General features: G+C 57.6%; 60 protein-coding genes (2 of these 60 cut by a window edge). 31 read left to right on the top strand and 29 right to left on the bottom strand.

The window, feature by feature from the left end; genetic code table 11:
- Together rodA and LCM21_RS16375 are read left to right on the top strand one after the other, a co-directional pair.
- Positions 1-610, top strand: partial view of a rod shape-determining protein RodA gene (gene rodA, locus LCM21_RS16380; RefSeq protein WP_224891562.1) — the 3' portion only. 530 nt of this gene lie to the left of the window's left edge; 610 of the gene's 1,140 nt are visible here — the last part of the coding sequence; its start codon lies beyond the left edge, outside the window; its stop codon occupies positions 608-610.
- A 15-nt stretch (positions 611-625) separates the two neighbouring features.
- Positions 626-1,558, top strand: coding sequence for a 2-hydroxyacid dehydrogenase (locus tag LCM21_RS16375; RefSeq protein ID WP_224891561.1), 933 nt, complete (start codon positions 626-628; stop codon positions 1,556-1,558).
- Here the strand turns inward: LCM21_RS16375 and LCM21_RS16370 are convergent.
- From LCM21_RS16370 to LCM21_RS16345, 6 genes are all read right to left on the bottom strand, one after another.
- The gene (locus tag LCM21_RS16370) at positions 1,555-3,570 is read right to left on the bottom strand and encodes a M3 family metallopeptidase (protein WP_224891560.1); all 2,016 of its coding nucleotides are present in this window, start codon (positions 3,568-3,570) and stop codon (positions 1,555-1,557) included. The genes LCM21_RS16375 and LCM21_RS16370 overlap by 4 nt on opposite strands.
- Before the next feature lie 305 nt (positions 3,571-3,875).
- The gene (locus tag LCM21_RS16365; protein WP_224891559.1) at positions 3,876-4,943 is read right to left on the bottom strand and encodes a HesA/MoeB/ThiF family protein; all 1,068 of its coding nucleotides are present in this window, start codon (positions 4,941-4,943) and stop codon (positions 3,876-3,878) included.
- The gene (dut, locus tag LCM21_RS16360) at positions 4,943-5,398 is read right to left on the bottom strand and encodes a dUTP diphosphatase (protein ID WP_224891558.1); all 456 of its coding nucleotides are present in this window, start codon (positions 5,396-5,398) and stop codon (positions 4,943-4,945) included. The genes LCM21_RS16365 and dut overlap by 1 nt, the downstream gene beginning before the upstream one ends.
- Positions 5,398-6,609, bottom strand: coding sequence for a bifunctional phosphopantothenoylcysteine decarboxylase/phosphopantothenate--cysteine ligase CoaBC (coaBC, locus tag LCM21_RS16355; RefSeq protein ID WP_224891557.1), 1,212 nt, complete (start codon positions 6,607-6,609; stop codon positions 5,398-5,400). The genes dut and coaBC overlap by 1 nt, the downstream gene beginning before the upstream one ends.
- Before the next feature lie 63 nt (positions 6,610-6,672).
- Entirely contained in the window at positions 6,673-7,485 is an 813-nt protein-coding gene (locus LCM21_RS16350; RefSeq protein WP_224891556.1) for a ChaN family lipoprotein, read from the bottom strand.
- Positions 7,482-8,360 carry an RNA polymerase factor sigma-32 gene (locus LCM21_RS16345; protein ID WP_224891555.1) on the bottom strand — a complete coding sequence of 293 codons (879 nt, stop codon included), beginning with the start codon at positions 8,358-8,360 and terminating at the stop codon, positions 7,482-7,484. The genes LCM21_RS16350 and LCM21_RS16345 overlap by 4 nt, the downstream gene beginning before the upstream one ends.
- Before the next feature lie 76 nt (positions 8,361-8,436).
- Here LCM21_RS16345 and cobU point away from each other — a divergent pair, with 76 nt between their 5' ends.
- From cobU to LCM21_RS16325, 4 genes are read left to right on the top strand one after another with little or no spacing between them, the layout of a single operon-like run.
- Entirely contained in the window at positions 8,437-8,982 is a 546-nt protein-coding gene (cobU, locus tag LCM21_RS16340; protein WP_404818131.1) for a bifunctional adenosylcobinamide kinase/adenosylcobinamide-phosphate guanylyltransferase, read from the top strand.
- Positions 8,979-9,557, top strand: a complete 579-nt coding sequence (locus LCM21_RS16335; RefSeq protein ID WP_224891554.1) for a histidine phosphatase family protein — start codon at positions 8,979-8,981, stop codon at positions 9,555-9,557. The genes cobU and LCM21_RS16335 overlap by 4 nt, the downstream gene beginning before the upstream one ends.
- 57 nt (positions 9,558-9,614) lie before the next feature.
- Entirely contained in the window at positions 9,615-10,499 is an 885-nt protein-coding gene (locus LCM21_RS16330; RefSeq protein ID WP_224891628.1) for a glutathione S-transferase, read from the top strand.
- A 45-nt stretch (positions 10,500-10,544) separates the two neighbouring features.
- Positions 10,545-12,059 carry a YifB family Mg chelatase-like AAA ATPase gene (locus tag LCM21_RS16325; RefSeq protein ID WP_224891553.1) on the top strand — a complete coding sequence of 505 codons (1,515 nt, stop codon included), beginning with the start codon at positions 10,545-10,547 and terminating at the stop codon, positions 12,057-12,059.
- Here the strand turns inward: LCM21_RS16325 and gshB are convergent.
- The 3 genes from gshB to rsmI all read right to left on the bottom strand — a co-directional run bounded on the left by gshB (position 12,056) and on the right by rsmI (position 14,280).
- Positions 12,056-12,988, bottom strand: a complete 933-nt coding sequence (gshB, locus tag LCM21_RS16320) for a glutathione synthase (RefSeq protein WP_224891552.1) — start codon at positions 12,986-12,988, stop codon at positions 12,056-12,058. The genes LCM21_RS16325 and gshB overlap by 4 nt on opposite strands.
- 61 nt (positions 12,989-13,049) lie before the next feature.
- Positions 13,050-13,421: a YraN family protein gene (locus tag LCM21_RS16315; protein ID WP_224891551.1), complete on the bottom strand. Its 372-nt coding sequence runs from the start codon at positions 13,419-13,421 to the stop codon at positions 13,050-13,052.
- Position 13,422: 1 nt separating this feature from the next.
- The gene (gene rsmI / locus LCM21_RS16310; RefSeq protein WP_224891550.1) at positions 13,423-14,280 is read right to left on the bottom strand and encodes a 16S rRNA (cytidine(1402)-2'-O)-methyltransferase; all 858 of its coding nucleotides are present in this window, start codon (positions 14,278-14,280) and stop codon (positions 13,423-13,425) included.
- An 86-nt stretch (positions 14,281-14,366) separates the two neighbouring features.
- On the opposite strand from rsmI, the gene LCM21_RS16305 reads away from it, so the two are divergent.
- Genes LCM21_RS16305 through murJ form a run of 3 tightly spaced genes read left to right on the top strand, consistent with a single transcriptional unit; the run spans position 14,367 to position 19,856 of the window.
- Positions 14,367-15,539 carry a penicillin-binding protein activator gene (locus tag LCM21_RS16305; protein ID WP_224891549.1) on the top strand — a complete coding sequence of 391 codons (1,173 nt, stop codon included), beginning with the start codon at positions 14,367-14,369 and terminating at the stop codon, positions 15,537-15,539.
- Positions 15,499-18,318: a [protein-PII] uridylyltransferase gene (locus tag LCM21_RS16300; RefSeq protein WP_224891548.1), complete on the top strand. Its 2,820-nt coding sequence runs from the start codon at positions 15,499-15,501 to the stop codon at positions 18,316-18,318. Before LCM21_RS16305 ends, LCM21_RS16300 begins: the two co-directional genes overlap by 41 nt.
- Positions 18,315-19,856, top strand: a complete 1,542-nt coding sequence (murJ, locus tag LCM21_RS16295) for a murein biosynthesis integral membrane protein MurJ (RefSeq protein ID WP_224891547.1) — start codon at positions 18,315-18,317, stop codon at positions 19,854-19,856. The genes LCM21_RS16300 and murJ overlap by 4 nt, the downstream gene beginning before the upstream one ends.
- On the opposite strand, the gene LCM21_RS16290 is transcribed toward murJ, so the two are convergent.
- Positions 19,857-20,543 (bottom strand): rhomboid family intramembrane serine protease, encoded by a 687-nt coding sequence (locus LCM21_RS16290; protein WP_224891546.1) that lies wholly within the window; start codon positions 20,541-20,543, stop codon positions 19,857-19,859.
- 86 nt (positions 20,544-20,629) lie between these two features.
- Here LCM21_RS16290 and trpS point away from each other — a divergent pair, with 86 nt between their 5' ends.
- The 11 genes from trpS (at position 20,630) to LCM21_RS16235 (ending at position 30,157) form a co-directional block, all read left to right on the top strand.
- Complete coding sequence (gene trpS, locus LCM21_RS16285) at positions 20,630-21,658, top strand: tryptophan--tRNA ligase (RefSeq protein WP_224891545.1); 1,029 nt, start codon at positions 20,630-20,632, stop codon at positions 21,656-21,658.
- 58 nt (positions 21,659-21,716) lie between these two features.
- Positions 21,717-22,580, top strand: coding sequence for a branched-chain amino acid aminotransferase (locus LCM21_RS16280; protein WP_224891544.1), 864 nt, complete (start codon positions 21,717-21,719; stop codon positions 22,578-22,580).
- 65 nt (positions 22,581-22,645) lie between these two features.
- Positions 22,646-23,101, top strand: coding sequence for a universal stress protein (locus LCM21_RS16275; protein WP_068338174.1), 456 nt, complete (start codon positions 22,646-22,648; stop codon positions 23,099-23,101).
- Positions 23,102-23,109: 8 nt separating this feature from the next.
- Positions 23,110-23,703 carry a 2-hydroxychromene-2-carboxylate isomerase gene (locus LCM21_RS16270; protein WP_224891543.1) on the top strand — a complete coding sequence of 198 codons (594 nt, stop codon included), beginning with the start codon at positions 23,110-23,112 and terminating at the stop codon, positions 23,701-23,703.
- A gap of 69 nt (positions 23,704-23,772) precedes the next feature.
- The gene (locus LCM21_RS16265) at positions 23,773-24,336 is read left to right on the top strand and encodes a NifU family protein (RefSeq protein ID WP_224891542.1); all 564 of its coding nucleotides are present in this window, start codon (positions 23,773-23,775) and stop codon (positions 24,334-24,336) included.
- The gene (tsaB, locus tag LCM21_RS16260) at positions 24,326-24,910 is read left to right on the top strand and encodes a tRNA (adenosine(37)-N6)-threonylcarbamoyltransferase complex dimerization subunit type 1 TsaB (RefSeq protein WP_224891541.1); all 585 of its coding nucleotides are present in this window, start codon (positions 24,326-24,328) and stop codon (positions 24,908-24,910) included. The genes LCM21_RS16265 and tsaB overlap by 11 nt, the downstream gene beginning before the upstream one ends.
- Positions 24,907-25,320, top strand: coding sequence for a GNAT family N-acetyltransferase (locus LCM21_RS16255; protein WP_224891540.1), 414 nt, complete (start codon positions 24,907-24,909; stop codon positions 25,318-25,320). The genes tsaB and LCM21_RS16255 overlap by 4 nt, the downstream gene beginning before the upstream one ends.
- Positions 25,321-25,479: 159 nt before the next feature.
- Positions 25,480-26,478, top strand: a complete 999-nt coding sequence (locus LCM21_RS16250) for a BMP family lipoprotein (RefSeq protein WP_224891539.1) — start codon at positions 25,480-25,482, stop codon at positions 26,476-26,478.
- A gap of 85 nt (positions 26,479-26,563) precedes the next feature.
- Positions 26,564-28,093, top strand: a complete 1,530-nt coding sequence (locus LCM21_RS16245) for an ABC transporter ATP-binding protein (RefSeq protein WP_224891538.1) — start codon at positions 26,564-26,566, stop codon at positions 28,091-28,093.
- 1 nt (position 28,094) lies between these two features.
- Complete coding sequence (locus tag LCM21_RS16240) at positions 28,095-29,189, top strand: ABC transporter permease (protein ID WP_224891537.1); 1,095 nt, start codon at positions 28,095-28,097, stop codon at positions 29,187-29,189.
- Positions 29,189-30,157 carry an ABC transporter permease gene (locus LCM21_RS16235; protein ID WP_224891536.1) on the top strand — a complete coding sequence of 323 codons (969 nt, stop codon included), beginning with the start codon at positions 29,189-29,191 and terminating at the stop codon, positions 30,155-30,157. Before LCM21_RS16240 ends, LCM21_RS16235 begins: the two co-directional genes overlap by 1 nt.
- 163 nt (positions 30,158-30,320) lie before the next feature.
- Here the strand turns inward: LCM21_RS16235 and LCM21_RS16230 are convergent, their stop codons facing one another.
- Positions 30,321-30,479 (bottom strand): hypothetical protein, encoded by a 159-nt coding sequence (locus LCM21_RS16230; RefSeq protein ID WP_224891535.1) that lies wholly within the window; start codon positions 30,477-30,479, stop codon positions 30,321-30,323.
- Positions 30,480-30,492: 13 nt separating this feature from the next.
- Here LCM21_RS16230 and LCM21_RS16225 point away from each other — a divergent pair, with 13 nt between their 5' ends.
- Entirely contained in the window at positions 30,493-31,413 is a 921-nt protein-coding gene (locus tag LCM21_RS16225; RefSeq protein ID WP_224891534.1) for a sulfite exporter TauE/SafE family protein, read from the top strand.
- 2 nt (positions 31,414-31,415) lie between these two features.
- A complete protein-coding gene (locus LCM21_RS16220) occupies positions 31,416-32,183 on the top strand; it encodes a TIGR02186 family protein (RefSeq protein WP_224891533.1) in 768 nt (255 codons plus the stop codon).
- A gap of 3 nt (positions 32,184-32,186) precedes the next feature.
- Here the strand turns inward: LCM21_RS16220 and LCM21_RS16215 are convergent, their stop codons facing one another.
- The 7 genes from LCM21_RS16215 to LCM21_RS16185 form a co-directional block, all read right to left on the bottom strand.
- The gene (locus LCM21_RS16215) at positions 32,187-32,915 is read right to left on the bottom strand and encodes an SDR family oxidoreductase (protein ID WP_224891532.1); all 729 of its coding nucleotides are present in this window, start codon (positions 32,913-32,915) and stop codon (positions 32,187-32,189) included.
- Entirely contained in the window at positions 32,912-34,444 is a 1,533-nt protein-coding gene (locus LCM21_RS16210; protein WP_224891531.1) for an ATP-dependent DNA helicase, read from the bottom strand. Before LCM21_RS16210 ends, LCM21_RS16215 begins: the two co-directional genes overlap by 4 nt.
- A gap of 57 nt (positions 34,445-34,501) precedes the next feature.
- Complete coding sequence (locus LCM21_RS16205) at positions 34,502-35,140, bottom strand: acyl-homoserine-lactone synthase (protein WP_224891530.1); 639 nt, start codon at positions 35,138-35,140, stop codon at positions 34,502-34,504.
- A gap of 83 nt (positions 35,141-35,223) precedes the next feature.
- On the bottom strand, positions 35,224-35,943 hold the full coding sequence (locus LCM21_RS16200; protein ID WP_224891529.1) for a helix-turn-helix transcriptional regulator: 720 nt from the start codon (positions 35,941-35,943) through the stop codon (positions 35,224-35,226).
- Positions 35,879-36,100, bottom strand: coding sequence for a hypothetical protein (locus LCM21_RS16195; RefSeq protein WP_224891528.1), 222 nt, complete (start codon positions 36,098-36,100; stop codon positions 35,879-35,881). The genes LCM21_RS16200 and LCM21_RS16195 overlap by 65 nt, the downstream gene beginning before the upstream one ends.
- A gap of 206 nt (positions 36,101-36,306) precedes the next feature.
- Complete coding sequence (gene ccrA / locus LCM21_RS16190) at positions 36,307-37,593, bottom strand: crotonyl-CoA carboxylase/reductase (protein WP_068338146.1); 1,287 nt, start codon at positions 37,591-37,593, stop codon at positions 36,307-36,309.
- A gap of 111 nt (positions 37,594-37,704) precedes the next feature.
- Positions 37,705-39,093 carry a 1-acyl-sn-glycerol-3-phosphate acyltransferase gene (locus LCM21_RS16185; protein ID WP_224891527.1) on the bottom strand — a complete coding sequence of 463 codons (1,389 nt, stop codon included), beginning with the start codon at positions 39,091-39,093 and terminating at the stop codon, positions 37,705-37,707.
- A gap of 143 nt (positions 39,094-39,236) precedes the next feature.
- On the opposite strand from LCM21_RS16185, the gene LCM21_RS16180 reads away from it, so the two are divergent.
- From LCM21_RS16180 to deoD, 3 genes are all read left to right on the top strand, one after another.
- Positions 39,237-41,204, top strand: coding sequence for a protein meaA (locus LCM21_RS16180; protein ID WP_224891526.1), 1,968 nt, complete (start codon positions 39,237-39,239; stop codon positions 41,202-41,204).
- 124 nt (positions 41,205-41,328) lie between these two features.
- Positions 41,329-41,646 carry an H-NS histone family protein gene (locus tag LCM21_RS16175; RefSeq protein ID WP_224891525.1) on the top strand — a complete coding sequence of 106 codons (318 nt, stop codon included), beginning with the start codon at positions 41,329-41,331 and terminating at the stop codon, positions 41,644-41,646.
- Between the two features lie 17 nt (positions 41,647-41,663).
- Entirely contained in the window at positions 41,664-42,377 is a 714-nt protein-coding gene (deoD, locus tag LCM21_RS16170; protein ID WP_224891524.1) for a purine-nucleoside phosphorylase, read from the top strand.
- 257 nt (positions 42,378-42,634) lie between these two features.
- Here deoD and LCM21_RS16165 read toward each other — a convergent pair whose 3' ends face one another.
- The 10 genes from LCM21_RS16165 to LCM21_RS16120 form a co-directional block, all read right to left on the bottom strand.
- Complete coding sequence (locus tag LCM21_RS16165; protein ID WP_224891523.1) at positions 42,635-42,775, bottom strand: hypothetical protein; 141 nt, start codon at positions 42,773-42,775, stop codon at positions 42,635-42,637.
- A gap of 134 nt (positions 42,776-42,909) precedes the next feature.
- Positions 42,910-43,689: a succinate dehydrogenase iron-sulfur subunit gene (locus LCM21_RS16160; protein WP_068338135.1), complete on the bottom strand. Its 780-nt coding sequence runs from the start codon at positions 43,687-43,689 to the stop codon at positions 42,910-42,912.
- A gap of 12 nt (positions 43,690-43,701) precedes the next feature.
- Positions 43,702-45,510 (bottom strand): succinate dehydrogenase flavoprotein subunit, encoded by a 1,809-nt coding sequence (sdhA, locus tag LCM21_RS16155; protein WP_224891522.1) that lies wholly within the window; start codon positions 45,508-45,510, stop codon positions 43,702-43,704.
- 25 nt (positions 45,511-45,535) lie between these two features.
- Positions 45,536-45,907, bottom strand: coding sequence for a succinate dehydrogenase, hydrophobic membrane anchor protein (locus tag LCM21_RS16150; RefSeq protein WP_068338132.1), 372 nt, complete (start codon positions 45,905-45,907; stop codon positions 45,536-45,538).
- Between the two features lie 11 nt (positions 45,908-45,918).
- Positions 45,919-46,302 carry a succinate dehydrogenase, cytochrome b556 subunit gene (gene sdhC / locus LCM21_RS16145; protein ID WP_224891521.1) on the bottom strand — a complete coding sequence of 128 codons (384 nt, stop codon included), beginning with the start codon at positions 46,300-46,302 and terminating at the stop codon, positions 45,919-45,921.
- Between the two features lie 204 nt (positions 46,303-46,506).
- The gene (locus LCM21_RS16140; RefSeq protein ID WP_068338128.1) at positions 46,507-47,178 is read right to left on the bottom strand and encodes a DUF1194 domain-containing protein; all 672 of its coding nucleotides are present in this window, start codon (positions 47,176-47,178) and stop codon (positions 46,507-46,509) included.
- Between the two features lie 54 nt (positions 47,179-47,232).
- On the bottom strand, positions 47,233-48,261 hold the full coding sequence (locus tag LCM21_RS16135; protein ID WP_224891520.1) for a MaoC family dehydratase: 1,029 nt from the start codon (positions 48,259-48,261) through the stop codon (positions 47,233-47,235).
- The gene (locus LCM21_RS16130; protein WP_068338124.1) at positions 48,261-48,467 is read right to left on the bottom strand and encodes a DUF1737 domain-containing protein; all 207 of its coding nucleotides are present in this window, start codon (positions 48,465-48,467) and stop codon (positions 48,261-48,263) included. The genes LCM21_RS16135 and LCM21_RS16130 overlap by 1 nt, the downstream gene beginning before the upstream one ends.
- 12 nt (positions 48,468-48,479) lie before the next feature.
- On the bottom strand, positions 48,480-49,034 hold the full coding sequence (locus tag LCM21_RS16125; protein ID WP_224891519.1) for an NnrU family protein: 555 nt from the start codon (positions 49,032-49,034) through the stop codon (positions 48,480-48,482).
- Between the two features lie 6 nt (positions 49,035-49,040).
- Positions 49,041-49,898 carry an HpcH/HpaI aldolase/citrate lyase family protein gene (locus tag LCM21_RS16120; RefSeq protein WP_224891518.1) on the bottom strand — a complete coding sequence of 286 codons (858 nt, stop codon included), beginning with the start codon at positions 49,896-49,898 and terminating at the stop codon, positions 49,041-49,043.
- Positions 49,899-50,068: 170 nt separating this feature from the next.
- Here LCM21_RS16120 and LCM21_RS16115 point away from each other — a divergent pair, with 170 nt between their 5' ends.
- Positions 50,069-50,368 (top strand): hypothetical protein, encoded by a 300-nt coding sequence (locus tag LCM21_RS16115; RefSeq protein WP_224891517.1) that lies wholly within the window; start codon positions 50,069-50,071, stop codon positions 50,366-50,368.
- Here LCM21_RS16115 and LCM21_RS16110 read toward each other — a convergent pair.
- Positions 50,365-51,120: a sulfite exporter TauE/SafE family protein gene (locus tag LCM21_RS16110; protein ID WP_224891516.1), complete on the bottom strand. Its 756-nt coding sequence runs from the start codon at positions 51,118-51,120 to the stop codon at positions 50,365-50,367. The genes LCM21_RS16115 and LCM21_RS16110 overlap by 4 nt on opposite strands.
- 161 nt (positions 51,121-51,281) lie before the next feature.
- On the opposite strand from LCM21_RS16110, the gene mdh reads away from it, so the two are divergent.
- From mdh to LCM21_RS16085, 5 genes are all read left to right on the top strand, one after another.
- Complete coding sequence (mdh, locus tag LCM21_RS16105; protein WP_068338114.1) at positions 51,282-52,244, top strand: malate dehydrogenase; 963 nt, start codon at positions 51,282-51,284, stop codon at positions 52,242-52,244.
- Between the two features lie 427 nt (positions 52,245-52,671).
- Positions 52,672-53,865 (top strand): ADP-forming succinate--CoA ligase subunit beta, encoded by a 1,194-nt coding sequence (gene sucC / locus LCM21_RS16100; protein ID WP_068338112.1) that lies wholly within the window; start codon positions 52,672-52,674, stop codon positions 53,863-53,865.
- Between the two features lie 84 nt (positions 53,866-53,949).
- Positions 53,950-54,831, top strand: a complete 882-nt coding sequence (sucD, locus tag LCM21_RS16095; RefSeq protein WP_224891515.1) for a succinate--CoA ligase subunit alpha — start codon at positions 53,950-53,952, stop codon at positions 54,829-54,831.
- Positions 54,832-54,873: 42 nt separating this feature from the next.
- Complete coding sequence (locus LCM21_RS16090) at positions 54,874-55,416, top strand: DUF805 domain-containing protein (protein ID WP_224891514.1); 543 nt, start codon at positions 54,874-54,876, stop codon at positions 55,414-55,416.
- 57 nt (positions 55,417-55,473) lie between these two features.
- Positions 55,474-55,662, top strand: the 5' portion of a protein-coding gene (locus LCM21_RS16085; protein WP_224891513.1) for a sulfotransferase family 2 domain-containing protein. 516 nt of this gene lie beyond the right edge of the window; the window shows 189 of its 705 coding nt (coding positions 1-189); it begins with the start codon at positions 55,474-55,476; the stop codon falls past the right edge of the window.

Below are 55,662 nucleotides of genomic sequence, written 5' to 3'. Positions count from 1 at the left end.
GGGCGGGGGGTTGATGTTTCTGGCCGGTGTCCACTGGGCTTATTTCGCAGCCGTCATTGCCGCTGTTGTCGGGCTGATCGCCACGGTATTCAACAGCCGGGGGACCGACTGGCAATTGCTCAAGGATTATCAGTTCCGACGGATCGACACCTTCCTTGATCCTTCGACTGATCCGTTAGGGGCGGGATATCACATTACCCAGTCCAAGATCGCGCTGGGGTCCGGTGGCTGGAACGGGCGCGGGTTCATGCAGGGCACGCAGTCGCGGCTGAATTTCCTGCCCGAAAAACACACCGACTTTATCTTCACGACGCTGGCCGAGGAATTTGGTTTTGTCGGCGGCATTACCCTGCTGACACTATATGCCCTGATCCTCGTGTTCTGTCTTGTCACAGCGTTGTCTACCAAGGATCGCTTTTCGTCACTGGTGACATTGGGCATCGCGCTGAACTTTTTCCTGTTTTTTGCCGTCAACATGTCGATGGTCATGGGCTTGGCCCCGGTTGTCGGTGTACCGCTGCCAATGGTTAGCTATGGTGGCTCGGCCATGCTGGTTTTGATGGCTGCATTTGGCATCGTCCAAAGCGCCCATATCCACCGCCCCCGCTGATTTGAAAGGTCCTTTATGCCCGTCAACGTCCTGTTTTCCGCGCGCCCTGAACTGTGGCCCGTGTACGAGCCCCTGCTGGCCAAGGGTCTGTCCGAAGCCGGGTTGGACTTCTGCCTTGGGACGGAATTCGCACCGGATCAGGTGGATTACATCGTTTATGCCCCGAACGCAGGGTTGATGGACTTTACGCCCTACACCCGGCTGAAAGCGGTACTCAGCCTTTGGGCCGGGGTTGAACAGATTGCGGGCAATGCGACGCTGACCGTGCCGCTCGCGCGGATGGTGGATCACGGTTTGACACAAGGCATGACGGAATGGGTGGTGGGGCACGTGCTGCGTTATCACCTTGGCATGGATCACTACATAACAGTTCAGGATGGGGTTTGGACCCCTGACGCACCACCTTTGGCCAGTGAACGTCAGGTTTGCATTCTCGGCCTTGGCGCGTTGGGCGAAGCCGCTGCACGGGCGTTGGCCGCATTGAATTTTGATGTCACCGGCTGGAGCCGAACGGCCAAGGCTATCCCCGGTGTCAATTGCCTGTATGGCGAGGATGGGTTGCTGACCGCTCTGTCACGGGCCGAGATCGTCGTGCTGCTGTTGCCGGATACACCAGCGACAGAGAATACTCTGAACAGCAAAACTCTGGCCCTGTTGCCCAAGGGGGCGTGTATCATCAACCCCGGTCGGGGACCGTTGATCGACGATAACGCCTTGCTAGACGCGCTGAACACGGGGCAGGTCGGGCACGCAACACTTGACGTGTTCCGGGTCGAGCCGTTGCCGTCGGTCCACCCTTACTGGGCCCATCCGAACGTCACGGTCACACCGCATATCGCGTCGGAAACACGTCCCGTCACAGCGGCACAGGTGATCTGCGAGAATATCCGCCGAGGAGAGGAAGGCGAATCCTTCCTGCACCTCGTGGATCGTACGTTAGGATACTAGGCCGCGATCAACCCGCGGCCTTTCAACAGCGCATCGACACCCGGCAACCTGCCCCGGAAGGCCAGATACAGGTCTTCGGCCTCGCGCGAACCGCCGGTGGACAGAATGTTTTCTTCCAGCGCCTTGGCGCGTTCCGGGTCGAATGCACCGCCCGCTTCTTCAAACGCGGCAAAGGCGTCGGCGTCCATGACCTCTGACCACATGTAGCTGTAGTAACCCGCGCTATACCCGTCGCCAGCAAAGACATGGGCAAAATGCGGTGTGGCGTGCCGCATCCCGATGGCCCGCGGCATACCGATTTCCGCCAAAACCTCAGCCTGTTTCGCCATCGGATCTGCCGAGGCTGCGCCCTCATGGAACGCCAGATCCACGAGGGCCGAGGCGACATATTCCACCGTCTGAAACCCTTGATCAAAATTGGCGGCCTTCAGCACTTTCTCCAACATGTCCTGTGGCATCGCTTCACCAGTTTCGGCATGGGTTGCGAATTCGGCCAGAACCTCGGGGACTTCCAGCCAGTGTTCATAAAGCTGGCTAGGCAACTCGACGAAATCACGCGCCACGCTGGTGCCCGAAATGCTTTCATAGGTCACGTTGGACAACATTTGATGCAACGCATGGCCGAATTCGTGAAACAGCGTTCGTGCGTCATCATAAGACAGCAGCGCGGGATCACCTTTGGCAAAGTTGCAGACATTAATCACGACCGGTGCCTGCACCTTGGGGAACTTGGCCTGCGATCGCATCGCGCTGCACCACGCGCCCGAGCGTTTCGATCCCCGCGCAAAATAGTCACCGATGAACACCGCGATGTGCTGTCCGTCTCGCGTGACTTCCCACGCGCGACAATCCTCGTGATAGAGCGGAACGTCCAGCGGCGCGAATTCAAGCCCGAACAGACGGTTGGCACAGGCAAACGCCGCCTCGATCATTCGATCAAGCTGCAGGTAAGGCTTTAGTGCCGCTTCATCCAGATCATGCTCGGCCTTGCGACGTTTTTCAGCGTAATAGCGCCAGTCCCACGCTTCCAGTGGGCCGTTGACACCATCTTCCTGCATCATCTGCGTCAGGATCTCGGCATCCGCATCCGCACGCGCCTTGGCTGGCTGCCACACCTGCAAAAGCAGATCACGGACCTTGTCGGGCGTACCTGCCATTTCGGTTTCCAACTTGAAATCGGCAAAACTGTCATAACCCAACAACTTTGCGCGTTCTTCCCGCAGGGTCAGGATTTCAGCAGCAATCGCCCGGTTATCCGTTTCACCGCCATTTGCGCCTCGCGCAGTCCAAGCCCGATACGCCTTTTCCCTTAGGTCGCGCCGTGGCGAAAACTGTAAAAACGGCACAATCAAAGAACGCGATAGCGTCACAACCGGCCCTTTCGCGTTTTTTTCCTGCCCCGCCGCGCGCGCAGCATCCACCACAAAATCAGGCAGGCCTTCCAAATCAGCTTCGGAAAGGCCCATGTACCAGTCCCGTTCGTCGGCCAGCAGGTTCTGCGTAAAGGAGGTTCCCAAGGAGGCCAGCCGCGCCTTGATGTCCTGCATCCGTGCGTCCGCATCCCCCTCCAACGCGGCACCTGCACGGACAAAGCCACGATGCGTCAGCATAAGCACACGCGCCTGTTCCTCGGTCAAGTTCAGGTCGTCTTTACGCGCCCACAGATCCGCCACCCTGTGGAACAGTGCTTTGTTCGACGATATGCCCGAGAAATGCGCAGCCAGTTTGGGCGAGAAGTCCCGTTGTAACTTCTCCCGTGCCGGATTGCTGTCGGCTCCGGCGACGGTGAAAAACACCGAAAGCACCTTGTCCATCTGTTCGCCTGCCGCCTCAAGCGCCTCGATCGTGTTCGCGAATGTGGGCGTATCCGGGTTGTTGGCGATCTCATCGATTTCAGCGTTGTGGGCCTGCATGGCCTGTTCTAACGCAGGTGTAAAATCGTCATCGGATATGGCGTTGAACGGGGCAATTTCAAACGGCGTGGTCCAGTCGGACAGGATCGGGTTGGTCATGCAGCTCTCCTTTACCGGTGAAGCTAGGGAGGCTACCCCGGATGGTCCAGAGGTGGCGGACCAATCGCGGCAAATTCCTTTGCTCTGCTTTTTTGCAACCCCATCGCAATACGCGACGTCACCTGAAAGACAGACGTGACATGAGGGAGTGAAATAGCGGCTGCAGGTTAAGCAGCAGCAGAACTATCGCGACTGCGCTGGCGACGATCTTATCGCCAATCTGGAGACTGCCCCAAGCTGGGTGCTCCCGCCTCCGCAGCGCGCATCAAAGATGCGCCTTGGCGGCGTTGGGCCGGGCCGCGCGCTTACGCGCCCGGCGTCTGTGCCCGGTCTTCAGACCCTGCGCAGATCGGGCAATCGGCACGGCGTGACAGGCTGATCTTGCGGCTTTCGCCATAAAGCGCATCGTAGATCAGCATTTCACCCCGCAGAGCCTGGCCCGCACCGGTGATTACCTTTATCGCCTCAACCGCCATCATCGACCCTACCACACCGGGCAGAGGGCCAATGACCCCCGCCTCGGCGCAGGAGGGTGCAAGGCCGGGCGCAGGCGCCTCGGGGAAGATGCACTGATAGCATGGCGCTTCGTTGGCCGGGTCAAAGACGCTGAGCTGCCCCTCCCACTGCGACAGCGCACCGGAGATCAGCGGCTTACCCAGGGCTACGGCTGTACGGTTGGCGAGGTAGCGGGTTTCAAAATTGTCGGTGCCGTCAAGGATCACATCGAAATCCGCAAACAGATCGGATGCGATTTCATCGGTCAGCCTGCGGTTATAGGGCAGGACCGTAACCTTTGGGTTCTGCGCCAGCATTGCCTGTTGCGCCGAAAACACCTTGGGCATTCCGATATCGGCATCGCGGTGGATCACCTGCCGTTGCAGGTTGGCATTTTCGACCTCATCATCGTCGATCACGCCGATCGTACCCACCCCGGCAGCAGCCAGATATTGAAGGGCGGGCGCGCCCAGCCCGCCGGCCCCGATGACCAGCACCCTTGCCTGCTTCATCTGTTTCTGACCCGGCCCCCCCAGCTCGCGCAGGACGATGTGGCGGGCATAGCGCTCAAGCTCAGTTTCTGAGAACTGGCCGGATGGCGAAATACTCTGTTCCGACGTCGGTGCGGCGCGATTGCGCAGCGCCCTCAGAACCTGCCTGTATAGCAATATCAGCAGCGCGGCACCGCCCAGTAAAAGCCAAGGTGCCGCAGAACCACCCGTCGCCGCGCGCAAGGGGTGACTGACGGGCAAAACCAGCTGTGCCAGAACCACGCCCACCAACAGAACCGCAACAGACGTCATACGAGCCGTCCGGGACACGCCGGCAAGATAGCCGATACCCCAGAGAGCCGCCGCGAGGATCAGAACCAGCAGCATTAGCCGCGCCCGGTCGAGCCAAAGCCACCGGCACCGCGCGCGGTATCGCTGAGCGACTCGACTGCGTCGAACCGGGCCTGCACAACCGGCGCGACGACCAGTTGGGCAATCCGTTCACCATGGGTGATCTCGAATACCTCCTGCCCCGCGTTTAGAACAATCACGCCTAATGGGCCGCGATAGTCGCTGTCTATCGTGCCCGGTGTGTTGGGCAGCGTTATGCCGTGTTTGAGCGCAAGACCAGATCGCGGGCGCACCTGTACCTCAAACCCTTGCGGGATTTCGATACGCAAGCCAGTGGGCACCAAGGCACGCTGACCGGGTTCAAGCGTGATCGCCGCGCCGTCTGGCAGGTTGGCCCGAACATCTGCGCCAGCCGCACCCGTAGTTTCATAGGACGGCAGGGGGACCGTCGGATCAGCGCCTTCCTCGCGAATTACACGAATTGCAACCATCACTGCTCCTCTTGTTTGCTGATCAAAGCGTTAGCGATCTTGCGCGCCAATCGTTCTGCCACGGCGTCCTTACCCATACGGGGCCATTCTTCGGCACCCTTATCGGAAATCACGATCACCGCGTTCTCCGATCCGCCCATGATGCCCGTCGCCGGACTGACATCATTGGCAACGATCCAGTCGCAGCCCTTGCGGTCCCGTTTGGCTGTAGCGTGTTCGATCACGTCGTCGGTCTCAGCAGCAAAGCCTACAACCAGTGGTGGTCGTCCTGTTTTCAGGTGCGAGACGCGTTTGAGGATGTCCGGATTCTCAGCAAATTCCAGAGCTGGCATTCCGTCCCGGCTTTTCTTCAGCTTCTTGTCCGATGCTCCAACCACCCGCCAATCTGCAACCGCCGCAGCAAACACAGCCGCGTCAACCGGCAGCGCGGCGTCCACGGCATCTGACATCTGCTGTGCAGTTTCAACCCGCTTAACCTGAACACCATCTGGCGGCGCAACATCCGCAGGACCGGTCACAAATATCACTTCAGCACCCAGCCCTGCCAACGCCCGTGCAACAGCCGTTCCCTGCGCCCCTGATGATCGGTTGGCGATATAGCGCACCGGATCAATCGGCTCATGCGTTGGGCCCGAGGTCACGAGAACGCGCTTGCCGCGCAACGGGCCGGCGCCGAGTTCGGTTTCAATCGCCGCAACAATCTCTAGCGGTTCTGACATGCGACCGGGGCCGTATTCGCCGCAGGCCATGTCGCCCTCATTCGGGCCAACAAAGCGGACACCATCCGCTTGCAATTGTTTCAGATTTCTCTGAGTTGCCGGGTGATCCCACATCCGCACATTCATGGCGGGCGCGCACAAAACGCGCGTATCGGTCGCCATCAGCAACGTCGAGGCCAGATCATTTGCCAACCCTGCAACCATCTTGCCCATCAGGTCAGCAGTGGCCGGGGCCACAACGATCAAATCTGCTGAACGAGACAGCTGGATATGGCCCATCTCAGCCTCATCCGTCAGGTCGAAAAGGTCGCGATAGGTTTTCTCTCCGGCCAAGGCCGACACAGAAAGCGGTGTCACAAATTCTTCTGCCGCGCGGGTCAAGACAGGGGTCACCGATGCACCGCGTTCGCGCAAACGCCGGATCAGATCCAGCGATTTATAGGCCGCGATCCCACCGCCAATGATCAGCAGAATGCGTTTCGATGCCAGCATGTTGACCCCTTCCCGTCCAGCTCGGCCCTGACATTAGGCAAGCGGGCCGGACAGTTCCAGCGGTTAATTCTGCTGCTGAAACGCAAGACAAGGGTCTTCCCGTTCGACTACCGGACTATCAAGCACCGCGTCGAATTCACCCTCGATAACTCCATCCTCGGACTGGCCCAGCACAAATACCTTCAATCCCGGACGCAGGCGGGACAGGTAAGTGGGGATGCCACGATCCTTGCGCGCATGGCCATTGCCGGTAATCACCGCAATTGGCCCACCGGTTTCATCCGTAGCCCGCAAGACAGCCCGCGCCAGCACGGCATCCCGCAAACGCTGAATCGCCACCATTTGTGGCAGCGCACTTTCCGGAATTGCGTCGCAATGCGCGGCCAGCTGATCTGCCTCACGCGCGGCTTGTTCGGCAGGCGGAAGCGGGATGGTCAAACCAAACCGCGCGGCATCCGCACCCAAAGCGGTTGCCGCGCCGCGTTCCATCGCTGCCCGCGCCGCAGCACGCGGCACCATCGCGCCATAAATCGGTGCATCCGACGCCTGAAAAACCGGGTAATACATGCTGAGCGGTGGCCAGCCGGACTCGATCCATTTCAATATGCGTGCAAGCTCCTCGGGGTCGGACACCGCCTTGTTCGCAAGACGCTGCGCGCCTTCCTCGGTCACCATCTCCCATACGACCGCCGATGGCATGATGGCTTTCAACGCTTCTGCCTGAACGATGTGGTGCTGCGGGTTATCGTGTATTTCACCCAAGATAACCACATCCGATGATTTCATCGCGTTCAGAATGTCATTCGGAATGAGGTCGGCATGGCCAGGATTGGCCATAACCACAAGTGCACACAGCAGAATCGCAAATCGTTTCATGCGATGAAGTGTTGCACCTCGCGCGATTGAGCTTCAAGGTTCTTTCGCATTTTCACAAACGCTGCAGCCTCAAGCTGGCGTACCCGCTCCTTGGAAAGGCCAAGTTCCTTTCCCAAGCACTCCAGCGTCCGGGCCGGTTCGCGCAGTTTCCGCTCACGTACGATAAACCGTTCGCGGTCATTCAGCGCCTGCATGGCCGTCACCAACCATTCACGCAACTGTTCCGTATCATGGCTGTTTTCCACTGTCTCGGCAGCTTGCTCCCGATCATCTTCAAGGGCGTCAATCCACTCACGCCCATCTTCGTCCGTGGATTGAACGGCGTTCAGCGAGAAGTCAGAGCCGGACAGTCGGCCCTCCATCATTTCAACATCCCGCAAAGGCACGCCGATCTCGGTCGAAATCATCTGGTGCAGCTGGTGGCGATCCAGCTCAGTCCCTTCGGTGGCTGCTTCGCGCTCAAGCCGTGCCTGAACCCTGCGCATGTTGAAAAAGAGCGATTTTTGAGACGAGGTCGACCCTGTCCGCACCATCGACCAGTTGCGCATCACGTAGTCCTGAATGCTCGCCTTGATCCACCAGACCGCATAGGTGGAAAAGCGCACACCGCGGTCCGGGTCGAATTTGTCCGCAGCTTTCATCAAACCCAACCCCGCCTCCTGGATCAGGTCATTCATGGGTGCGCCGTAGCGCTTGAATTTCGCCGCCATGGAAATAGCTAGCCGCATGTAAGCGGTGATCAGACGATGCAACGCTTGTTCGTCGCGGTCGTCTCGCCAAGCATATGCAAGTTTCAATTCGGTCTCTGCGTCCAGCAGTTCGGCCTTCATTGCTTGCCGGGACATCGAGAAATCGTTCGCATTGTCGAGTGCCATTGAAATCTCTCCTTATTTACAGGCGCGAGCCGGGCTTGTTTTACCGACTTGAAATAGGTACGCAGAAAACGACCGGGTGGATCACCAGAAAGGCTATGCAGTGTATCCGGATTTGACCTTTGTGCTGGGTGGCGCGGCCTCGGGAAAGTCGTCATATGCCGAACAACTTGTTGTATCTTCTGGGAAAAAGCGTTCGTACATCGCCACATCACAAGTGTTTGATGATGAGATGCGCAACAAGGTTCAACGCCATATCGCACAGCGCGGGGGTAGTTGGACGACCATTGAGGCACCCTTTGATCTGGCGCCCGCACTGTGTGACCTGACCGCGAATGATATCTGCCTGATCGATTGCGGAACCATGTGGCTAACCAATCATCTTCTTGCCGAAAACGATCTGGAACAGGCGCAGACTAAACTGCTCCAAGACCTTGCCTCTTGCGGCGCGCCTGTTGTGATAGTGTCAAACGAGGTCGGGCACGGCATTGTCCCGGACAACGCGCTGGCCCGCCGGTTCCGCGAGGCTCAGGGCCGGCTGAACATCGCGTTGGCCGCGCAGGCGGATCTGGTTGTGCAGGTGACTGCCGGGTTGCCGTTGGTCCTGAAAGGGCATTTGCCATGACACGTCTTCATCTTGTTCGTCACGGCCCAACCCACGCTAAATCAATGGTTGGATGGTCCGACTTGCCTGCGGACCTAAGCGATCATGCGGCCATCGCGCGGCTGAAAGGGCATCTGCCGGCTGAGGCGCTGGTCATATCGTCCGACCTTTCACGCGCTGCCGACACCGCCTCGGCCATTCAGGGCCAGCGGCAAAGGCTGCCGCATCATCCCGACTTGCGAGAGATTCATTTCGGCACGTGGGAGCTACGCGGGTTCAAAGAGATCGAAGCAGAAGACCCCGATCTTGCCTTTGCCTATTGGGACAATCCGGGTGACGTTCGCCCCCCGAACGGTGAAACCTGGAATGAGGTTCGGGCCAGGGTCGATGCCGTGATAGACCGGCTGATAGTAGACCACTCTGGACGCGACCTGGTTATCGTGGCCCATTTCGGTGTCATCCTGACACAGGTTCAGCGTGCCCTTGGCATCGAAGCGCAGGAGGTGTTTGGCCATCGCATCGACAACCTTTCCGTTACAGACATAACCCATCACGGCGATCGCTGGTCAGTGGGGCGGATCAATCACTGCCCGTGATCACAGCCCGCACAAATAACTGATTTAATGAACGATCCTTACGTGCCATCGTCAGGTATGACTTATGATTTGTATATCGGCGACCGCCTGTTTTCCAGCTGGTCGATGCGTGGCTGGTTGATGCTGGAAAAGTTCAGCCTGCCCTACCGAAGCCACATGATTGGCTTGTATTCCGGCACCATGGCCGAAGATATGAAACCCCTTGCCCCGGCCCGTCTTGTGCCAGCATTGCGTTTGCCCGATGGAACGGTCGTAGGCGAAAGCCTCGCCATGGCGGAAACACTGGCAGAACGGCACCCCGAGGCCGGGCTGTGGCCCAAGGACCCTGCTGCCCGGGCAACCGCGCGATGGCTTTGCGCCGAGATGGTTGCCGGGTTTAACGCCTTGCGCGGAGAATGCCCTATGCAATTGATCCAGTGTTGGCAGGGTTTTCAGCCATCCTCTAAGACGTTGGCGGATTTGGCACGGATCGAAACCCTGTGGTCCCACGCCCGCACCGTATCGGGCGCGGAAACCGGCCCGCTGTTCGGCAGCTATTCCCTGGTCGATGTTTTCTATACACCGGTAGCCGCCCGGATCATCGGGTACGGCCTGCCGGTTTCAGAAGCCAACCGCGCGTACTGCCTAGAGCTGTTGTCAGACATCTCGGTACGGCAATGGCGTGCCATGGGTCTGACGGTTGCTTATGACCCCGTTCCCTATGCGTTGGATTTGCCGTCACGGGCGTGGCCAATAGGCGATCAGTCGGATGCACGCCCAGTCGAGGGGACAGATTCCGTCAACGACACATGCCCCTATTCGGGCAAGCCGATCACTCACGTACTTGAATTGGACGGCCAACGCTGGGGCTTTTGCAACCGGTTCTGCCGGGACAAAACCGTTGCAGACCCCGGCGCCTGGCCAGAATTCGCATCAATGATCACCGGCATTAACCATTCTTAAACCGCGACCATGGCAGCAACGACCTGTTAACCAAAAAGGTCGTTCATGGTCACCCGTTCTCACACTGTCGCTTTCCAAGGTGTCGATGCCCGCCCGGTCGAGGTGCAATGCGCCGTCTCACCGGGCTTGCCGGCGTTTTCCATCGTCGGCCTGCCCGACAAGGCGGTGTCCGAGGCGCGCGACAGAGTTCGCAGTGCGCTCAGTTCGATGGCCATTGCGCTGCCCTCAAAGCGCATCACCATCAACCTCTCACCCGCCGATCTGCCAAAAGAAGGTAGCCATTTCGATCTACCCATTGCCGTGGCCTTGTTGTCGGCGCTTGAAATCATTCCTGCCGACGCCGCCGAAGGTACGGTATCGCTGGGCGAATTGTCATTGGATGGCTCACTTGTGCCCGTCCTCGGGGCGCTGCCCGCGGCTATGACTGCCGCGGCCGAGGATCGCAGCCTGCTTTGCCCGCGCGCGTCAAGCGCCGAAGCTGCTTGGGTGGATGCTACTCAGGTGATCGGTGCAGAGTCTCTTGGCGATGTCGTGCGCCATTTCTCGGGCCAGTCGCCTTTGCCCGTGGCCAAACCCGGAGAGGTTAGTCTTGCGTCCAGCACCCGGGACCTGCGCGATGTTAAAGGTCAAGAACGGGCCAAGCGCGCCCTTGAAATTGCGGCCGCCGGGCGCCACCACCTGATTATGATCGGCACGCCAGGGTCCGGCAAATCTATGCTGGCTGCGCGACTGCCGGGTATTCTACCACCGCTTACCCCGGTCGAGGCGCTGGAAACCTCAATGATTCAATCCCTTTGTGGGCTGCTGGATGAAGGCGGTATCAGCCGCAGCCGCCCGTTCAGGGAACCACACCATACCGCGTCGATGGCTGCCATCGTTGGCGGCGGCAAGGGCGCAAAGCCGGGCGAGATTTCGCTGGCTCATAATGGCGTGTTGTTCATGGATGAGTTTCCAGAATTCCCCCGCACGGTGCTGGAAACCCTGCGCCAGCCTATCGAAACCGGCGAGGTCATGGTGGCCCGCGCCAACGCCCATGTGAAATATCCCTGCCGGTTCATGCTGGTGGCTGCGGCCAACCCCTGCAAATGCGGGTATCTGACCGATCCTGCCCGCGCCTGCTCGCGCGCGCCGGTCTGCGGCGAAGACTACCTTGGCCGAATCTCCGGCCCCCTTATGGACCGGTTCGACCTGCGGATTGAGGTCCCGCCAGTCGGGTTTACCGACCTCGACCTGCCGCCTTCCGGCGACAGTTCAGCCACTGTTGCGGCACGTGTTGAACAGGCAAGGTCAATTCAGGCCGACCGTTTTCGGGAAACGCCCGCAACCCGCCAAAACGCGGATGTCGAGGGCAACGTTCTCGAGGAAATCGCCGCCCCGGACGCAGAGGGGAAAGAACTGTTGTTGAAAGCTGCCGAGCGTTTTGGCCTGTCAGCCCGCGCCTTTCATCGCATCCTGCGGGTCGCGCGCACAATCGCTGATCTCGATGGCGAAAGGGATGTCAAACGACCGCATGTCGCAGAGGCGCTGAGCTTTCGCATCAGCGCCAAGATCGCGTCTTAGACTTTGGCCTCAATCGCCTGCCATATCTTTTCAGCAATGTTGACGCCGTCAAACCGTTCAAGTTCCTGAATACCGGTTGGCGATGTGACGTTGATCTCGGTCAGATAATCGCCAATCACGTCGATCCCCACAAAAATCTGCCCTTTTTCCCTCAGCAGGGGGCCAATTGCGGCACATATCTCCTGATCGCGCTCTGACAGGCCAATCTTTTCCGGGCGACCCCCCACATGCATGTTCGAACGGGTCTCGCCCGCGGCCGGAACGCGGTTGATTGCGCCGACAGCTTCGCCATCCACAAGGATCACACGCTTGTCGCCGTTGCTTACATCAGGCAGGAATTTCTGCACGATCAAAGGCTCACGCGAGAAACCCGTGAACAACTCGTGCAGCGAGGTCAGGTTGCGATCGTTTGCGTCAAGCCGAAACACACCTGCGCCACCGTTGCCATAAAGCGGCTTCAGAATGACGTCACCGTGCCTTTCCTTGAACGCTTTGATCGTCTGAAGATCGCGCGCAATCGTTGTCGGCGGGGTCAATTCAGGGAAGTCCAGAACCAACAGCTTTTCAGGGTAGTTCCGCACCCAGAACGGATCATTGACCACCAGCGTCTTCCCTTTAAGGCGATCCAGAATATGGGTCGACGTAATGTAATGCATATCAAACGGTGGGTCCTGACGCAGCCAGACCACATCAAAATCCGCCAGATCAACTTCACGTTCAGACCCGAGCACGGCTGGATTGCCTGCAACGCGCTGGACCTTCATGTCATGACCGCGCGCGGTAATCCGTCCTTCCTGATAGGCGAGGTGATCCGGGCTGTAGAAAAACAGCGTATGGCCGCGGGCCTGTGCCTCTTCGGCCAAACGGAAAGAGCTGTCTGCGTTGATATCCACGGCCCCGATCGGGTCCATCTGAAAGGCGATTTTCATGGCGTGTCCCTCAGTTTCTCGCCCGTTACATGGCCCAGCGCGACCGGGGGTTCAATGGGGATCACGCGGTGCCGAACGCGTTTTCTATAATTTGAACGGCACCGCTGCCATCCACCAACGCAACATCAAACCGAACATTTGTCAGTTGACCACGAGGTTCGCTGCCTAAAAACGCAGCGGCCGAGGCACAGATGCGATCAATCTGACGCTGGCTGATCCGGGCGGCTGCCATGTCGAACCTGGTGCTTTTCTTGACCTCGATGAACACCAGGTCTTCACCGTCGCGTGCGATCAGGTCAATTTCACCACCCGCGCCACGCCAGCGTCGATGCGCGATAGAAAAGCCGCGGCGTTCGTAGTCGGTTGCAACCCTTAACTCCGCCGCTTGCCCTGCGTGGTAAGAGACCGAGCTTCGGACGGATCGCGCTGTCATGTCATCCTTTCCCAAGCTTCAAGGCTTTTTGATAGATCGGTCGCCGCGGCAGTTTGAACATCTCAGATACCAGGTCCGCCGCATCCCTGACCGAGTGGGTTTCAAGGGCTCGTTTCAAAGCATCTTCTACGTCGGATTCGTTAACAGATTGCGAATGTCCGCGATCTACAAGCAGCACAATCTCGCCTTTGAGTGTCTGGCCTTGCAATTCAGCCGCCAATTGGCCCAGAGTGCCGCGCCGGACCTCTTCGAATTTCTTGGTTAATTCGCGGCACATCGCGGCGCTGCGGTCTTCACCCAACACCTCGGCCAAGTCCGAAAGACAGGCCGCCACGCGCTTTGGCGATTCGTAGAACACGAGCGTTCCCGGCACGTCGCGCAAGGCTTCGATGCGGGTTCGTCGCGCGCCAGAGGCGTTTGGCAGAAAACCGGCAAAAAAGAATGCGTCCGTTGGCAACCCTGCAAGCGTCAGTGCCATCAAGGCTGCGGACGGTCCCGGTGCGCAGGTTACAAGATGCCCGGCCTCCGCGGCCTGTCGCCCCAGATCATAGCCGGGATCGGCAATCAACGGCATCCCGGCTTCCGATGCATAGGCCACCGACTTTCCTTCCGCGAGCGCATCCAGAACCTTTCCGCGCGCCGCGGCACCGCTGTGATCGTGGTATGCCTGAATACGCCGGCCTTCCAGTGGGATTCCGTGAATTTCCATCAAACGGCGTAGGCTACGCGTATCTTCGGCCGCAATAACGTCAGCCGACGCCAGCACGTCCAGCGCCCTTAGCGTGATATCGCGCGCAGCCCCGATTGGCGTGGCAACAAAATACAGGCCGGCGCCCAAACTGACTTTTTGGAAATTCAAAGCTGGACCCTCACAGCGTGACGTTTATTATCCCGAGCAACAGAGCGGCGGTCCCCTAGCCGCCCGGACAGGGAGTTTTCATTCAGATGTTTAGCCTTTGCAAGCCCGTTCGCAAACTGGTGCGTACAGCCGCCGTTCTGGCAACCGCCGCATTTTTGGCCGCTTGCGAAGTCGGCACCATTGGCGGCGGCCCTTCGATCGATACCTCCGACCCCGTGCCTGTTGCCTTGTTGGTCCCTGCGGGATCAGGGCAAGCCGGTGACGCCGCGTTGGCGCGCAGCCTGGAAAACGCGGCTCGGCTTGCTATTGCGGATTTGCCGAATGTTCAGATCGATTTGCGCGTTTATGACACGCGGGGCAGCTCAAATACAGCTGCGGCGGTTGCGCAGCAGGCGGTGGCAGACGGAGCGAAGATCATACTTGGGCCTGTGTATGCGCAGGCTGCAAATTCTGCAGGCATTGCGGCGCTGAGCAACAACGTGAATGTACTGTCCTTTTCGAACAACACCAGCATTGCAGGCGGCAATGTGTTCGTGCTGGGGCCAACTTTCGACAATACAGCCAACCGTCTTGTCAGTTTTGCCGGATCGCAAGGCAAATCCAACATGGTCATCGTTCATAGCAACGATGCTGCCGGGCGGTTGGGTCAAGCTGCCATTTCCAATGCACTTGGTGGCAGCCGTGTGAACAATGCGGGCTCGGTGGGCTATGACCGTTCTCAGCAAGGTGTCATCAACTCGGTCCCGTCAGTCAAAGCAACCGTAGATGCGTCTGGTGCGGACTCCCTGTTTCTGACAGCAACCACTGCCGGCGCATTGCCGCTTTTTACGCAATTACTGCCCGAAGCAGGCGTTTCACCGGCGAATACACAGTTTATCGGTCTGACGCGCTGGGACATCCCGCCACAAACTTTGGACCTGCCGGGGGTCCAGGGTGGGTGGTTTGCTCTGCCGGACCCATCCAAAGCACAGGCATATCGGCAGCGGTATAACAATACCTATGGCGAAGCCCCGCACCCGATCAGCGGTTTGGCCTATGATGGTATCGCTGCAATCGCCGCCTTGGTCAGTCAAGGAAGGTCCAACGCACTCACCGCTTCGGCGCTGACACAAAACGCTGGTTTCCAGGGTGTCGGCGGTATATTCCGCCTGCGGCCAAACGGTACCAATGAACGCGGTCTGGCCGTCGCCACGATCCAGAATAAACAGGTAGTAGTGATTGACCCTGCCCCACAAAGCTTCTCCGGCGCCGGTTTCTGATCTACCGGCTCTGACGCTTGCCCCAAGGGGTGAGTTGATCTGTCCGGCCGATGAAATTTTCGACAGCAACGCCGTCCTGGCGCAGCTGTCGGATGCTTTCGAGAAAATTTCAGACAATGTCGCACGGCGGCAAGAGACTGTGCGCATTCTGCGTGACGTCCAGAAAGCTGGGCGCAAGGCGATTGCCGATGCTTTTACCGAACGCCCGTTTGATGCGCGGCCACTGACCCGTTCCTACACCTATCTGACTGACGGGCTGATCTGTACCGCCATGAAGGTTTCGAGCGAGGATCTGCACCCTCTGGCCACACCCACGCAAGGCGAAAAGATCGCTGTGTTGGCGGTGGGCGGTTATGGGCGCGGCGAGATGGCGCCCTCATCCGACGTAGACCTGCTGTTTCTGACGCCCTACAAAATCACGGCATGGGCCGAAAGCGTGATCGAATCCATGCTTTACATCTTGTGGGATTTGCGGCTGAAGGTTGGCCATTCGTCGCGCACGATAAAAGACTGCCTGCGTCTTGGTGCCGATGATTTCACGATCCGAACGGCCATGTTGGAGCAGCGTTACCTGGCCGGTGACACCAAGCTTGCGGCGAATCTGGAAAAACGCTTGAAATCCGATCTGTTCAAGGGAACCGAGCGTCAGTTTATCGAAGCCAAACTGAAAGAACGCGATGAACGGCATATAAAGCAGGGCCAGCGCTATGTGGTCGAGCCCAACGTGAAAGAGGGCAAAGGCGGCTTGCGAGACCTGCAATCCCTATACTGGATTGCCAAGTATATTTACGGGGTTCAGGATGTGGCCGAATTGGTGCCGTTGGGCCTCTTCACGCCTGAAGAGTTCAGAACATTTGTTCAGGCCGAAGATTTCCTGTGGGCCGTGCGGGCACATCTTCATCTTGTTACGGGGCGCGCCACCGAACAGCTGACATTTGACCAACAGGTCGAGGTGGCAAAAAGGATGGGCTACGAAGACCGGGCCGGACGCCGCGCGGTCGAGGTGTTCATGCAACGCTATTTCCGAGAGGCAACCTATGTCGGCGATCTGACCCGTATTTTTCTGACCAAACTCGAAGCCTCGCATCTGAAGGGCGAGGCTTTGCTTGAGCGTATTTTTCGCCGTCGCCGTCGGATCAAGGCGGGCTACAAGGTGGTGCATGGACGTCTGGATGTAGCCGACCCCGAGACATTCCTGTCGGACAAGCTGAACTTGCTGCGCCTGTTCGAAGAAGGCTTACGCACGGGTATGCTGATACACCCGGATGCGATGCGGCTTGTCAGCGCGAACCTGAACCTGATTGACGAGGAAATGCGCGAAAACAAAGAGGCGCGGCGCATCTTTCTTGATCTTATGCTCAAGCATGGCAACCCCGAACGCGCCTTGCGGCGGATGAACGAGTTGGGTGTCTTGTCGGCCTTTCTGCCAGAATTTGAGCCTATTGTGGCGATGATGCAGTTCAACATGTATCACAGCTATACCGTGGATGAGCATATCATTCAGTGTATCGTCAACCTTGCCCAGATCGAACGCGGAGAGCTGGTCGAGACACTGCCGCTGGTCTCGTCGATCCTGAAAGGCGGCGTCAATCGCAAGGTACTGTACGTGGCCTTGTTGCTGCATGACATTGCCAAGGGCCGCGCCGAAGATCACTCGATCCTTGGTGCGCAGATCGCCCGCAAGGTTGCCCCGCGGCTGGGTCTGAACAAATCGGATTCGGAAACCGTAGAATGGCTGGTGCGCTATCACCTTTTGATGTCGGACATGGCGCAAAAACGCGACATTTCAGACCCGCGCACTGTGCGGGACTTTGCCAAGGCGGTACAGACCGTCAAGCGGCTGGACCTGTTAACCGTTCTGACGGTTTGCGACATTCGTGGCGTGGGGCCGAATACCTGGAACAACTGGAAAGCTACCCTGCTGAGGGCGCTGCACGCTGAAACCAAGCGCGCCCTCGAAACCGGGATGGAGGACCTGAACCGCGCCAATCGCGGCACCGTGGCGAAAAAGGCGCTGCGGGCCGAGCTTGCAAACTGGTCCAAGTCTGACCTCAAGGCTGAAACCGCGCGGCATTACGCGCCGTATTGGCAGGGTTTGAACGTCTCGACCCACGTAGAATTTGCCGAGATGTTGCGATCGCTGGAAATCAGCGGTGACCCGGGCGAAATGGAAATCCGGCTACATCCGGACGAAGACCGCGATGCAACACGGGCCTGCTTTGCGATGGGCGATCACCCCGGCATTTTTGCGCGGATCGCCGGGGCCTTGGCACTGGTCGGGGCAAATGTGGTCGACGCCCGCAGCTATACCACGAAAGACGGTTATGTGACCGATGTGTTCTGGATTCAGGATGCCGAAGGCCGGCCTTTCGAATCCAGCCGCCTGCCGCGCCTGACCCAGATGATCCACAAGACGCTGAGGGGCGAGGTCGTCGCGCAGGATGCGTTGAAGTCGCGCGACAAGATCAAGAAACGCGAACGCGCCTTCAACGTGCCGACCCACATCACATTCGACAATGACGGATCGGAAATCTACACGATTATCGAAGTCGACACCCGCGACCGTCCCGGCCTGCTTTATGATCTGGCCCGTACGCTGGCGGCGGCCAATGTTTATATCGCCAACGCGGTGATCGCGACCTATGGCGAACAGGTGGTGGACACGTTCTACGTCAAGGATATGTTCGGGCTGAAATACTATTCGAAAAGCAAACAGCGCGCGCTTGAGGATAAGCTGCGCAAAGCCATTACCGAAGGCGCCGAGCGCGCAGCCTCATGAAGCAGATCCGTCTGTTTTCAGGCCTGTTCACGGTCGGCTTCTGGACCCTGGCCAGCCGGATACTGGGCTTTCTACGGGAAATCCTGCTGACCGCCTATATCGGGCCGGGTCCGGTGATGGACGCCTTTGTCGCCGCCTTCCGCCTGCCCAACATGTTTCGCAGGTTCTTTGCCGAAGGCGCGTTCAACGCAGCTTTTGTACCGATGTTTTCAAAACGGCTGGAGGGGGAAGAAGACGCCGAAGGCTTTGCGCAGGACGCATTCAACCTGCTTGCCATCGCCGTTCTGGCTTTGGTCGGGTTGGCGATGGTGTTCATGCCCGGGTTGGTCTGGATCACGGCCGAGGGGTTTTATGGCGATGAAAGGTTCGACCTGGCGGTGGGCTACGGGTACGTGGTCTTTCCCTACATCCTGTTCATGTCGCTTGCAGCGCTGTTTTCTGGTGTTCTGAACGCCACTGGTCGCTTTGCTGCCGCGGCCGCCGCGCCGGTGCTGCTGAACATATTCGCCTGTAGCGCCCTCATCGCCGGAGCAGCTGCCGGCGGAGAGGTAATCCGTTGGCTGATCACCGTGATCCCGCTGGCCGGAGTTGCGCAACTGGCATTGGTTTGGGTGGCGACCGAACGTGCAGGGTATCGCATACGCCCCGGCATTCCCAAACTCAGCCCGGAAATGCGCCGTATGGTCCGTATCGCCGTTCCGGCTGCACTGGCCATGGGGGTAACGCAGGTCAATCTTGTGGTGGGGCAATTGGTAGCCTCAAAAACCGAAAAGGCCGTAAGTTGGCTGTTCGCAGCAGACCGACTTTACCAACTACCCCTTGGCGTGGTGGGCATTGCGGTCGGGATCGTGCTGCTACCTGATCTGTCTCGTCGCTTGCGGGCCGATGACAAAGACGGAGCCCGAAATGCGCTTTCACGTGCGGGTGAGTTCACGCTGTTACTGACGATACCGTCAACGGTGGCTTTTGTGATCTTACCTAACCCGTTGGTGTCGGTCCTGTTCGAACGCGGGCAGTTTACTGCGCAGGATACCACGGCCACAGCGCTGGCTGTTGCGATCTATGGTATCGGCTTGCCTGCATTCATGCTGCAAAAGCTGCTGCAACCGCTTTATTTCGCGCGTGAAGATACGCGAACACCGTTCCACTATGCGGTTGTGGCGATGATCGTGAATGCGGTGCTGGCATTCGGCCTTTTTCCACTGGTGGGCTGGATTGCTCCGGCCATTGCAGCCTCGGCCGCCGGTTGGGCGATGGTAGGTCTGCTGTTCCTTGGCGCGCGGCGTATGGGTGAGGAGGCACGCTTTGACGATCGCTTCAAACACCGGGCATGGCGCATCGTTGCTGCGTCGCTGGGCATGGGTGCCATCCTATATGCAGGCATTCACCTGTTCGGCTGGACCTTCGATCTACCGGGATGGCGATACCTGGCGCTGATCATTACGATCAAGGTTGCAGCAGCCGCCTATTTCTTCCTTGGTCACCTGCTTGGTGCTTTTGAGCTGTCTGAGTTCAAAAAGGCGTTGCGGCGGTCGTGATCAGTCGCGGCGAATGCGCCGCACGATCCGTGCCCAGCCGCCGGGTGCCAAAAAGAAAGACAGGCAGAACCCCGTGGCAAAACCACCCAAATCGGCCACCCAGTCGGACGTGCCGCCAAACAACAAACCGAACAGCAGTTGGATGCCCATCAGGACTGCAATCAGGCTGAACGCGCGCGATTGGTTTTCCCCGACCAGCGATAGCTTGCGCCACAGCAGCCAAGTGAACGCGCCGATCAGGCCGTACACGGGCGGGAATCCCCCTACCAGTGGATAGTTGGGGTCCAGCAAAAGCGCGTAGGCCAGTGCTCCGCCGACGCCTGACAGAACGAAGATCACAAGCATCTGAACCCCGCCAAAGACCTCGGCCACCATCTTGCCCATCGCCAGCACAAACACACAAACAAAGATGGCCTGCGTGAAACTGCCCGAGACAAACGGATAGGTCACGAAACGGATGACATGCTCAATCGGCCAGCGCCCGTTCTCGATCATCCAGTAGAAGATATCGGGCGAAAAAGAATAGCTTTGCAACGCGTCCAGCCGCCACCCCACTGCCGAGGGGCCGCCGACCAATCCACGTGCACCGAGGGTAAAGGCCAGCTCCACCCCCATGATAAACAGGGTCAAAGCCACCACGACAGGCGGCAAAGGGTTCACGGCGGGTGTATAATGCTCACTGCTCATTGGGCTGGCCTTTCACGGCTGTTGACGTCCCTTAACCTCATGGGTAAGCGACGGGGGCTGATTTTTCCAGACGGGAGTTCCCTTCGATGACCGAAACCCAGTTCACACCACGCGTGTTTTCCGGCATCCAGCCGTCGGGAAACCTGCATCTTGGCAACTACCTTGGTGCCCTCAAGCGTTTTGTGGACATGCAGGGACCGGAGAAAGAGACCGTCTACTGCATGGTCGATCTTCACGCGATCACCGTCTGGCAGGACCCCAAGGAACTGGCGCATTCCACGCGCGAACTGTGTGCAGGCTTCATCGCCGCCGGCATCGACCCGGAACAGTCGATCCTGTTCAACCAGTCCCAGGTGCCCGAACACACCCAATTGGCGTGGATCTTCAACTGTGTCGCGCGCATGGGCTGGATGCAGCGCATGACCCAGTGGAAGGACAAGGCGGGCAAGAACCAGCAGAACGCCTCGTTGGGCCTGCTTGCCTATCCGTCGCTGATGGCGGCTGACATTCTGGTCTATCACGCAACCCATGTGCCTGTGGGCGACGACCAGAAACAGCATCTTGAACTGACCCGCGACATCGCGATCAAGTTCAATAACGATTTCGGCGTTGATTTCTTCCCGATCACCGAACCCGTGATCGAAGGCGCAGCCACACGCGTCATGAGCCTGCGGGATGGATCAAAAAAAATGTCGAAATCCGATCCGTCAGATATGAGCCGGATTAATATGACCGACGATGCCGATACCATCGCCAAGAAAATCCGCAAGGCCAAGACCGACCCCGATGCCCTGCCATCTGAGGTAGACGGCCTGTCGGAACGCCCCGAAGCCCGCAATCTGGTGAACATCTACGCTGCCCTCAGCAATCAGACCACCGAAGAGGTGCTGGCCGAAGTCGGCGGAAAACAGTTCGGTGAATTCAAGCCGATGCTGGCCGATCTGGCAGTCGCAAAACTGTCGCCAATCTCAACCGAAATGGCCCGTCTGATGGGTGAAGAGGCCGAGATTGACCGGATTCTGGCCAAAGGCGCGGACAAAGCCCGCGCAATTGCAGCCCCGATCTTGCGGCAGACCTACGAAATCGTAGGCATGGTTGGCGCAAAACAGGGTTGATTGCGCTGGACGTTGCCGCGACGTCTTCCTAGGTTGCGCAAAAGCTTGGGAGGGCGTCATGGCAGTCGGCAAGAATATCCGCACTTATTTCGAAGGTCAGTGGCACGATGGGGATGCCCCGATCATGCGCGCGGCCGATCACGGCGCCTGGCTGGGATCATCAGTCTTTGACGGGGCACGCTATTTTGACGGCATGGCCCCGGATCTTGAGGCGCATTGTGCACGCGTGAACCGCTCGGCCGAGGCGCTGATGCTGACACCGTTTGTGACGACAGAGCAGATGGTTGAGATCACCAAGGAGGGGCTAGCTTCCTATGGTCCGGACGCAGCCGTTTACATCCGCCCGATGTACTGGGGTATCGACGGCGACGCGACGGCCATCGTTCCAATGGAAGACAGCACCGGTTTTGCCATCTGTCTTGAGGAAATCCCAATGGCGCCCGAGACAGCCTCGGTCACGCTGGGATACACGCGGTTCCGCCGCCCGGTTCTGGAATCCGCTGTGGTTAACGCCAAGGCCGGATGCCTTTACCCCAACAACGCGCGCATGCTGAAAGAGGTCCGCGGAAGGGGGTTCACGAACGCTTTGGTGGCTGACGCCATGGGGAATGTAGCCGAAACCGCAACTGCCAACATCTTCATGGTCCGTGACGGAGAGGTTTTCACCCCTATCCCAAACGGCACTTTTCTGGCCGGTATTACCCGCGCGCGCCACATCCAAAACCTGCGCGCTGACGGGGTCAAGGTGCACGAATCGGTCCTTGGATTTGATGACTTCCACAAGGCGGACGAAGTCTTCATGACTGGCAACATGAACAAAATTACACCGGTCACAGCACTTGAGGATACGCGGTTTCAAGTCGGCCCAATCGCCCGCCGCGCGCGGGAAATGTACTGGGATTGGGCCCTAAGCACCCGCTGACCACGCTTTAGTTGCCAGTCCGCAATTGGTCGGGCATGATCGCCGGAAATGAACAAGGACACTTCATGCGCAAATTTCTGGTTGTTCTGGATGACAGTCGCGAATGCTTGAACGCGATGCGCTTCGCTGCCATGCGCGCGGCCCATACTGGCGGCGGTGTGACCATCCTGTCCGTAATCCCTCCAGATGAATTCAATCATTGGATCGGAGTGGCCGAGGTGATGCGCGAAGAGGCGCGCGAGCGTATCCACGCCCATTACGAAGTGTTCGCCAAGTGGATGCGCGACAAACAGAATATCGACCCTGAACTTGCGATCCGCGAAGGTGAACCGGTTGCCCAAATTATCGAGCATGTGCGGTCAGACCCCGAAATCGGCGTTCTGGTTCTGGGTGCTGGCGTCGACAAGAAAGGTCCAGGTCCCCTTGTCACGCAGCTGACCAAGAACTCGGGCAGCCTGCCGATCCCGATCACCATTGTCCCCGGTGATCTGAGCAAGGAAAAACTGGAAGAAATAACCTGAGACAACCCATGACAAACAAGATTGAGTTCTGGTTCGAGTTCGCTTCGACCTATTCTTACCTGAGTGCGATGCGGATCGAAGAGCTTGCGGCTCAGCACGGCGTTGCTGTTGAATGGCGCCCTTTCCTGCTTGGCCCGATTTTCGCGGCGCAGGGATTGGACAATACCCCGTTCAATATCTACCCTGACAAAGGCCGATATATGTGGCGTGATATGGAACGGTTAACCGCACAGCGAGGCCTTGCATTCACCCGCCCCGACCCGTTTCCCCAGAATGGGCTGAAGGCTGCGCGGCTGGTTTTGGCGATCAAAGACCAATCTCAAAAAGCGGCGTTTATCCGGGCTGTTTATACTGCTGAATTTGCCGAAGGTCGGAACATTTCAGACGACAAGGTGCTGATCGCCTGCCTCACCCAAGTTGGCCTGGCCGCTGAAACACTGAATCAGTGCCAGGAACCCGCGATCAAGGCCGCGCTGATGGAGCAAACGAAAACGGCCCAGGCAAAGGGCATTTTCGGAGCCCCCAGCTTTTTCGTGGGGGATGAGCTGTTCTGGGGCGATGACCGGCTGGATGATGCAATTCAACTTGCGGCAGAAGTTTAGAACCGTTCCAAATCTTGACTTCCTCAGCCCTGACCCGCATATCAGGAGCATCTGTAACGGAGCCATGACATGTTCATCCAAACCGAATCCACACCGAACCCCGCAACGCTCAAATTCCTGCCCGGTCAAACGGTGCTCGAGGCCGGTACCGCGGACTTCCCTTCGGCCGAAGCCAGCGAGAAATCGCCCCTGGCACGACGGATATTCACGGTGAACGGCGTGACAGGCGTTTTCTTTGGCAATGATTTCATAACCGTGACCAAATCTGAAAGCGTTCAGTGGGATCACATTAAACCTGCTATCTTGGGTGCCGTGATGGAACATTACCAATCCGGTCAACCGGTTATGGATTCCGAAGCGACGACCAATTCGGGTCACGCTGAACACTCGGGTGAAGACGCGGAAGTTGTTAATCAGATCAAGGATCTGCTGGATACCCGCGTGCGGCCAGCCGTGGCCCAGGATGGCGGTGATATCACCTTTCATGGCTTCGACCGCGGCGTTGTTTATCTGCATATGCAAGGGGCCTGCGCGAACTGCCCGTCTTCGACCCTTACATTGAAGATGGGGATCGAGAACCTGTTGCGTCACTACATCCCCGAAGTGACCGAGGTGCGCCCTGTTGCCGTCTGATCCGCTCATTTTGGCGTTTGACACATCGGCCGCGCATTGCGCGGCCGCTTTGTTGCAGGGTGACGAAGTAATCGCATCCCAAACCGAGGCTATGTCACGCGGACAGGCTGAACGACTGATGCCTTTGCTTGAGGAACTTCTGGCCGAGGCGGGCTGCACGTGGTCCGACCTCACGGCTATCGGCGTCGGTATAGGACCGGGGAACTTCACGGGCATCCGAATATCGGTGTCTGCCGCGCGAGGGCTTGCGCTTGGCCTCGGGATTCCAGCCGTTGGGGTTTCAGGCTTCGATGCGCTGGCCGAAATTGGGCATGAGCTGCCCGCAATCCGTGCTCCGCGCGGCCAAGTCTATATCGCGCTGCCCGGGCAAGAACCGACGCTGATGGCACAGGAAAAGGCAGAATCGTTCGGGCCTTTGATCCTGAACGACTCTCCCGAACAGCAGGTTCGCGCAATTGCCCGCCTGACACTTCAAAGATGGCCCACGGTGACCGAGCCGCCAGCACCGCTGTATCTGCGACCTGCCGATGCTGCACCGTCAAAAGACACGCCACCGGTTTTGCTGGACGGATGACCCCACAAGAGATGGCGAGCACCCACGCGGCGGCATTCACCCGATCCCGCCCATGGACGGCCGAAGAGTTCAGTGATCTTTTGGCCAACCGGTTTACCTATGCCGTTGGTAATGCTTGTTGTTTTTCCGTTTTTCAAGTCATCGCGGATGAGGCTGAACTGCTGACAATCGCCACGCGCCCCAACCATCAACGTCAAGGTCTGGCCTTGCGTTGCATGCAGGACTGGCAGGCGCGTGCCCGGCAACTTGGTGCAACTCGGGCTTTTCTAGACGTTGCGGCAGACAATGAACCGGCAATCGCGCTCTACAAACGCTGCGGGTTCGCGCCCTGCGGTCGTCGTAAGGGCTACTATATGTCTGAAAACGGAACAAAAATCGACGCTATCGCTATGGCGCGCATGCTCACCTAAGCGATATTTCTGTTTTTTTTCGACCAAACGGTCAAAAACCTATTGACCACATCGGTTGCAAACAGCCTTAATTCCCGCCATCACAACAATTATGCTCGCTCGCAGCGGGTAATCGCGGCTATCGTGGCCTCGATCAACAAAAACAAACGGGAGTATGAAATGAGCCTGATGAAATCCTTGATGGGTGCAGCCGCCGCCGTTGCGCTGACCGCAGGTGCAAGTTTGGCCGAGCCAGCCCTGATCTTTGACCTGGGCGGCAAGTTCGACAAATCGTTCAACGAAGCCGCACATAACGGCGCGCAACGTTGGGCGGAACAAACCGGTCAAACCTATCGCGAAATCGAACTTCAATCCGAAGCCCAGCGGGAACAAGCGCTGCGCCGCTTCGCCGAAGCGGGTGCGAACCCGATCATCACCATGGGTTTTGCGATGGCCGATCCATTGGCTGCGGTTGCCGGTGATTACCCGAACACCAAGTTTGTTGCCGTTGACGTGAACTGGCTGGATGCACCGAATATTCGCCAGGTCAGCTTTGCCGAACACGAAGGCTCTTACCTTGTTGGGATGATGGCGGCGATGGCGTCCAAATCCGGAACCGTTGGATTCATCGGTGGGATGGACATACCCCTGATCCGTCATTTTGGCTGCGGCTATGCGCAGGGCGCCAAGGCGGTGAACCCGGATGTGAACATCATTGCAAATATGACAGGCACGACCCCTGCAGCCTGGAATGACCCTGTCAAAGGGTCCGAGTTGACTAAAGCACAAATCAGCCAGGGCGCGGACGTGATCTACGCTGCGGCCGGTGGTACCGGCGTTGGTGTTCTGCAAACTGCCGCTGATGAAGGCATCCTGTCGATCGGAGTGGACAGCAACCAGAACCATTTGCACCCGGGCCAGGTTCTGACCTCGATGCTGAAGCGCGTGGACGTTGCCGTTTATGACGCGATGAAGGCAGGTGAAGACGTTCAAACCGGCGTATTCACCATGGGTCTGGCGGAAGAAGGCGTTGGTGTCGCGATGGACGAAAACAACGCTGAACTGGTCACCGAAGAGATGAGCGCAGCCGTTGCAGACGCACGCAGCGACATCATCAATGGCAATATCACGGTGGTCAGCTATTACGAAAACGACAGCTGCCCGGCACTGCAGTTCTGATATCGCGCGGGGCGGTGGTGATCCTCCGCCTCGCATCCACTTCGCCGCGCAATGGGCGCGGCCCTTCGGCTATTGAGGACAAGACATGACAGTCCCCGCCATTGAGCTCAAAGGGATTTCCAAAGCCTTTGGGCCAGTCCAGGCCAACAAGGACATTTCCATCAGCGTCGCCCCCGGTACCATTCATGGGATCATCGGTGAAAACGGCGCGGGCAAGTCAACGCTGATGAGTATTCTCTACGGCTTTTACAAGGCCGACAAAGGTGAGATTTGGATCAACGGCACCAAGACCGACATCCCCGACAGCCAGGCGGCAATCGCGTCCGGCATCGGGATGGTGTTCCAGCATTTCAAACTGGTCGAGAATTTCACCGTACTGGAAAACATCGTTCTGGGCGCCGAGGATGGCGGCATGCTCGCCCCGTCGCTGGCAAAGGCGCGGAAGGAACTGAAAGCCCTGGAAGAAGAATACGAGCTGTTCGTAGACCCGGACAAGCGCATTGATGAAATCGGCGTGGGCCGGCAACAGCGCGTCGAAATCCTCAAGGCGCTTTATCGCCAGGCCGAGATTCTGATTCTGGACGAGCCCACAGGTGTTCTGACCCCGTCCGAGGCCGATCAGCTTTTCCGAATTCTTCATCGCCTGCGCGAAGAGGGCAAGACGATTATTCTGATCACGCACAAACTGCGCGAGATCATGGAAGCCACCGATACCGTTTCCGTCATGCGCCGTGGTCAGATGACGGCAACCGTGAAAACCGCAGAAACCAGCCCGCAGGAGCTGGCAGAACTGATGGTGGGCCGGAAAGTCCTGTTGCAGGTGGATAAGGTTCCGGCACAACCCGGCAAACCCATTCTCGAGGTTGAGAACCTGCGGGTGGTCGACGAAGCGGGTGTGGAGCGCGTCAAGGGAATCGACCTGACAGTGCGCGCAGGCGAGATTGTCGGCATCGCTGGCGTCGCGGGTAATGGCCAGTCCGAGCTGCTTGAGGTGTTGGGCGGCATGCGCCCCGGTCAGGGGACGATCAGGTTGAACGGCACACCGCTGGCACTTTCAGGGCATGGGTCTGACGGTCAGGCCCGGCGGGCACAAGGCATTGCTCACGTACCCGAAGACCGGCAGCGCGAGGGTCTGATCATGGATTTCCACGCGTGGGAGAATGTGGCGTTCGGCTATCACCGCGACCCGGCTTACAAACGCGGTCTGTTCATGGACAATGCCGCCCTGCGCGCCGATACGGAACGCAAGATTGAAAAGTTTGATGTGCGCCCGCCCAATGCCTGGCTGACCGCGAAAAACTTTTCGGGTGGCAACCAGCAGAAAATCGTCGTCGCACGTGAGATCGAGCGCAACCCCGACCTGCTGCTGGTCGGTCAGCCCACCCGAGGCGTGGATATCGGCGCGATCGAGTTCATTCACAAACAAATCGTTGCGCTGCGTGATCAGGGGAAGGCAATCCTGCTGGTCTCGGTCGAGCTGGAGGAGATCTTCTCGCTGTCGGATCGGATCGCGGTGATGTTTGACGGACATATCATGGGCGAGCGTCTGCCCCATGAGACGGATGAAAAAGAACTGGGCCTGCTCATGGCCGGTGTTGCGGGAGAGGCCGCGTAACATGGAAAAAATGCCCAAATGGGCCGACGTTGTTCTGATCCCGCTGATCAGTTTGATATTGGCCGCAATCCTTTCGGCACTGGTCATTCTGGCCATCGGTGAAAACCCTGTCGAGGCGGTGAACCTGATGGTCACGGGGGCGTTGGGGTCCACCTATGGGTGGGGCTATACGCTGTATTACGCAACCAACTTCATGTTCACCGGGCTGGCTGTGGCCGTGGCCTTCCACGCCCGGCTGTTCAACATCGGGGGCGAAGGTCAGGCGATGCTGGGCGGTCTTGGTGTCGCCGTGGCCTGTCTTTACATTCCATGGCCACATTGGAGCATCGCGCTGCTTGCCGCCTGCGCGGCCTCGATGCTGTTCGGGGCTGCATGGGCCGCGATCCCGGCCTATCTGCAAGCCAAGCGTGGCAGCCATATCGTGATCACCACGATCATGTTCAACTTTATCGCGGCTGCGTTCCTGAACTATATGCTGGTCAACGTTATGCGCCCGCAGGGCTCACAGGATCCGGCTACAGCGCGCTTCCCCGAGGCTGTGCACCTACCGACATTCCAATCGATGTTCTCAACTGCGGAAAATGCTGTTTTCCGGGGCGCGCCCGCGAATATCTCATTCTTCGTCGCGCTGCTGGCCTGCGTGGTTGTCTGGGCGCTGATCTGGCGCACGCGGCTGGGCTATGAAATCCGCGCGTATGGCCATTCTGAAACCGGAGCCGTCTATGCCGGTATTTCACCGGTTCGGATCACGATCATCGCGATGCTGATCTCGGGCGCGCTGGCGGGCCTTATGGCGATCAACAACGTGATGGGCGAAGCGGAACGTCTGGTTCTGAACGCGACCGAGGGCGCGGGCTTTATCGGCATCGCTGTGGCCTTGATGGGCCGTTCACATCCATTCGGCGTTTTCCTGGCGGCGATCCTGTTTGGATTTCTGTATCAGGGCGGTGCGGAACTGGCGCTGTGGACGTCGATCCCGCGCGAGCTGATCGTGGTGATTCAGGCATTGGTGATTTTGTTCACCGGGGCGTTGGACAACATGGTGCGGATACCGCTTGAAAAACTGTTCCTTGGTCTGCGGAAGGGGGCAGAGTGATGGAGTTTTTTGTTACTCTGGTTCAGGTCCTCGACTCGACAATCCGCCTGGCGACACCGCTGCTGTTGGCCTGTCTGGCCGGTCTCTATTCCGAACGGGCCGGCATTTTCGATATTGGTCTGGAAGGCAAGATGCTGATGTCTGCCTTTTTCTCGGCCGCCGTGGCTGCGGTGACGGGATCTGTCTGGCTGGGCCTTATGGCAGGTATTGGCGCGTCGCTGATTCTGTCTGCGCTGCACGGAGTGGCCTCGATCACGTTCCGGGGCAATCAGCTGATTTCGGGCGTCGCGATCAATTTCCTGGCCTCGGGTCTCACCGTACTTATCGCTCAGAGTTGGTTCCAGCAGGGTGGCCGAACACCATCACTGTTTGGCGGAGGCCGGTTTGAACCGATCAGTTTTCCTTTTGCCGAAGCGCTTGATGCAGCTCCGATCATCGGACCGGTCTACTCGGAACTTTTGTCAGGTCATTCGATCCTTGTTTATGTCGGGTTCCTGATGGTCCCGCTGACATGGTGGGTTTTGTACCGTACCCGGTTTGGCCTGCGCCTGCGCGCGGTCGGCGAAAACCCTGCGGCGGTGGATACAGCCGGTGTGTCGGTCGTTGGGTTGCGTTTCGCCGCAGTCGCCATCTGTGGTGTCCTGTGCGGGATAGCCGGGGCTTACCTTGCCACGGCCCTACAGGCCGGTTTTGTCAAAGAGATGACCGCAGGGCGCGGCTTCATCGCGCTAGCAGCGCTGATCTTTGCGAAATGGCGGCCTTGGCATGCGATGTGGGCCTGCCTGCTGTTCGGCCTGCTGCAAGCGATTGCGCTGCGATTCCAGAACATTGACCTTGGGGGTATAATTATCCCGGTGCAGGTCATGGACGCCCTGCCCTATATCCTGACGGTGGTCATTCTAGCCGGTTTCGTGGGCAAAGCCATCCCGCCCCGTGCCGGGGGAGAGCCCTATGTGAAGGAGCGCTGATAAGTCCAGTTGCGAACTCATTTCATTCCTGTTTGCTGCAGAGCGGCATACAGAGTTGATTTTGAATGCCGCAACCGTTCTAAAGGGGTATGTGCGTATTTCCTGTGATAGCCCAGCGCGGATCAAACCCCATCGGGGGGATGGAAACACGTGAACACCCCGATCACGGGGGTTGCTTTTCTGACCAGCCAAACAGGTTGACCGAATACACTTCGGTCACGCCGATATTCGCCATACCGCCACTTTCTGTGCGCCGTATTAATGCCTCACCCCAGTGGTATGAGACGGGCCGGATCGCCCCGCGTGATCCGTCCGTGGTCATCCGGTAATTCCAAATGCAGATTTACCTTCCTATTGCCGAAGTTTCCGTGAATGCCTTTCTCTTGCTGGGGTTGGGGGGAATGGTCGGCGTGCTTTCGGGGATGTTCGGTGTGGGTGGCGGTTTCTTGATGACCCCGCTTCTGTTCTTCATCGGCATCCCCCCAGCGGTTGCCGTCGCAACCGAAGCCAACCAGATCGTTGCCTCTTCCTTTTCCGGTGTGCTGGCGCATCTTCGACGAAAAACAGTCGATTTTAGAATGGGAACAGTCTTATTGGTCGGCGGGTTAACTGGCGCCGGACTTGGGGTTGTGGTGTTCAACTATCTCAAAAGCCTTGGCCAGGTCGATCTGTTGGTGACGCTGTGCTACGTCATTTTTCTTGGTGTGGTTGGCAGCCTGATGTTCATCGAAAGCCTGCGTGCGCTGCGTAAATCGCGAAAGGGCATAGCGGCACCAGCAAAGCGGCGACAGCGTGGTTGGGTACACTCCATGCCGTTCAAGATGCGATTCCGTACCTCGGGGCTTTATATCTCGGTCATTCCACCCATCCTCGTTGGGCTTTGCGTTGGTGTCTTGTCAGCCATCATGGGCGTTGGCGGCGGGTTCATCATGGTGCCCGCAATGATCTACCTGCTGGGGATGCCTACGAAAGTCGTGGTTGGGACGTCACTGTTTCAGATCATCTTCGTGACCGGCTTTACAACGATGTTGCACGCGACAACGAACTATACCGTCGACATCGTTCTGGCCGTCCTGCTTCTGATCGGTGGTGTTGTTGGCGCACAGATTGGCACGGTGATCGGAGCGCGCATGCCGGCCGAACAGTTACGCGTGTTGCTGGCGGCACTGGTTCTGGTGGTTTGCGGCAAGCTGGCGCTGGATTTGTTGATTGAACCGTCCGAGCTTTATTCTCTGGGCACCGCAGGGGGCCATTGATCATGCTGAAACGCCTGGTTGTCCTGCTGGTTCTGTGCTGCACCCCGGCCTTGGCTGTTGAAGAACAAGTTGTACTGGGCCTCAGCCAGGATCGCGTGGCCATTACAGCGACATTTGACGGATCTGAAATTCTGATTTTTGGTGCTGTGAAACGGGAAACGCCTATTCCGGAAGGCCCTCCGCTTGAGGTGATCGTCGCCGTGGCCGGGCCATCGGGTCCTGTGACTGTCCGGCGCAAGGAACGCAAACTGGGGATTTGGGTCAACACAGACAGTGTTCTTGTCGATCTCGCGCCCAGCTTCTACGCCGTAGCCACAAGCGGCCCGTTGGACGACATCCTCACCGATACCGAAGATCTGCGCAATCGAATTTCCATCGAACGCGCTATCCGGTCGGTCGGGGCAGCCATGCATATCCGCGGCGCTCAGGACTTTGCGGACGCGGTCATCCGCATTCGTGAAAGCGAGGATTTGTACTCCATCCGCGAAAACACCGTGGCGGTGGATGAACAAACCCTGTTCCGCACCTCAATCGCGATGCCTGCTGACCTGACCGAAGGGAACTATTCCGCGCGTATCTTTCTGACACGGGGCGGCGAGGTCGTGTCGCAATACGAAACGGTTATTGATGTGCGCAAGGTCGGGCTGGAACGATTCCTTTACAGCATGTCCCGCGAGCAGCCGGTCTGGTATGGTTTAATGTCGCTGGTCATCGCGATCGCCGCAGGGTGGGGCGCGTCAACTGCATTCCGACTGCTGCGCGAGAACTAAAACCTAACCGCGCCCGATATAGGGCATTGTCGTGGCCATGACGGTCATGAACTGTACGTTTGCCTCGGGAGGCAGGGTCGCCATGTGAAGCACTGACCGCGCCGCATCTTCGACAGCCATGGTAGGGTCGGGCTGTCGCCCTGCCTCAATCGCGGCATCCACCAACCCTTGCACCATTGGCGTGCGTGCATTGCCGATATCGATCTGACCGCAGGCAATCCCGAAATCGCGCCCGTCCAAAGACAAACTTCGGGTCAGGCCCGTGATGGCATGTTTCGTCGCTGAATAATGCACCGAGTTCGGTCGCGGCACATAGGCAGCGATTGAACCATTATTGATGATACGCCCACCCTGAGGGGTCTGGTGCCGCATGATCCGAAAGGCCTCACGCGCACTGAGGAACATACCATTCAGGTTCACGTTCACGCTTTGATACCAATCTTCCAGCGCAATCTCATCAATTGTACCGCCGGGGGCGAATATACCGGCATTGTTGAACAGAACATCCAACCGGCCAGCTTTGTCCTGAAAAACCTGGAAGGCTGCCTGTACTGCATCCGGATCTGTAACATCAGCGGCTAACGGAAGCGCATTCTTGTGATCCGCCGCCATGTCGTGCAGCTTGTCCGCGCTGCGGGCCAGCAAGCCAACGGTCCAGCCTTCGTTCAAAAACAGCTCGGCCGTCGCTCGGCCAATGCCCGAGCTTGCGCCGGTAATGATGATAGTGCTCATGTCTCTTCTGCCTCTAATTCCAGCGCCGCTGCAGGGACGGAACGCAGATCGTCCACACGCAGAGCATGGGTGGGTTTAGCCAGCCGGTTGCGGACCACCCAGATCAACCTTTGCTGCGCGCGGGTGATTGCCACATAGGCCAACCGTTTCCACAAGGGTTGCCCGGCCTCTGTCCGACCCATCCGGGCAGCCGCGTAGATATCCGGAGCAAAAACCTGCACCGTGTCCCACTGCGACCCTTGGGCCTTATGTATCGTTACAGCGGCCCCGTGCAAGAAGGTTGCGCCCATGCGCGCGGCGTATGGGATAAATGGTTCTTCTTCGTCGGGTTTCTCAATCTTCACGATCGACGCGGCACTGACCTGAGGGTCTTCGGCGCCCATCACATGCAAACGAGAAAACCCCGGCTTGCGTCCCGGCCCCAGGTAAATCACTTGCGCGCCCTTGATCAAACCACGCGCCTCAAGGTCCAGCCGCTTTTTGCGGTGCTTCAGGGGCAGTTCGATACCGTCGCAAATAAGAGGTTCACCTTCCAACAACTCCGTATCCGGCGCGCCGTGTACATTTCGGAACGCCTGTATCAACCGAATGCGCGTCGCGTTGCGCCAGACCAGAACCGGGCTGCGCGCCATCAGATCCACCTCGACCCGCTGCCCCCAGACCACGCGGTCATCCTGTCGGGCGGTCTGTTCGACAAGACGTTCGAAGTCTTCGAACCCCATCTGAGGGTCCGCCAATGCGTGCGCCAGATCGAGGATGGGATTATCCGCATCCTGCCGGTGAACCCTGTGCAGGATTTGCTTGCGTGGTTCCGGCAGAGCGTCGAACACCATGCCACCCGATTGGTTAACCGGGGCCAGCTGCGCCGGATCACCAAACAGAAGAAGGGTCGGAAAGATTTCCTTCAGGTCTTCGAATTGCCGGTCATCCAGCATCGAGGCTTCATCAACGAACCCGATATCCAGCGGCTCATCCCGGCGTTTCCAGCCTGTGATGAAGTCGGACCCGCGCAAACCAGCCGCCGCCAGCGCGCCGGGAATTGATTTGTTCTTTTCATAAAACGCGGCGGCGCGATCCAAAGCCTCATCCGTCAGGCCCTCGATCTCGGGGCGTTCATCATTGCCCGCCAACCATTCGGCGATCCGCTCGTATTCCGGATCATAGACCGGTGTATAGAGTATCCGGTGAATGGTTGTGGCCGGCACACCGCGCAGACGCAGGACGCTTGCGGCTTTGTTGGTGGGCGCCAAAATCGCAAGGCTTCGCTTATCCCGCGCTTTGCGGCTTTCGAAATCGCCCGAAACGATCTGAACACCGGTTCCCGCAAGCGCCTTGTATAGCTCGGCCAATAGCAGGGTTTTGCCCGATCCTGCCTTTCCGATCACCGCCATGACACCTGACTTGCCGCCACCCGGCAATTTCAACAGCGCGTCTTCATCCAGGTCGACACCGGCCGCTTTCAACATCTCGGAGATGCTGTCATAGGCGGCGGCCTGATCGTCAGAGAAAGTTACAGGAGGTAAAGACATGGCGCGACCCTACAGGCCCACGCCAGCTATCACCAGAGAATGATTTGGGTTTCCCCGTCACGCCGAAAGAGGGAACCTTTGCTGCCGCCCGGTGCCAAAAGCTGTCTTAAACCACAGCCGGGACAGCTCACGCGGAATGCCCGCGCGCTCTGCCACGCGGGTGCAATCCTGGGCGGAATAGGGCCACAGCCCAACAGAAATCTGATCGCGTCCTTTTCCTTCTGATCCCAGCACGTCCGGCGACGATCCGATCAGGCGGTAAATCCGAATCATGCGCGCATCAAAGACACCGGCAATATGGGTCAGTCCAAACCCCTCCATCATCTCGCCCCCGCTCAACATGATCGCGCCGGCCGTATGAGGGCTGGCGGTGCGCGAAAGGCAGAACCGCGTCACCTCCCAAATCAGCGGGCTGCAGATCGGCTGGCCCCCTGTGAGATGTCCAAACACATCATTTACCATGACCGGACCCGTGGTGGGCATTACGCGCATCGAGCCGCCGTGACTGCCATCTTCTTCTTCCCAAATGACGTACAACGGATTCAGGTCGTCGTACTGGTCCTTCTCTTGCCCATTTACATCGACGTGAACATCCCAGCCCAACCGGGTTTTAAACTGGTCTGCCCGGTCACGGAACATCCCGTCTGCCAAATCCGGATATTTGTACAATTCGTCGGCATAAAGATAGCGCAACATGACTTTTCCCCTTGTCGTCCATTGCAGGAACGAAGGGGGTACAAAAACATCATTAAATTCTCGTTCTGAGACCGCGCGCCTCTTTAAACCACTATTAATCCCCGGCTAAGTGCCGTCGCGATGGCGTGGGTGGTGTTTTGGGCGCCGAGTTTTGCGCGCGCGCCCTCAATATACACCCGCAGCGTATGCTCGGAGATTGACAGAGAATGCGCCACCTGCGCCCGGCTGTAACCCAGCGCCAGCAAAGTCATTGCGTCCACCTCGCGCGGTGACAACCCCCGAGGTGAGCCGGGTTGCCGGTCACTCGCAAATTCCAATCCTTTTCGGTTGAAATAATGCGCGATCAGAATCAGGCTACGCCCGTGGCTTTCAACAAAATCCTGCCATGTGCTGTCGTCACAGGAATGGTTGACGGTGAATAAGGCAAATTGCCCATTCGGCCCCCGGATCGGGATCGAATATCCCTGATTGCCGACGCCGTGACTTTGCGCATCTTTCAGGAATGCCTTAGCCGGTTTACTAGACCAGTCTAGTTTTTTCCAATCAACCGGATGGAACCGCTGAAAACATCCCACGATCACCGGGTCTATGCGATGATAGCTTCTTTCCAGATACCGCTGGACCCAAGCATCTGGATAAGTCGTATAGCCATATTGATCACCGGCACCATCGACCCAATGATAAATGAGGTGTTCAACCCTCAGGCTGTCCCGCAGCCGAACGGCAACATCGCTGAGTTCATCCAGTGTGCTGGTGTTTTCCAAATCCTCCAGAACCTGGCTCAATTCTAGTTTTGTTCCCATCCGCTGGCGTCCGCACCTTAGCCTGCATGGACGCGATCTCGGCCGCGGCGATCAGTTTGGTGTCATCCAACTGCTCGGCCAGCGCGATCAAACCGTTCTCAACGGCGAAGGCGTTGAGGTCCGACAACACGTCCAGTATCCACTCATTTTGCGCCATCAAGGTCTCTCCGAAACGGTTAACGAAGGGTTAACACAACTATAGCATGAGCAATAATTTTCGGCATATTCACTGCTTTCTACTCCCCAAAAATAGCGGGGGCGTCGTTTCTAACCCTTTAGAAAGCCTGAACCTGCCCGCGAAAAAGAGGACGCCCGCAAACCGTTGTAACGATTTGCGGGCGTCAGCGCCTTTTTAAATCTGGCTCAACCGCGTGCGTGCAAAACCTCTTCCAGGGTGCGCATTCCCGTCTGCGGTGCCTGAACCAGAACCGACATATTGCCGGGCTTGTGTTCGTTTCGCATCATTTTCATATGCGCTTCGGGCAACTCTTTCCATGAGAACACCTCGGACATACACGGATCCAGACGACGCTCGATCATCAACTGGTTCGCGGCTGCGGCTTGTTTGAGATGCGCGAAATGCGACCCCTGCAGACGCTTTTGATGCATCCACATATAGCGCACGTCAAAAGTTAGGTTATAGCCGGTGGTTCCAGCGCAGATCACGACCATGCCGCCCTTTTTCACCACGAAGGTTGAAACCGGGAATGTGCTTTCGCCCGGGTGTTCAAACACCATATCGACATTCACACCTTTGCCGGTGATATCCCAGATGGCTTTGCCGAATTTGCGGGCCTCTTTGAACCACTCTGAATATTCCGGAGTGTTCACCGTGGGCAGCTGCCCCCAGCAGTTGAAGTCTTTACGGTTGATCACGCCTTTGGCGCCAAGCCCCATGACGAAATCGCGTTTACTTTCGTCCGAGATCACGCCGATCGCATTGGCACCTGCGGTATTGATCAACTGGATCGCGTACGAGCCCAAACCACCCGACGCGCCCCACACCAGAACATTCTGGCCCGGCTTCAGGTCGTGCGGTTCATGCCCAAACAACATCCGGTATGCGGTGGCCAGGGTCAGGGTGTAGCACGCGCTTTCTTCCCAGGTCAGGTGCTTTGGGCGCGGCATCAACTGCTGCGCCTGAACGTTGGTGAATTGGGCGAACGATCCGTCCGGTGTTTCATAACCCCAGATTCGTTGGCTTGGGGAATACATCGGATCGCCGCCATTGCAGTATTCGTCATCGCCGTCATCCTGATTGCAATGAATGACAACCTCATCCCCCACTTTCCAGCGCTTGACCTTGTCGCCCACCGCCCAAACGATACCGGACGCATCGGACCCGGCGATGTGGAACGGCTGTCCATGACCGTCAAATGGGCTGATCGGTTTGCCCAGTGACGCCCAGACACCGTTATAGTTCACACCAGCAGCCATCACCAAAACCAGCACTTCGTGGCTGTCCAGTTTGGGTACGTCGACCACTTCCAACTGCATTGCGGTATCTGGCTCGCCATGGCGCTCTTTTCGGATAGCCCACGCATACATTTGCTTCGGGACATATCCCATCGGAGGGATCTCACCCATCTCATAAAGGTCTTTTTCCGGTGCCTCGTACGACGCGATGCCACTGTCGGTGTCCAGAGCCATATTGGCCTCCCTTGTCCACAATCCTTGCCGCGATGCAGAATCGCTGGCTTTACCCGATGGATATTTTCCATCAAGCAATATTGCAACCCATTTTGATCTATTTTTGTAATTTTATGACCCAGCGACTGCAGAAACTTCCTTTGCAGATGCAGAAAGAACACGCTCTTCACTCAGGGCTGCCGACGCTGCATAGTAATTCAGAAGATCAATCCTTTGCCCGGATGAGGATATCTTTCCACTGTCGCGTTTCAAAATGCGACGATCCACCAATTGCTGAACGCCACTTTCAATCGCTTCACGATCGATTGGCATCTCGGCCCCGTTGTTCCGCAATAGCTTGTCGATCATGGCAATCAGATCACCCTCGGGGATTTCACCTTTTTCTTGCACCAGCCAACACGCCGCAGGTCCCGGGACTAGTGGGAGAGCGTCTTTAAGCCCTGCCATCAAATCGCGGGCCAGATCTGTTGTAAGATCCGCTTCGTGATCCGCCCGAAATGCCTTTAGCGAGATCGGTTGCCCATACCGGACGGATGCCAACCCAAAGCGCTTGTAACGACCGACCAACCGTCGTCCGATCTGTTTGATTATCCACCACGCAATGACCCCGATCCTCGCCCGGAAACGACGTTGGTTTCCCAGTGCCGCTTTGGTCAAAATCGTATCTTCAAGCACGCGGTCATAATTCAAGGCAACCGGCACGAACACAACGTCCCGACCTTCGGGGTCGGTAGCATCGATGATGTACTTGAGCAGGCCCAGCTTTGGTCGCCCCAATCCACCGGTCAGGCTCAGCCCTCCTTCGGGGAACATGGCTTGGGTAACACCGGCCTTGGTCGCGTGCCGCACATAGCAAGCAAGTACCTGACGGTAGAGCTCACTGCCCGACTTGCGGCGAATAAAATACGCCCCCATTGCGCGGATCAAGCGGCTGAGAGGCCAAACTCTGGCCCATTCCCCCACCGCATAAGACAGGGCTGATTGATTGGCGGCCAGATAAGTCACCAGGACATAGTCCATATTGCTGCGGTGGTTCATGACGTAAACAACCGTGGCTTCAGGGTCGATATTACGCAGGGCTTTTTCGTCCATATAGCTCAGCCGCACGTCATAAAACGCATTGCTCAACATACGCGCCAGACGAATGGCGACGCTGAAATAAGCCACAGCGGAAAAGGATGGAACGATCTCTCGCGCATAGCGGCGTGCGGTTTCGAACGCCACGGCCTCGGGAACGCCTTCTTCCTTGGCAAAACTCTGAACGGCGTGTCCGACCTGTGGGTCATATATCAGGCGCTGAATCATGTCGTGCCGACGCGCAAGTTTGAACGGCTGGATCGGTCGCTGCAGGCGTTCGTTCAGGCGTTTGACCGCCCGCTCAAGACGACGCCTGAAAAACCAACGCACAGAAGGGAAAAGAAAATGCGAGGCAAACGTGACCGCGGCAAACACCAGGATCAGCAAAAACAGCCAAAGTGGAAGCTCAACGGTCTGAGTCATGGCAGCACACTGCCACCAATCCTCCTGCCCTACAATCTGATCGGCATGCATGCCGCGACGCAGCGAATTGACATATCCCTAAAATTGCGCTTTAGAACCCTGTAACGCAATATTCTTACTCAGTCGATTCACGAGGATCAGATATGACGCAGTCGCAGAAAGATCGCCCCTGGCTCATCCGAACCTATGCCGGTCATTCCACCGCCAAGGCGTCAAATGCGCTGTACCGTGGAAATCTGGCCAAGGGGCAAACCGGTTTGTCGGTCGCATTCGATTTGCCGACCCAAACCGGATATGACAGCGACCACACGCTGGCGCGCGGCGAAGTTGGCAAGGTCGGTGTACCGATCAGCCATCTTGGAGATATGCGCGTTCTGTTCGACCAGATCCCGTTGGAGCAGATGAACACCTCGATGACGATCAACGCGACAGCGCCGTGGCTGCTGGCGCTATATATCGCGGTGGCCGAGGAGCAGGGCGCAGATGTCTCTCAGTTGCAGGGAACCGTTCAGAACGATCTGATCAAAGAGTATCTGAGCCGTGGCACCTATGTGTGCCCGCCCAAGCCGTCGCTCAAGATGATCGCGGACGTAGCTGAGTATTGTTATTCGAACGTGCCCAAGTGGAACCCGATGAACGTGTGTTCCTATCACCTGCAAGAGGCAGGCGCGACACCGGAACAGGAACTGGCCTACGCTCTGGCCACTGCCATCGCGGTTCTGGATGAACTGCGCCCACGCGTACCGGCTGAAGATTTCCCGGCGCTCTGCGGTCGAATTTCATTTTTTGTGAATGCTGGAATTCGCTTTGTTACCGAAATGTGCAAAATGCGGGCATTTGTCGATCTTTGGGATGAAATCCTGCAACAACGCTATGGCGTCGAGAACCCAAAATTCCGCCGATTCCGTTACGGGGTTCAGGTGAATTCGCTTGGCCTGACCGAGCAGCAACCTGAAAACAACGTCTATCGCATCCTGATCGAGATGTTGGCTGTAACCCTGTCAAAAAAGGCCCGCGCCCGTGCCGTGCAGTTGCCCGCATGGAATGAAGCCCTTGGCCTGCCGCGCCCATGGGATCAGCAATGGTCTATGAGGATGCAGCAGATCCTGGCCTATGAAACCGACCTGTTGGAATACGGAGATTTGTTCGACGGAAACCCCGTGGTGGACGCAAAAGTTGAAGAGCTTAAGGACGGTGCACGCGCCGAGTTGGCAAACCTGGATGCGATGGGCGGTGCGGTCGCGTCTATCGAATACATGAAGTCTCGTCTTGTGGATTCCAACGCCGAACGCCTCAACCGTATTGAACGTAACGAGACTGTTGTGGTTGGTGTGAACAAATGGACTGAGGGAGAGCCCTCGCCCCTGCAAACCGAGGATGGCGGGATCATGGTTGTCGATCCTGCGGTTGAGCAGGACCAAATCGACCGACTGAACACATGGCGTGCCGAACGTGATGACACCGCCGTTGCCACAGCCCTGGCCGCGCTGCGCCAAGCGGCCCAGTCCGGAGCTAACGTAATGGAACCCTCGATCGCTGCTGCCAAGGCGGGAGCGACAACAGGTGAGTGGGCGGAAGAGATGCGCAAGGTTTTCGGAACCTACCGCGGTCCAACAGGTGTATCCGGGTCCGTCTCGAACAAGACAGAGGGTCTTGAGGATTTGCGTGCCGCTGTTGACGCTGTCAGTGACAAGCTGGGCCGCCGTCTAAAATTCCTGGTCGGTAAGCCCGGGCTGGACGGCCATTCCAACGGCGCCGAACAAATCGCGTTTCGCGCCCGCGACTGCGGCATGGATATCAGTTATGAGGGCATCCGATTAACTCCGGAAGAAATCGTAACAGCCGCGATTGAAGACCAAGCCCATGTTATCGGCCTGTCGATCCTGTCAGGAAGCCACATACCGCTGGTGCAGGATGTCATGAGTCGTTTGCGCGATGCCGGGTTGGACAATATCCCCGTGGTTGTTGGCGGGATTATCCCAGATGAAGATGCTGCAAAACTCAGGGCAATGGGTGTTTCCAAAATCTATACACCCAAGAATTTTGAGCTTAATGCGATAATGGGGGATATCGTAACGCTGGTTGATCCGCAAAATATGGCGGCAGAATAACACTACAACAACCTAATAATGTCTATATCTATTGCCTTTTGGCAAGAGATGGATAGATACCGAATTTGAAACAACGGTGGGCCATTACGTCTGCTTGGGTCAATTTTCGGAATGGAGAAGACGAATGCCAATAAGCCTTGAAAAAATGTCGCGAAAGGAACTTCTTGAATTGAGCGACAAAGTCGCAATAGCACTGAAAAATGCAGAAAAACGCGAACGCCAAGAGGCTTTGAAAGCTGCTGAAAAGGCAGCGGCGGAATTTGGGTTTTCTCTTGCAGAACTATCGGGTGTCAGCTCAAAGTCATCAAAAGGAAAAAAGGCAAACGCTAAGTACAAAAACCCTGCCAACCCTGATCAAACCTGGTCAGGCCGGGGGCGCAAACCGCAATGGGTTCATGACGCTTTGAAAGCCGGCGCTGATATTTCGGACTTGGAAATCTGACAGGAATTAACTGAAGAATGACAATTCATATCGGCGCGAAACAAGGTGAAATCGCTGAAACAGTTCTTATGCCCGGTGATCCCTATCGTGCAAAATGGGCAGCGGAAAACTTTCTAGAGAACGCGACCCTGGTCAATAACGTCCGGGGTATGTTGGGCTTCACAGGAACATGGAAGGGAAACCGGGTTACGATTCAGGGCAGCGGGATGGGCATGCCATCCTTGTCGATCTATGCCAACGAGTTGATCCGTGATTTCGGCGCAAAAACCCTGATCCGCATCGGGTCCTGCGGGGCCATGCAGGAAAGCGTTAAAATCCGCGATGTGATCCTGGCGATGACCTCGACAACGCTTAGCACTCCGTCTCGTGGTATCCTTAAAGAACTGAACTTTGCGCCTTGCGCCGATTGGGGATTGCTTCAAGCGGCCGCACAAGCAGCGGCGGCCAAGGGCACGCCCACCCATATCGGCGGAATATACTCCTCTGACGTATTCTACGATGAACGCCCCGATCTGAACGAACAGATGGTGCGCCACGGCATTCTTGGGGTCGAGATGGAGGCCGCCGAGCTTTACATTCTGGCCGCGCGCCACAACTGCCGGGCGTTGGCTGTTCTGACGGTGTCTGATCACTTGCTGACCGGTGAGGCTTTGCCCTCGTCAGAACGCGAAAGCAGTTTCGGCGATATGGTCGAGATCGCCCTGCATTCAGCTTTTTCGGACAATGACTGAATAAACAGGGCGCAGTTAGCGCCCTGCCCTTCTATTTCCCATTTAAGCAAATAGTGGGCTCATCCTCGCCCTTGTGCTGCGCGCCGCAATAGGCGCATTTCCAAACGCCTTCCTTACGATGCTGCCGCCATCTGCAATCGCGCGTCAAAGAAGACGTCCGCGACCGCCAATAGAAATAGGCGAACACTCCGGCGGCCAACAGTAGCAACAAGATGGGCATTTCTATCTGTTGCCCAACACACCCGCGATTTCAAGCGTCAGGCGGCGTTTGCGTATTCAAACAACTCAGGCTCGCGAGCATCTGATACCGCTGCGGGTTCTGGCGTGTAGTAGGCCCAAGCCTGTTCCAGCAATTCCAGCGCTTCGGCTGCTTTTGTTTTGGAGGTTTGTTTTTCCATCGGAGCGATCCCTTTTCGGCTCAATCACTCCTCCCTGCACGCAAGATAGTCACGTTCAGGGCTGGCAACATCGCATAGTTTTGCAACCTCGCCATGCACTTGCCGCAAAACGGCAAGTGCATTTCATTGGGCACCTAGATCGAACGGTCGACCATCATCTTCTTGATTTCAGCGATCGCCTTGGCCGGGTTCAGACCTTTCGGACAGGTCTTGGCGCAGTTCATGATCGTGTGGCACCGATACAGCTTGAAGGGGTCTTCAAGTTCATCCAGACGCTCACCCGTGGCTTCATCACGGCTGTCGATGATCCAGCGATAGGCGTGCAGCAACGCTGCGGGCCCAAGATAGCGGTCGCCGTTCCACCAATAGCTTGGGCACGAGGTCGAGCAGCTGGCGCACATCACACACTCATACAGGCCGTCCAGTTTCTTGCGGTCCTCAATAGACTGCTTCCACTCTTTCGCAGGACGGTTGGTCTTGGTTTCCAGCCACGGCATGATCGACGCATGCTGCGCGTAGAAGTGGGTCAGATCGGGGATCAGGTCCTTAACCACCGGCATGTGCGGCAGCGGATAAATCTTCACGTCGCCTATGATTTCATCCATACCATAGATACAGGCCAGCGTGTTGATCCCGTCGATGTTCATCGCGCAGGACCCGCAGATGCCTTCGCGGCATGATCGGCGGAAGGTCAGGGTCGGGTCGATCTCATTCTTGATCTTGATCAGTGCATCCAGAACCATCGGGCCACAGCTGTCCATATCGACAAAATAGGTGTCGAGCTGTGGGTTTTTGCCGTCATCCGGATTCCAGCGATAAATCTGGAACTTACGAACTTTCTTGGCACCCTCAGGCTTGGGCCAGGTTTTCCCCGTCGTGATCCGTGAATTCTTGGGGAGGGTCAGTTGTACCATGTGTTCCTCTCCTTAGAACGTCCGCGCCTTGGGCGCGATTTTCTTGAGGCTGATGCCACCTTCGTCTTCGGTGGTCAGCGGGTCGACGATGACCGGGCGATAGCTGAGGTCAACCTTGTTGCCCTCAACCCGGCTGACGGTGTGAACACGCCAGTTTTCATCGTCGCGTTCGGTGTAGTCTTCGTGCGCGTGGGCACCGCGAGATTCCTTGCGCGCCTCAGCTCCGACAATGGTGGCCAGCGCGCTTGGCATCAGGTTGGTCAGTTCCAGCGTTTCCATAAGGTCACTGTTCCAGACCAACGAGCGGTCGCTGACCTTGAGGTCGTCCATCTTGGCGGCAATCGCTGTCATCTTTTCGACGCCTTCGGCCATAGTTTTGGCGGTCCGGAATACGGCAGCATCCTCTTGCATGGTTCGCTGCATCTCAAGCCGCAGATCGGCGGTCGGGATGGCTCCGCTTGCGTTTCGCACCGCGTCGAAGCGATCAAAGGCCTTGTCGACCGACGCCTGGTTCAGAATCGGGTTCGGAGCCTTCGCATCAACAACCTCACCAGCGCGGATCGCTGCCGCGCGGCCAAACACCACAAGGTCAATCAGCGAATTCGAACCCAATCGGTTCGCACCATGGACCGATGCACAGCCAGCCTCACCCACGGCCATCAGGCCGGGGACAACAGCGGTCGGGTTGTCGGCCGTCGGGTTCAGAACCTCGCCCCAATAGTTGGTTGGGATACCGCCCATGTTATAGTGCACGGTCGGCAGAACCGGGATCGGTTCCTTGGTCACATCGACGCCCGCAAACACGCGTGCCGATTCCGAAATGCCCGGCAGACGCTCAGCCAGTGCTTCGGCCGGCAGGTGGCTAAGGTTCAGGTGAATGTGGTCGCCATTCTCACCGTGACCCCGGCCTTCGCGGATCTCCATAGTCATCGAGCGCGAGACATAGTCGCGCGGCGCAAGGTCCTTATACTGGGGCGCATAGCGCTCCATGAACCGTTCACCTTCAGAGTTGGTCAGGTAACCGCCTTCGCCGCGCGCGCCTTCGGTGATCAGACAGCCCGAGCCGTAGATGCCGGTCGGGTGGAACTGAACGAATTCCATGTCCTGCAGCGCCAGACCCGCACGGGCCACCATGCCGCCACCGTCGCCGGTGCAGGTATGGGCAGAGGTCGCGCTGAAATAAGCCCGGCCATAACCGCCTGTCGCCAGCACCACCATCTTTGCGTTGAAGACATGCATCGTGCCGTCGTCCAGCTTCCAGCAGACGACACCCTGACACTGACCATCGTCTGACATGATCAGGTCGATGGCGAAGTATTCGATGTAAAACTCTGCGTTGTTCTTCAGCGACTGCCCGTAAAGCGTATGCAGGATCGCGTGACCGGTCCGGTCTGCGGCGGCACAGGTACGCTGAACTGCGGGGCCTTCCCCAAACTCAGTCGTGTGGCCGCCGAAAGGGCGCTGATAGATCTTGCCTTCTTCGGTCCGGCTGAACGGCACGCCATAATGTTCAAGCTCATAAACCGCCTTGGGTGCTTCGCGGGCGAGGTATTCCATTGCATCGGTATCGCCCAGCCAGTCAGAGCCTTTGACGGTGTCATACATGTGCCACTGCCAATGGTCCGGGCCCATGTTGGACAGGGATGCCGCGATACCGCCCTGCGCAGCGACTGTGTGAGAGCGTGTCGGGAACACCTTGGTGACGCAGGCTGTTCGCAGGCCCTGCTCTGCCATGCCGAGTGTTGCACGCAGACCCGCACCACCTGCGCCTACGACAACGACGTCGTATTCGTGGGTTTCATATTCATATGCTGCTGTCATTCTTCTTGTTCCTTATCGCGCGCCGTTAAAGGGCCAGCTTGACCAAGGCAAACAGCCCGGCCGCAATCAGCGTGTAGCCCAGGGCCCACATCGCAACGAGAGAGACTTTTTCCATAATTCCGTGAACATAATCCTCGATCGTTTCCTGAGCTTCGTACATCAACTGAAGCATGCCCACTATCAGAGTTAGGGCAGTTACGATCGCCGGGAAGGGGCGGCTGAAATAGGCCACAACCTCTTCGTAGGTGCCGCCAAGGCCTGCGCCAAACGTGAATATGAATATCGGAATCAGCACGGTCAGGATCATTGCCCGAACCATCACCTGCCAATGTGTTCGTGTGCCGGATTTACCTGCGCCCAAACCCTGTGCGCGTTTACGGTCTGTCAGATATCGCATGTGCCGTCTCCTTACACCACAAGCACGGTGATAACGGTGAGGAGGGTCGCGCCAATGAACATGCCCAGACCCAGTTTTTCGGCGACTTTAACGTCAAGGCAATATCCGAAATCCCATAAGACGTGCCGCAGGCGACCCAAGGTATGATACCAAAGCGCCCAGGTCGCTACGGTCAGAAGGATATCCCCGAACCCACTGCGCAGAAATCCGTCAATGGCAACAAACCCGCTTTCCGAGGTCGAAGCGGCCAGCAGCCACCAGACGATCAGGATTGCAACGGCGAAAACACCCAGCCCCGAAAAACGGACCATGATCGATGACATGGACGTCATCTGCGGGCGGTAAATCATAATATGTGGCGAGAGCGGGCGGTTGCCCCGATTGACATCGGCCATGTCGGCTCCTCTTTCATTGGCTACCGGTGGTTTTACCCTTTTTTGATCCTCTGTCACGTGCTGCTTGAGTAAAAATGGGTAAAATGGGCTCAAAATCGAAAATTTTGCCAATACGTGATCACACTAAATCGCACTGTGATCACAAAATTTATTCAATCCTCATTATGTTAGCGTTTTCAGGGGAAAAGCATCGTGATCACGAATCTATTGCCGCTGCTCCAAAGCTGCCGACTGTTGCACAACCTCGCGCAGCAGCTTTTTCCGGATACGGTCAGGGTAGTCCGCAAAACCCGCGGCCGAGACAACAAACGCGCCCTCACCGACAATGACGTTTTCAAAGAAATAGGCCGTCAGATCCGGTTCGCTTTCTTCGATCGCGATGGCGTTGACCGTGACACCCCTGCTCCGCAGCGTATTGTGTAGTTCGGACGGCTCTACCCCTTCGTTTGAGACCCCATCACCCGAAATGTCTATCAGATGGCGTTTGCAGTCTGACACAGCATCAAAACTGGACATCGTCATCTCAAGCGCTTCACCAATGGCCGTGGAAAAGTTGCGCCAGACTCTGGGATCGCTGGCGACCTGAGCGGCAAAACGTTCAAGCGCGTCAAAGCTGTCGATTCTGGTCCAGGGGATCGTCACTTTCTGGCGCGACGAGCCGGTCCATTGCACAAGCATCAACTGTGCCTGCCCGCGCACCAGTGCCTCTGACACAAGAGGATCACGCAACCCTTCGGCCAATCCGTCCATCTGGATGCGGTATTCTTTTGTGTCGACCGATCCCGATACATCCACGGCCAACGCCAAAGCCAGATCACACGCCAGCGCAGGCGGTGTCAGAAACAGGCAGGCAAGAAGGGAACGCAGCAGGACCATAGCCGCAGCCTAGCACGAATAGGGGAAGCTGTGATCACATGAGTGTGCGTCACCTCAGACCGGCATCAGAGCCCAATAATCAAGGTCAAGCAGGACATTTGGTTGATACCGACCGTCTTCGTTTTTCAAAACAAACGGCTCACCGCCCTTGGTTGCAACCAGTCGCAAGCGAATGGCCCCAATGCCCGGCACAGTGGTTTGAGCCTTGTCCAGAACTTCGGACCAAGCCTTGATCGTGTCGCCGGCGAAACAAGGGTTGGCATGCGCCCCGCCATTCAGACCGACAATCATCTGCGCATTTGCAAGCCCGTTGAACGACAAGGCCCGCGCCATCGAAATCACGTGCCCACCATAGATCAGTCGGCCATCTGGTCGGAACGTCAGGTCAAAATGCACTTTTGCCGTATTTTGCCAGAGGCGCGTGGCCAGCATATGCTCAGCCTCTTCCACAGTTACGCCATCGACATGATCAATGGTTTCGCCAATTTCATAGTCGCCCCAGCGATGCGCCTCGCCCGACTGGGCAAAGTCATAAGTCGTGAAGTCCAACCCCGATGGCACCACCAGATCCTGCGGATCAAGCGCCTTTTTCAGATCCGGAACAACGGCTTCGGGTGCAGGGGCGTCAAGGTTCGATTTGCGCACCATGACCCAGCGCACATACTCGATCACAACCTCGTCGCGCTGGTTAAAGCCACGCGTGCGGACCCACACCACCCCGGTCTTACCGTTCGAGTTCTCTTTGACGCCGATCACCTCAGACTCCGCGCGCAACGTGTCACCGGGATAGACCGGCTTTAGCCACCGCCCTTCGGCATAACCCAGATTTGCCACTGCGTTCAGCGAGATATCAGGTACGGTTTTGCCAAAAACCACGTGGAACGCGGCCAGATCGTCAATCGGGCTTTGCGGCAGGCCACAGTTCCGGGCGAACTCGTCCGAGGAATAGAGCGCATGCCGTGCGGGATACAGCGCATGATACAACGCGCGCTCCCCATCAGTTACGGTGCGCGGCACAGCATGGTGCAGCACCTGCCCATCTGAGTAATCCTCGAAAAAGCGGCCCGGATTGGTTTTTGCCATTACTGCTGTCCCAGTTTCATGTCGGGTGAATAGTCGGTATCGACCTCTTTGATCACGGCCTGCGCGCATCGCATCATGCGGCTGGATTCATCAAACGCGTATGAGGGGTCGCCATACAGCTCCCATCCTTTAGCCAGCGCGTCCGAGACCTTGTGGCAGAAGGCTGACGTGTCTTCCTCGGTCAGCAGCCGGTAGAGTTTTGCCATTGCATCAGCTCCTTACGACGGAAATGGCCAAGGACCAACCAGCCCATGGATGTAACCGATGATGCCCAACAGCACGATCGAGCCAGCAAAGAACATCGCGTCCTTGCCGAAGGTGCCGGGCTCGCCGGGGGTCCATGCAGGCTCGGAGCGGTTGATGACAATCACCTCAACCACTGCCCATGCCAGCAAGCCGCCGAACAGGATGATCGAGGCCAGATCGCCATTGACCAATAGATGCGCGAAAGCCCACAGCTTGAACCCGCCCAGCATCGGGTGGCGGAGCTTGTGCAGCAAGCGGCCTTTGGTTCCGGCCGGACTCATCAGATAGATCGCGATAAGCACCAAAAGGTTGTTGATGTGAATCATGAATGCCGGTGGCGCCCAGACATAGATGAAATCGGTCATGCGATAGCCGAAGATCATCAACAGGATTGCAGCAACCAGTGACAGCGCCACCGCGCCCTTGCCCGCGTCGCCCATCGCCGCGCGTTGCGTGGGCATGATACGTTTGAACAAATGGGCGGCCCACCACAGTGCCACCCCAAGGATCAGAAGAACAAAGCCCATGCTGGCTTACCCCGCTTGCAAAGCTGAAATCGCCTCTGCTTTTGCCAGAATTTCGCGGGCTGTTACAACATGCAGATTTTCAACGATCTTCCCATCGACCACTGCAACACCCTGACCCTTCGCCTCTGTCTCTTCAAACGCAGCAATCTGACGGCGCGCCAGATCAATCTCGGCCTGCGATGGCGCAAAAGCCGCGTTGGCGATGTCGATCTGCGCCGGGTGGATCAGAGTCTTGCCATCAAAACCCATATCGCGGCCCTGCTCACATTCAGCCGCCAGTCCATCATTGTCTTTGAACGCGTTGTATACCCCGTCGACAATGATCAGCCCCTCGGCCTTGGCGGCCAGCAGGCATAAACCTAATGAGGTCATCAGCGGCAGGCGGTCGGCGCGGAACCGGGTTTGCAGGTCTTTGGCCAGATCATTTGTGCCCATCACAAAACCTGCCATCAGCGGATGAGCCGCAATCTCAGCTGCATTCAGCATGCCGCGCGGCGTTTCCATCATCGCCCAGACCGGCTTGTCACCCGTGATGGCAGCAAGGGCGTCCACGTCAGCGGCTGCGTTCACCTTGGGTAGCAACACAACATCAGCGTCCATATCACGGACCGCCTCGGCATCGGCGCGGCCCCATTCTGTATCCAAGCCGTTGATGCGTACGATCTTGACGCGTTCACCGTAGCCACCAGCCGCTAGCGCCGCGCTCAGCGTTTGGCGCGCATTTGCCTTTTCCTCAGCGGCCACCGCGTCTTCGAGATCAAAGATGATCGCATCCACCGGCAAGGTGCGGGCTTTGTCCAGTGCCCGCTCGCGCGAGCCGGGGATGTACAAAACTGAGCGATAGGGGCGCTGACGGGCGTCCATTGGCCTCTCCCTTTGAAACAAAATTGCGCGAAATGGGGCATTTTTTTCTGGAAAGTTCAAGGACAAAATCGCCGCAACGCAGCATGAGCCAACCAACGTGCGTAGGCTTAACTTAATTTGGGTCCGCCAACCCCAAGCTGAAGGTCAGATGGAATCAGGAGGGTTTGCAGATGAAAAACATGCTGATCAAGTTGACGATGGGCCTTGGTATCATGGTGCTGGCCGCTCAGCAGGTACAGGCCCGCACCTGCGCCCCACGCGACGAAATGGTGAAACGACTGGCAGGCACGTACGGCGAAACGCGCCACGCTATCGGAATCGCGCGGCAGGGTGCGATAATGGAGCTTTTTGCTTCGGATCAGACCGGCAGCTGGACGATCACGGTAACGCTGCCGGACGGAACAAGCTGCCTCATCGCAGCGGGTCGGGACTATGAGGCGATCACAGAAGCCCTTCCACCCAATATCTAAGTCAAGGCATCCAAGATCAGTTTGCTGCCGGTAATAATCAGCAATACATAGGCAATGCCAAAAAACAGCCGTTCGGACAGCATGAAATGCGCCCGGACGCCCAGCCATGCACCCAGCAATGCAAAAGGTGTCAGCAGCAGATCAGCCCATGCCGTGTGCCAGGTAAACATACCGAGAAAGGCGTAGGGAACGAATTTCGAGATGTTGATGACCCAGAAGACCAGCACGGTGGATGCCTGAAACTCGGTCTTCGTCAGGCGTTGCGACAACAGATAAACAGCTGCAGGCGGCCCGCCGGCATGACTGACAAAACTAGTAAACCCGGCGACCAGCCCGGCGAACAACCCGGCAGTTGGCGGCAGTCTTTTTTCAAAGCCGCGGATCAGGCCTTTGCTCTGGGCGAAATGCCAGGCTACGAATCCGACCGAGATTCCGCCAATCAGCAAGCGCAGCAGGTCATCATCGGTCGCGCGGTATAGCCAAGCGCCCAGCGCGACCCCCGGGACCGCACCCAAAATCAACAAACGCGAGTCAGGCCAGCTCCAGCGTTTCCAATACGGGCCAAGGGTCGCCACATCAATGACCATCAGAATGGGCAGCATCAGTGCAAGCGCCTGCCCCGGCTCAAGTATCAGCGCCAGAATCGACGACGACGCAAAGGCCACGCCTGACCCGAACCCGCCCTTCGAGATGCCCGCAAAGATCACCGCCGGAATTGCGACGGCAAAAAACATCAGGTTCAGTTCGAACATGCGGTATCCCGTATATTGGCTTGTCTAAAAAACCGTTTAGCGTAATCAGCGCGCCCGGTGCAAACTGTATGCGGTTGCATGCCGCGCTGCATAACCCTTGCGCGAAAGTCATTTACCGACTAGCACAACCGCGACTTCAAAACCGACCGGAGACAATCCAAATGGCCAGACCCAAGATCGCGCTGATCGGCGCAGGTCAGATCGGCGGCACGCTCGCCCACCTCACAGCAATGAAAGAACTGGGTGATGTCGTCCTGTTCGACATCGCCGAAGGCATCCCCGAAGGCAAAGCGCTCGACATCGCTGAATCCGGGCCCTCAGAGGGCTTTGATGCCAAGCTGAAAGGCACCCAGTCCTACGAGGATATCGCAGGTGCCGATGTCTGCATCGTAACGGCAGGTGTACCGCGCAAACCGGGGATGAGCCGTGATGATCTGCTGGGGATCAACCTGAAAGTCATGAAATCCGTCGGTGAAGGCATCGCTGCCCACGCGCCTGACGCCTTCGTCATCTGCATCACCAACCCGCTGGATGCGATGGTCTGGGCGCTGCGCGAATTCTCTGGCCTTCCGCACAATAAGGTCTGTGGCATGGCTGGCGTCCTGGACTCGGCCCGGTTCCGGCACTTCCTGGCCGAAGAATTTGGCGTCTCCATGAAAGACGTCACTGCCTTCGTTCTGGGCGGCCACGGAGATACCATGGTGCCGTCGGTTCGCTATTCGACCGTTGCGGGCATCCCGCTGCCCGATCTGGTCAAAATGGGCTGGACCTCGCAAGACAAGCTGGACGCGATCGTACAGCGCACCCGCGACGGCGGCGCCGAGATTGTTGGTCTGCTGAAAACAGGATCAGCCTTCTACGCCCCGGCAACGTCGGCGATTGAAATGGCCGAGGCATATCTGAAAGACCAAAAACGCGTCCTGCCCTGCGCCGCCTATTGCGATGGTGAGCTTGGTGTGACTGGCATGTACGTAGGTGTCCCCACCGTAATCGGGGCTGGTGGGATTGAAAAAATCGTCAACATCACCCTGAACGATGAAGAGCAGGCCGGATTCGACAACTCGGTCAATGCTGTGAAGGGTCTGATCGAGGCTTGCAAAGGCATCGACAACTCGTTGGCATAAAACTCGGTGTATCCGACTATGATTCTGGATGCGCGTCTTCGGGCGCGCATTTTTTGTTTGGTTGACCTGTTCGGGCTCTACTATCGGCGCGCGTCTAACATTCTTTCCGTCAACTCTGACAAAATCCGACATGCCTCCGAACCTTGTCGGTGGAATGCAACACGACGCGATCATTTTTTCTCGGGTCGCAACCGCACTCAGGACTATCGGGTAGGCGATTGCCCCAGGTGTTGATTTGTAGAATCGATGCGTCTGCTCAAATCAATCGGCCCACATCAACGGGTATCTTGTGATCACACCCAAAAAATCTGTGATCACAAAAGTCGAAAATCTTAGCGAAAAAGTCCTAAGGCAGCAAAAAAGCCTTTATATTTCTGCTCTACAGCCGTCTATAACGACTTAATCGTAGTCAGACGGGACAGTTTCGATGAACATTCACGAATATCAGGCCAAGGCTCTTCTTCGCAGCTATGGCGCTCCGGTCTCCGAAGGTCGCGCGGTTTTGCGCGCCGAGGAAGCCAAAACCGCAGCAGGTGAACTGGATGGCCCCCTTTGGGTTGTCAAAGCACAAATCCACGCAGGTGGTCGCGGCAAGGGGTCTTTCAAAGAAGCCGATGCCGGCGAAAAGGGCGGTGTACGTCTGACCAAGTCGGTGGAAGAAGCCGCCGAAGAAGCGAAGAAGATGCTGGGCCGCACACTGGTCACGCATCAGACCGGCCCCGCAGGCAAGCAGGTCAACCGCATTTATATCGAAGCCGGGTCTGGTATCGAACGCGAATTGTACCTGGCCCTGCTGGTAGATCGTCAGACCAGCCGCATCTCATTCGTCTGCTCGACTGAGGGCGGCATGGACATTGAAGAGGTTGCTGCTGCCACGCCCGAGAAAATCCTGTCCTTCTCGGTCGATCCTGCGACCGGCTACCAACCCTATCATGGCCGCCGCATCGCCTTTTCACTGGGGCTGGAAGGCGCGCAGGTCAAGCAATGCGTCAAACTGATGAGCCAGCTTTACGCCGCCTTCGTCGAGAAGGACATGGAGATGCTGGAGATTAACCCGCTGATCATTTCGGACAAAGGTGATCTGAAAGTGTTGGACGCCAAGGTCGGCTTTGACGGCAACGCGGTCTACCGCCACCCCGACATCGCCGAACTGCGCGACGAGACCGAGGAAGACCCCAAAGAACTGGAAGCGTCGAAATACGACCTGAACTACATCGCGCTGGATGGTGAGATCGGGTGCATGGTCAACGGTGCCGGTCTGGCGATGGCGACGATGGACATCATCAAGCTGTATGGGGCCGAGCCTGCCAACTTCCTCGACGTGGGCGGCGGCGCGACCAAAGAGAAAGTGACCGAAGCGTTCAAGATCATCACATCGGACCCGAACGTCAAAGGCATTCTGGTCAACATCTTCGGCGGCATCATGCGCTGTGACGTCATCGCCGAGGGCGTTGTCGCCGCGGTGAAGGAGGTCGGTCTGCAGGTTCCGCTGGTCGTACGTCTGGAAGGCACGAATGTTGAGAAAGGCAAAGAGATTATCAACACCTCTGGCCTGGACGTGATCGCGGCGGACAACCTGAAAGACGGTGCCGAAAAGATCGTGAAAGCCGTGAAAGGCTAAGCCCAATTCCGTGGAGTGGGTTTCGCCCCACTTTTCCAAAGAATTCTGGCAGGCCTTGGCCCGCCTAAAACAGGAGAACGCCAAATGGCAGTCCTCATCGACGAAAATACCAAAGTGATCTGTCAGGGCTTTACCGGCTCTCAGGGCACATTCCACAGCGAACAGGCCATCGCTTATGGCACCAAGATGGTCGGCGGCGTGACCCCCGGCAAAGGCGGTCAGACGCATCTTGACCTGCCCGTGTTCAACTCGGTCCACGAGGCCAAGCATGTGACTGAAGCCAACGCCTCGGTGATCTATGTTCCGCCGCCCTTCGCGGCTGACTCGATCCTCGAAGCGATTGATGCCGAGATGGAAGTGATCGTCTGCATCACCGAAGGCATCCCGGTTTTGGACATGATGAAGGTGAAGCGCGCGCTGGAAGGCAGCAAATCGCGCCTGATCGGCCCGAACTGCCCCGGTGTTATCACGCCCGATGCTTGTAAGATCGGCATCATGCCCGGTCACATCCACAAGCGCGGCTCGGTCGGTGTTGTGTCGCGCTCGGGTACGCTGACCTATGAGGCCGTCAAGCAGACCACTGATGTGGGTCTGGGCCAGTCCACCTGCGTGGGCATCGGCGGCGACCCGATCAAAGGTACCGAGCATATTGACGTACTGGAATGGTTCCTTGCCGATGACGAAACCGAGTCGATCATCATGATCGGTGAAATCGGTGGTTCGGCCGAGGAAGAAGCCGCGCAGTTCCTGGCGGATGAGGCCAAGAAGGGCCGCAAAAAGCCAGTTGCCGGTTTCATCGCAGGCCGCACAGCCCCTCCGGGCCGCCGCATGGGCCACGCGGGCGCGATTGTCGCCGGCGGCAAGGGTGGCGCTGAGGACAAGATCGAAGCCATGCGCTCAGCCGGTATCGTCGTTGCCGAAAGCCCGGCAACGCTGGGTGAGGCTGTGCTGGAAGCGATTGGCTGATATGGCGGCTTCGGCCGTCTAGTCTGGAGAGGAACGAAACACATGACCTTTGGTGAGGCTGTAAAAACGTGTTTCTCCAAGTTCTTCACCTTTTCGGGCCGTGCCTCGCGGCCCGAATATTGGTTCTTTTTCCTGTTCATCGTGATCTGGAACATCATCGCCGGGATCATCGACTGGCAATTTTTCACCCAAGTCGCCACGACAGAAACGGAGACGAGTACATCCGTCACCGCCACGTCCTCGCAACCTGTACAAAGCATCGTCAGCCTGATCGTATTCTTCCCGCATCTGGCTGTCGCGTGGCGTCGGATGCATGATACCGGGCGCAGCGGGCTTTATGCGTTGTTACCGATCCTTCTGATCCTGGGGGCAGGTGCCGTTCTGTTCTTCGGCATCGGCCTTGCATCCAGTTTCCAGCATGGCGGCAATCTGGACATCCTGTTCACCCGTGCCACGCTGCTAATCGTCATTCCAACCCTGCTGATCCTGTTTGTGTCGCCCCTCCTGGTGCTGTGGTGGCTGACCCGCCCCAGCCAGCAAGGCACCAATCAATACGGTCCCAACCCACATGAGGTTGCCCCATGATCGGACACGCAGGAAAATCTGGTTTCACTCAGCCACAAACCGGAAAGGATCAGTGAGATGGTCCTGGTTTGCCACAAGCACAAGTTCATTTACCTGAAGACGACCAAAACGGCGGGCACCTCGACCGAAAAAGCCCTGCAGCCCTTGTGTGAAAAACCGGGGCTGGGTGAGTTGCCGAACGGAGAGGTCAGGATCTCAAAACATGGGATTGTGGGGGCACGTGGACCCAGAACGCAGAACACCCAT

The sequence above is a fragment of the Ruegeria profundi genome (assembly GCF_020171505.1).
GTDB lineage: Bacteria > Pseudomonadota > Alphaproteobacteria > Rhodobacterales > Rhodobacteraceae > Ruegeria > Ruegeria profundi.
Note: the sequence above shows the minus strand (reverse complement) of the source record. Positions and strands in the feature narration are given on the sequence as shown.

Coding starts and splice junctions, on each gene's coding strand:
- LCM21_RS16375 (WP_224891561.1), top strand. CDS start 626: ATGCCCGTCAACGTCCTGTTTTCCGCGCGCCCTGAACTGTGGCCCGTG.
- LCM21_RS16370 (WP_224891560.1), bottom strand. CDS start 3,570: ATGACCAACCCGATCCTGTCCGACTGGACCACGCCGTTTGAAATTGCC.
- LCM21_RS16365 (WP_224891559.1), bottom strand. CDS start 4,943: ATGCTGCTGGTTCTGATCCTCGCGGCGGCTCTCTGGGGTATCGGCTAT.
- dut (WP_224891558.1), bottom strand. CDS start 5,398: ATGGTTGCAATTCGTGTAATTCGCGAGGAAGGCGCTGATCCGACGGTC.
- coaBC (WP_224891557.1), bottom strand. CDS start 6,609: ATGCTGGCATCGAAACGCATTCTGCTGATCATTGGCGGTGGGATCGCG.
- LCM21_RS16350 (WP_224891556.1), bottom strand. CDS start 7,485: ATGAAACGATTTGCGATTCTGCTGTGTGCACTTGTGGTTATGGCCAAT.
- LCM21_RS16345 (WP_224891555.1), bottom strand. CDS start 8,360: ATGGCACTCGACAATGCGAACGATTTCTCGATGTCCCGGCAAGCAATG.
- LCM21_RS16335 (WP_224891554.1), top strand. CDS start 8,979: ATGACACGTCTTCATCTTGTTCGTCACGGCCCAACCCACGCTAAATCA.
- LCM21_RS16330 (WP_224891628.1), top strand. CDS start 9,615: ATGACTTATGATTTGTATATCGGCGACCGCCTGTTTTCCAGCTGGTCG.
- LCM21_RS16325 (WP_224891553.1), top strand. CDS start 10,545: ATGGTCACCCGTTCTCACACTGTCGCTTTCCAAGGTGTCGATGCCCGC.
- gshB (WP_224891552.1), bottom strand. CDS start 12,988: ATGAAAATCGCCTTTCAGATGGACCCGATCGGGGCCGTGGATATCAAC.
- LCM21_RS16315 (WP_224891551.1), bottom strand. CDS start 13,421: ATGACAGCGCGATCCGTCCGAAGCTCGGTCTCTTACCACGCAGGGCAA.
- LCM21_RS16305 (WP_224891549.1), top strand. CDS start 14,367: ATGTTTAGCCTTTGCAAGCCCGTTCGCAAACTGGTGCGTACAGCCGCC.
- murJ (WP_224891547.1), top strand. CDS start 18,315: ATGAAGCAGATCCGTCTGTTTTCAGGCCTGTTCACGGTCGGCTTCTGG.
- LCM21_RS16290 (WP_224891546.1), bottom strand. CDS start 20,543: ATGAGCAGTGAGCATTATACACCCGCCGTGAACCCTTTGCCGCCTGTC.
- trpS (WP_224891545.1), top strand. CDS start 20,630: ATGACCGAAACCCAGTTCACACCACGCGTGTTTTCCGGCATCCAGCCG.
- LCM21_RS16280 (WP_224891544.1), top strand. CDS start 21,717: ATGGCAGTCGGCAAGAATATCCGCACTTATTTCGAAGGTCAGTGGCAC.
- LCM21_RS16275 (WP_068338174.1), top strand. CDS start 22,646: ATGCGCAAATTTCTGGTTGTTCTGGATGACAGTCGCGAATGCTTGAAC.
- LCM21_RS16270 (WP_224891543.1), top strand. CDS start 23,110: ATGACAAACAAGATTGAGTTCTGGTTCGAGTTCGCTTCGACCTATTCT.
- LCM21_RS16265 (WP_224891542.1), top strand. CDS start 23,773: ATGTTCATCCAAACCGAATCCACACCGAACCCCGCAACGCTCAAATTC.
- LCM21_RS16255 (WP_224891540.1), top strand. CDS start 24,907: ATGACCCCACAAGAGATGGCGAGCACCCACGCGGCGGCATTCACCCGA.
- LCM21_RS16250 (WP_224891539.1), top strand. CDS start 25,480: ATGAGCCTGATGAAATCCTTGATGGGTGCAGCCGCCGCCGTTGCGCTG.
- LCM21_RS16245 (WP_224891538.1), top strand. CDS start 26,564: ATGACAGTCCCCGCCATTGAGCTCAAAGGGATTTCCAAAGCCTTTGGG.
- LCM21_RS16240 (WP_224891537.1), top strand. CDS start 28,095: ATGGAAAAAATGCCCAAATGGGCCGACGTTGTTCTGATCCCGCTGATC.
- LCM21_RS16235 (WP_224891536.1), top strand. CDS start 29,189: ATGGAGTTTTTTGTTACTCTGGTTCAGGTCCTCGACTCGACAATCCGC.
- LCM21_RS16230 (WP_224891535.1), bottom strand. CDS start 30,479: ATGACCACGGACGGATCACGCGGGGCGATCCGGCCCGTCTCATACCAC.
- LCM21_RS16225 (WP_224891534.1), top strand. CDS start 30,493: ATGCAGATTTACCTTCCTATTGCCGAAGTTTCCGTGAATGCCTTTCTC.
- LCM21_RS16220 (WP_224891533.1), top strand. CDS start 31,416: ATGCTGAAACGCCTGGTTGTCCTGCTGGTTCTGTGCTGCACCCCGGCC.
- LCM21_RS16215 (WP_224891532.1), bottom strand. CDS start 32,915: ATGAGCACTATCATCATTACCGGCGCAAGCTCGGGCATTGGCCGAGCG.
- LCM21_RS16210 (WP_224891531.1), bottom strand. CDS start 34,444: ATGTCTTTACCTCCTGTAACTTTCTCTGACGATCAGGCCGCCGCCTAT.
- LCM21_RS16205 (WP_224891530.1), bottom strand. CDS start 35,140: ATGTTGCGCTATCTTTATGCCGACGAATTGTACAAATATCCGGATTTG.
- LCM21_RS16200 (WP_224891529.1), bottom strand. CDS start 35,943: ATGGGAACAAAACTAGAATTGAGCCAGGTTCTGGAGGATTTGGAAAAC.
- LCM21_RS16195 (WP_224891528.1), bottom strand. CDS start 36,100: ATGGCGCAAAATGAGTGGATACTGGACGTGTTGTCGGACCTCAACGCC.
- ccrA (WP_068338146.1), bottom strand. CDS start 37,593: ATGGCTCTGGACACCGACAGTGGCATCGCGTCGTACGAGGCACCGGAA.
- LCM21_RS16185 (WP_224891527.1), bottom strand. CDS start 39,093: ATGACTCAGACCGTTGAGCTTCCACTTTGGCTGTTTTTGCTGATCCTG.
- LCM21_RS16180 (WP_224891526.1), top strand. CDS start 39,237: ATGACGCAGTCGCAGAAAGATCGCCCCTGGCTCATCCGAACCTATGCC.
- LCM21_RS16175 (WP_224891525.1), top strand. CDS start 41,329: ATGCCAATAAGCCTTGAAAAAATGTCGCGAAAGGAACTTCTTGAATTG.
- deoD (WP_224891524.1), top strand. CDS start 41,664: ATGACAATTCATATCGGCGCGAAACAAGGTGAAATCGCTGAAACAGTT.
- LCM21_RS16165 (WP_224891523.1), bottom strand. CDS start 42,775: ATGGAAAAACAAACCTCCAAAACAAAAGCAGCCGAAGCGCTGGAATTG.
- LCM21_RS16160 (WP_068338135.1), bottom strand. CDS start 43,689: ATGGTACAACTGACCCTCCCCAAGAATTCACGGATCACGACGGGGAAA.
- sdhA (WP_224891522.1), bottom strand. CDS start 45,510: ATGACAGCAGCATATGAATATGAAACCCACGAATACGACGTCGTTGTC.
- LCM21_RS16150 (WP_068338132.1), bottom strand. CDS start 45,907: ATGCGATATCTGACAGACCGTAAACGCGCACAGGGTTTGGGCGCAGGT.
- sdhC (WP_224891521.1), bottom strand. CDS start 46,302: ATGGCCGATGTCAATCGGGGCAACCGCCCGCTCTCGCCACATATTATG.
- LCM21_RS16140 (WP_068338128.1), bottom strand. CDS start 47,178: ATGGTCCTGCTGCGTTCCCTTCTTGCCTGCCTGTTTCTGACACCGCCT.
- LCM21_RS16135 (WP_224891520.1), bottom strand. CDS start 48,261: ATGGCAAAAACCAATCCGGGCCGCTTTTTCGAGGATTACTCAGATGGG.
- LCM21_RS16130 (WP_068338124.1), bottom strand. CDS start 48,467: ATGGCAAAACTCTACCGGCTGCTGACCGAGGAAGACACGTCAGCCTTC.
- LCM21_RS16125 (WP_224891519.1), bottom strand. CDS start 49,034: ATGGGCTTTGTTCTTCTGATCCTTGGGGTGGCACTGTGGTGGGCCGCC.
- LCM21_RS16120 (WP_224891518.1), bottom strand. CDS start 49,898: ATGGACGCCCGTCAGCGCCCCTATCGCTCAGTTTTGTACATCCCCGGC.
- LCM21_RS16115 (WP_224891517.1), top strand. CDS start 50,069: ATGAAAAACATGCTGATCAAGTTGACGATGGGCCTTGGTATCATGGTG.
- LCM21_RS16110 (WP_224891516.1), bottom strand. CDS start 51,120: ATGTTCGAACTGAACCTGATGTTTTTTGCCGTCGCAATTCCGGCGGTG.
- mdh (WP_068338114.1), top strand. CDS start 51,282: ATGGCCAGACCCAAGATCGCGCTGATCGGCGCAGGTCAGATCGGCGGC.
- sucC (WP_068338112.1), top strand. CDS start 52,672: ATGAACATTCACGAATATCAGGCCAAGGCTCTTCTTCGCAGCTATGGC.
- sucD (WP_224891515.1), top strand. CDS start 53,950: ATGGCAGTCCTCATCGACGAAAATACCAAAGTGATCTGTCAGGGCTTT.
- LCM21_RS16090 (WP_224891514.1), top strand. CDS start 54,874: ATGACCTTTGGTGAGGCTGTAAAAACGTGTTTCTCCAAGTTCTTCACC.